The sequence below is a fragment of the Bradyrhizobium hereditatis genome, from assembly GCF_020329435.1.
Lineage (GTDB): Bacteria > Pseudomonadota > Alphaproteobacteria > Rhizobiales > Xanthobacteraceae > Bradyrhizobium > Bradyrhizobium hereditatis.
Genome location: NZ_JAGKJK010000001.1, coordinates 390,500 through 444,506 on the forward strand (window position 1 = coordinate 390,500; position 54,007 = coordinate 444,506).

64 protein-coding genes and 2 tRNA genes (2 of these 66 cut by a window edge) are annotated in these 54,007 nt (G+C 62.2%); 31 read left to right on the forward strand and 35 right to left on the reverse strand.

Annotation, left to right across the window (positions count from 1 at the left end; translation table 11 throughout):
- Nucleotides 1-677, reverse strand: partial view of a LysR substrate-binding domain-containing protein gene (locus tag J6524_RS01980; RefSeq protein ID WP_225668585.1) — the 5' portion only. Its footprint begins 214 nt before the window's first position; 677 of the gene's 891 nt are visible here — the first part of the coding sequence; its start codon is at nt 675-677; its stop codon lies beyond the left edge, outside the window.
- Between the two features lie 109 nt (nt 678-786).
- On the opposite strand from J6524_RS01980, the gene J6524_RS01985 reads away from it, so the two are divergent.
- Nucleotides 787-1,476, forward strand: coding sequence for an FMN-dependent NADH-azoreductase (locus tag J6524_RS01985; protein ID WP_225668586.1), 690 nt, complete (start codon nt 787-789; stop codon nt 1,474-1,476).
- Between the two features lie 125 nt (nt 1,477-1,601).
- Here J6524_RS01985 and J6524_RS01990 read toward each other — a convergent pair whose 3' ends face one another.
- The gene (locus tag J6524_RS01990) at nt 1,602-2,831 is read right to left on the reverse strand and encodes a lytic murein transglycosylase (RefSeq protein ID WP_225668587.1); all 1,230 of its coding nucleotides are present in this window, start codon (nt 2,829-2,831) and stop codon (nt 1,602-1,604) included.
- A 66-nt stretch (nt 2,832-2,897) separates the two neighbouring features.
- A complete protein-coding gene (locus J6524_RS01995) occupies nt 2,898-3,491 on the reverse strand; it encodes a MarR family winged helix-turn-helix transcriptional regulator (protein WP_225668588.1) in 594 nt (197 codons plus the stop codon).
- 50 nt (nt 3,492-3,541) lie between these two features.
- Between J6524_RS01995 and J6524_RS02000 the strand changes: the two genes are divergently transcribed.
- Entirely contained in the window at nt 3,542-4,021 is a 480-nt protein-coding gene (locus J6524_RS02000; protein WP_225668589.1) for a carboxymuconolactone decarboxylase family protein, read from the forward strand.
- 8 nt (nt 4,022-4,029) lie between these two features.
- On the opposite strand, the gene J6524_RS02005 is transcribed toward J6524_RS02000, so the two are convergent.
- Nucleotides 4,030-5,628: a M23 family metallopeptidase gene (locus J6524_RS02005; protein ID WP_225668590.1), complete on the reverse strand. Its 1,599-nt coding sequence runs from the start codon at nt 5,626-5,628 to the stop codon at nt 4,030-4,032.
- A gap of 41 nt (nt 5,629-5,669) precedes the next feature.
- A complete protein-coding gene (efp, locus tag J6524_RS02010) occupies nt 5,670-6,236 on the reverse strand; it encodes an elongation factor P (protein ID WP_225668591.1) in 567 nt (188 codons plus the stop codon).
- Between the two features lie 310 nt (nt 6,237-6,546).
- Here efp and J6524_RS02015 point away from each other — a divergent pair, with 310 nt between their 5' ends.
- From J6524_RS02015 to J6524_RS02035, 5 genes are all read left to right on the forward strand, one after another.
- Nucleotides 6,547-6,774 (forward strand): hypothetical protein, encoded by a 228-nt coding sequence (locus J6524_RS02015; RefSeq protein ID WP_225668592.1) that lies wholly within the window; start codon nt 6,547-6,549, stop codon nt 6,772-6,774.
- Between the two features lie 12 nt (nt 6,775-6,786).
- A complete protein-coding gene (gene epmA / locus J6524_RS02020) occupies nt 6,787-7,839 on the forward strand; it encodes an EF-P lysine aminoacylase EpmA (RefSeq protein ID WP_225668594.1) in 1,053 nt (350 codons plus the stop codon).
- On the forward strand, nt 7,836-8,927 hold the full coding sequence (locus tag J6524_RS02025; RefSeq protein WP_225668596.1) for a lysine-2,3-aminomutase-like protein: 1,092 nt from the start codon (nt 7,836-7,838) through the stop codon (nt 8,925-8,927). Before epmA ends, J6524_RS02025 begins: the two co-directional genes overlap by 4 nt.
- Before the next feature lie 7 nt (nt 8,928-8,934).
- Nucleotides 8,935-9,141: a hypothetical protein gene (locus tag J6524_RS02030; protein WP_225668598.1), complete on the forward strand. Its 207-nt coding sequence runs from the start codon at nt 8,935-8,937 to the stop codon at nt 9,139-9,141.
- Nucleotides 9,142-9,212: 71 nt separating this feature from the next.
- Complete coding sequence (locus J6524_RS02035) at nt 9,213-9,443, forward strand: hypothetical protein (RefSeq protein WP_312002219.1); 231 nt, start codon at nt 9,213-9,215, stop codon at nt 9,441-9,443.
- A gap of 97 nt (nt 9,444-9,540) precedes the next feature.
- Here J6524_RS02035 and J6524_RS02040 read toward each other — a convergent pair whose 3' ends face one another.
- The 5 genes from J6524_RS02040 to J6524_RS02060 all read right to left on the reverse strand — a co-directional run bounded on the left by J6524_RS02040 (nt 9,541) and on the right by J6524_RS02060 (nt 15,232).
- On the reverse strand, nt 9,541-10,629 hold the full coding sequence (locus tag J6524_RS02040) for a 3-deoxy-7-phosphoheptulonate synthase (protein WP_225668600.1): 1,089 nt from the start codon (nt 10,627-10,629) through the stop codon (nt 9,541-9,543).
- A gap of 218 nt (nt 10,630-10,847) precedes the next feature.
- Nucleotides 10,848-11,432 carry an HdeD family acid-resistance protein gene (locus J6524_RS02045; protein ID WP_225668601.1) on the reverse strand — a complete coding sequence of 195 codons (585 nt, stop codon included), beginning with the start codon at nt 11,430-11,432 and terminating at the stop codon, nt 10,848-10,850.
- Between the two features lie 113 nt (nt 11,433-11,545).
- Entirely contained in the window at nt 11,546-12,589 is a 1,044-nt protein-coding gene (locus tag J6524_RS02050; RefSeq protein WP_225668602.1) for a PrsW family glutamic-type intramembrane protease, read from the reverse strand.
- Between the two features lie 160 nt (nt 12,590-12,749).
- Nucleotides 12,750-13,982 (reverse strand): MFS transporter, encoded by a 1,233-nt coding sequence (locus J6524_RS02055; RefSeq protein ID WP_225668603.1) that lies wholly within the window; start codon nt 13,980-13,982, stop codon nt 12,750-12,752.
- A 17-nt stretch (nt 13,983-13,999) separates the two neighbouring features.
- Nucleotides 14,000-15,232 (reverse strand): Zn-dependent hydrolase, encoded by a 1,233-nt coding sequence (locus J6524_RS02060; protein WP_225668604.1) that lies wholly within the window; start codon nt 15,230-15,232, stop codon nt 14,000-14,002.
- Nucleotides 15,233-16,151: 919 nt separating this feature from the next.
- On the opposite strand from J6524_RS02060, the gene J6524_RS02065 reads away from it, so the two are divergent.
- From J6524_RS02065 to J6524_RS02075, 3 genes are all read left to right on the forward strand, one after another.
- Complete coding sequence (locus tag J6524_RS02065; RefSeq protein ID WP_225668605.1) at nt 16,152-16,301, forward strand: hypothetical protein; 150 nt, start codon at nt 16,152-16,154, stop codon at nt 16,299-16,301.
- 157 nt (nt 16,302-16,458) lie between these two features.
- Complete coding sequence (locus tag J6524_RS02070) at nt 16,459-16,725, forward strand: hypothetical protein (RefSeq protein ID WP_225668607.1); 267 nt, start codon at nt 16,459-16,461, stop codon at nt 16,723-16,725.
- A 619-nt stretch (nt 16,726-17,344) separates the two neighbouring features.
- Nucleotides 17,345-17,554, forward strand: coding sequence for a hypothetical protein (locus J6524_RS02075; RefSeq protein ID WP_225668609.1), 210 nt, complete (start codon nt 17,345-17,347; stop codon nt 17,552-17,554).
- A gap of 995 nt (nt 17,555-18,549) precedes the next feature.
- Here the strand turns inward: J6524_RS02075 and J6524_RS02080 are convergent.
- Nucleotides 18,550-18,624 (reverse strand) — tRNA-Glu (locus tag J6524_RS02080).
- 225 nt (nt 18,625-18,849) lie between these two features.
- On the opposite strand from J6524_RS02080, the gene J6524_RS02085 reads away from it, so the two are divergent.
- Nucleotides 18,850-19,110, forward strand: coding sequence for a PilZ domain-containing protein (locus J6524_RS02085; RefSeq protein WP_225668611.1), 261 nt, complete (start codon nt 18,850-18,852; stop codon nt 19,108-19,110).
- Between the two features lie 44 nt (nt 19,111-19,154).
- A complete protein-coding gene (locus J6524_RS02090; protein ID WP_225668612.1) occupies nt 19,155-19,409 on the forward strand; it encodes a porin in 255 nt (84 codons plus the stop codon).
- A gap of 2 nt (nt 19,410-19,411) precedes the next feature.
- Here J6524_RS02090 and J6524_RS02095 read toward each other — a convergent pair whose 3' ends face one another.
- From J6524_RS02095 to J6524_RS02115, 5 genes are all read right to left on the reverse strand, one after another.
- A complete protein-coding gene (locus J6524_RS02095) occupies nt 19,412-20,056 on the reverse strand; it encodes a glutathione S-transferase family protein (protein WP_225668613.1) in 645 nt (214 codons plus the stop codon).
- Between the two features lie 323 nt (nt 20,057-20,379).
- The gene (locus J6524_RS02100) at nt 20,380-20,595 is read right to left on the reverse strand and encodes a hypothetical protein (RefSeq protein ID WP_225668614.1); all 216 of its coding nucleotides are present in this window, start codon (nt 20,593-20,595) and stop codon (nt 20,380-20,382) included.
- Between the two features lie 4 nt (nt 20,596-20,599).
- Entirely contained in the window at nt 20,600-21,052 is a 453-nt protein-coding gene (locus tag J6524_RS02105) for a VOC family protein (protein WP_225668615.1), read from the reverse strand.
- 145 nt (nt 21,053-21,197) lie between these two features.
- Complete coding sequence (locus tag J6524_RS02110; protein ID WP_225668616.1) at nt 21,198-21,377, reverse strand: hypothetical protein; 180 nt, start codon at nt 21,375-21,377, stop codon at nt 21,198-21,200.
- Between the two features lie 56 nt (nt 21,378-21,433).
- Complete coding sequence (locus J6524_RS02115; RefSeq protein ID WP_225668617.1) at nt 21,434-21,592, reverse strand: Flp family type IVb pilin; 159 nt, start codon at nt 21,590-21,592, stop codon at nt 21,434-21,436.
- A 189-nt stretch (nt 21,593-21,781) separates the two neighbouring features.
- Between J6524_RS02115 and J6524_RS02120 the strand changes: the two genes are divergently transcribed.
- A complete protein-coding gene (locus J6524_RS02120; protein ID WP_225668618.1) occupies nt 21,782-21,937 on the forward strand; it encodes a hypothetical protein in 156 nt (51 codons plus the stop codon).
- A gap of 417 nt (nt 21,938-22,354) precedes the next feature.
- On the opposite strand, the gene J6524_RS02125 is transcribed toward J6524_RS02120, so the two are convergent.
- The 3 genes from J6524_RS02125 to J6524_RS02135 all read right to left on the reverse strand — a co-directional run bounded on the left by J6524_RS02125 (nt 22,355) and on the right by J6524_RS02135 (nt 24,121).
- Complete coding sequence (locus J6524_RS02125) at nt 22,355-22,549, reverse strand: hypothetical protein (RefSeq protein ID WP_225668620.1); 195 nt, start codon at nt 22,547-22,549, stop codon at nt 22,355-22,357.
- Nucleotides 22,550-22,688: 139 nt separating this feature from the next.
- Nucleotides 22,689-22,835, reverse strand: a complete 147-nt coding sequence (locus tag J6524_RS02130; RefSeq protein WP_225668621.1) for a hypothetical protein — start codon at nt 22,833-22,835, stop codon at nt 22,689-22,691.
- A 752-nt stretch (nt 22,836-23,587) separates the two neighbouring features.
- A complete protein-coding gene (locus J6524_RS02135; RefSeq protein WP_225668622.1) occupies nt 23,588-24,121 on the reverse strand; it encodes a hypothetical protein in 534 nt (177 codons plus the stop codon).
- On the opposite strand from J6524_RS02135, the gene J6524_RS02140 reads away from it, so the two are divergent.
- The 6 genes from J6524_RS02140 to J6524_RS02165 all read left to right on the forward strand — a co-directional run bounded on the left by J6524_RS02140 (nt 24,111) and on the right by J6524_RS02165 (nt 27,478).
- Complete coding sequence (locus J6524_RS02140) at nt 24,111-24,872, forward strand: SIR2 family NAD-dependent protein deacylase (RefSeq protein ID WP_225668623.1); 762 nt, start codon at nt 24,111-24,113, stop codon at nt 24,870-24,872. The genes J6524_RS02135 and J6524_RS02140 overlap by 11 nt on opposite strands.
- Nucleotides 24,873-25,080: 208 nt before the next feature.
- Nucleotides 25,081-25,746, forward strand: coding sequence for a cold-shock protein (locus J6524_RS02145; RefSeq protein ID WP_225668624.1), 666 nt, complete (start codon nt 25,081-25,083; stop codon nt 25,744-25,746).
- Between the two features lie 129 nt (nt 25,747-25,875).
- Nucleotides 25,876-26,367 carry a DUF192 domain-containing protein gene (locus J6524_RS02150; protein ID WP_225668625.1) on the forward strand — a complete coding sequence of 164 codons (492 nt, stop codon included), beginning with the start codon at nt 25,876-25,878 and terminating at the stop codon, nt 26,365-26,367.
- Nucleotides 26,368-26,434: 67 nt separating this feature from the next.
- A tRNA-Pro gene (locus J6524_RS02155) sits at nt 26,435-26,511 on the forward strand.
- Nucleotides 26,512-26,586: 75 nt separating this feature from the next.
- Nucleotides 26,587-27,168, forward strand: coding sequence for a CAP domain-containing protein (locus tag J6524_RS02160; protein ID WP_376711966.1), 582 nt, complete (start codon nt 26,587-26,589; stop codon nt 27,166-27,168).
- Between the two features lie 85 nt (nt 27,169-27,253).
- The gene (locus J6524_RS02165) at nt 27,254-27,478 is read left to right on the forward strand and encodes a hypothetical protein (protein WP_225669334.1); all 225 of its coding nucleotides are present in this window, start codon (nt 27,254-27,256) and stop codon (nt 27,476-27,478) included.
- A gap of 343 nt (nt 27,479-27,821) precedes the next feature.
- Here J6524_RS02165 and J6524_RS02170 read toward each other — a convergent pair whose 3' ends face one another.
- The 5 genes from J6524_RS02170 to J6524_RS02190 are packed head-to-tail and all read right to left on the reverse strand — an operon-like array spanning nt 27,822 to nt 31,786.
- A complete protein-coding gene (locus J6524_RS02170; protein WP_225668626.1) occupies nt 27,822-28,589 on the reverse strand; it encodes an ABC transporter permease in 768 nt (255 codons plus the stop codon).
- Nucleotides 28,586-29,350 (reverse strand): ABC transporter permease, encoded by a 765-nt coding sequence (locus J6524_RS02175; protein ID WP_225668628.1) that lies wholly within the window; start codon nt 29,348-29,350, stop codon nt 28,586-28,588. Before J6524_RS02175 ends, J6524_RS02170 begins: the two co-directional genes overlap by 4 nt.
- Nucleotides 29,347-30,150: an ABC transporter ATP-binding protein gene (locus J6524_RS02180; RefSeq protein WP_225668630.1), complete on the reverse strand. Its 804-nt coding sequence runs from the start codon at nt 30,148-30,150 to the stop codon at nt 29,347-29,349. The genes J6524_RS02175 and J6524_RS02180 overlap by 4 nt, the downstream gene beginning before the upstream one ends.
- 4 nt (nt 30,151-30,154) lie before the next feature.
- Complete coding sequence (locus tag J6524_RS02185; protein ID WP_225668632.1) at nt 30,155-30,853, reverse strand: GntR family transcriptional regulator; 699 nt, start codon at nt 30,851-30,853, stop codon at nt 30,155-30,157.
- A gap of 9 nt (nt 30,854-30,862) precedes the next feature.
- Nucleotides 30,863-31,786 carry an ABC transporter substrate-binding protein gene (locus J6524_RS02190; protein WP_225668633.1) on the reverse strand — a complete coding sequence of 308 codons (924 nt, stop codon included), beginning with the start codon at nt 31,784-31,786 and terminating at the stop codon, nt 30,863-30,865.
- Between the two features lie 87 nt (nt 31,787-31,873).
- Here J6524_RS02190 and J6524_RS02195 point away from each other — a divergent pair, with 87 nt between their 5' ends.
- From J6524_RS02195 to J6524_RS02205, 3 genes are read left to right on the forward strand one after another with little or no spacing between them, the layout of a single operon-like run.
- Entirely contained in the window at nt 31,874-32,857 is a 984-nt protein-coding gene (locus tag J6524_RS02195) for a fumarylacetoacetate hydrolase family protein (protein ID WP_225668635.1), read from the forward strand.
- A 46-nt stretch (nt 32,858-32,903) separates the two neighbouring features.
- Entirely contained in the window at nt 32,904-33,680 is a 777-nt protein-coding gene (locus tag J6524_RS02200) for a cyclase family protein (protein WP_225668637.1), read from the forward strand.
- A 38-nt stretch (nt 33,681-33,718) separates the two neighbouring features.
- A complete protein-coding gene (locus J6524_RS02205; RefSeq protein WP_225668638.1) occupies nt 33,719-34,855 on the forward strand; it encodes an amidohydrolase family protein in 1,137 nt (378 codons plus the stop codon).
- A gap of 85 nt (nt 34,856-34,940) precedes the next feature.
- Here the strand turns inward: J6524_RS02205 and J6524_RS02210 are convergent, their stop codons facing one another.
- Entirely contained in the window at nt 34,941-35,213 is a 273-nt protein-coding gene (locus tag J6524_RS02210; protein WP_225668640.1) for a hypothetical protein, read from the reverse strand.
- A 349-nt stretch (nt 35,214-35,562) separates the two neighbouring features.
- Between J6524_RS02210 and J6524_RS02215 the strand changes: the two genes are divergently transcribed.
- Nucleotides 35,563-37,374: a carbamoyltransferase family protein gene (locus J6524_RS02215; RefSeq protein ID WP_225668641.1), complete on the forward strand. Its 1,812-nt coding sequence runs from the start codon at nt 35,563-35,565 to the stop codon at nt 37,372-37,374.
- Nucleotides 37,375-37,390: 16 nt separating this feature from the next.
- Here J6524_RS02215 and J6524_RS02220 read toward each other — a convergent pair whose 3' ends face one another.
- Nucleotides 37,391-38,551 carry an OpgC domain-containing protein gene (locus tag J6524_RS02220; RefSeq protein ID WP_225668642.1) on the reverse strand — a complete coding sequence of 387 codons (1,161 nt, stop codon included), beginning with the start codon at nt 38,549-38,551 and terminating at the stop codon, nt 37,391-37,393.
- 227 nt (nt 38,552-38,778) lie between these two features.
- Between J6524_RS02220 and J6524_RS02225 the strand changes: the two genes are divergently transcribed.
- Complete coding sequence (locus J6524_RS02225; RefSeq protein WP_225668643.1) at nt 38,779-39,084, forward strand: ETC complex I subunit; 306 nt, start codon at nt 38,779-38,781, stop codon at nt 39,082-39,084.
- 54 nt (nt 39,085-39,138) lie between these two features.
- On the opposite strand, the gene J6524_RS02230 is transcribed toward J6524_RS02225, so the two are convergent.
- Both J6524_RS02230 and J6524_RS02235 read right to left on the reverse strand, forming a co-directional pair.
- Nucleotides 39,139-39,636 (reverse strand): Lrp/AsnC family transcriptional regulator, encoded by a 498-nt coding sequence (locus J6524_RS02230; protein ID WP_225668644.1) that lies wholly within the window; start codon nt 39,634-39,636, stop codon nt 39,139-39,141.
- 7 nt (nt 39,637-39,643) lie between these two features.
- Nucleotides 39,644-40,312 (reverse strand): TetR/AcrR family transcriptional regulator, encoded by a 669-nt coding sequence (locus J6524_RS02235; protein ID WP_225668645.1) that lies wholly within the window; start codon nt 40,310-40,312, stop codon nt 39,644-39,646.
- Between the two features lie 184 nt (nt 40,313-40,496).
- Between J6524_RS02235 and J6524_RS02240 the strand changes: the two genes are divergently transcribed.
- The 5 genes from J6524_RS02240 (at nt 40,497) to J6524_RS02260 (ending at nt 46,727) form a co-directional block, all read left to right on the forward strand.
- A complete protein-coding gene (locus tag J6524_RS02240; protein WP_225668646.1) occupies nt 40,497-41,669 on the forward strand; it encodes an isovaleryl-CoA dehydrogenase in 1,173 nt (390 codons plus the stop codon).
- A gap of 117 nt (nt 41,670-41,786) precedes the next feature.
- Nucleotides 41,787-43,391, forward strand: a complete 1,605-nt coding sequence (locus J6524_RS02245) for a carboxyl transferase domain-containing protein (protein ID WP_225668647.1) — start codon at nt 41,787-41,789, stop codon at nt 43,389-43,391.
- A gap of 2 nt (nt 43,392-43,393) precedes the next feature.
- Nucleotides 43,394-45,403: an acetyl/propionyl/methylcrotonyl-CoA carboxylase subunit alpha gene (locus J6524_RS02250; protein WP_225668649.1), complete on the forward strand. Its 2,010-nt coding sequence runs from the start codon at nt 43,394-43,396 to the stop codon at nt 45,401-45,403.
- Complete coding sequence (locus J6524_RS02255) at nt 45,400-46,311, forward strand: hydroxymethylglutaryl-CoA lyase (RefSeq protein WP_225668650.1); 912 nt, start codon at nt 45,400-45,402, stop codon at nt 46,309-46,311. The genes J6524_RS02250 and J6524_RS02255 overlap by 4 nt, the downstream gene beginning before the upstream one ends.
- Before the next feature lie 38 nt (nt 46,312-46,349).
- On the forward strand, nt 46,350-46,727 hold the full coding sequence (locus tag J6524_RS02260; RefSeq protein ID WP_225668652.1) for a hypothetical protein: 378 nt from the start codon (nt 46,350-46,352) through the stop codon (nt 46,725-46,727).
- Nucleotides 46,728-46,787: 60 nt separating this feature from the next.
- Here J6524_RS02260 and J6524_RS02265 read toward each other — a convergent pair whose 3' ends face one another.
- The 4 genes from J6524_RS02265 to J6524_RS02280 all read right to left on the reverse strand — a co-directional run bounded on the left by J6524_RS02265 (nt 46,788) and on the right by J6524_RS02280 (nt 50,686).
- Nucleotides 46,788-47,714: a dihydrodipicolinate synthase family protein gene (locus J6524_RS02265; protein WP_225668653.1), complete on the reverse strand. Its 927-nt coding sequence runs from the start codon at nt 47,712-47,714 to the stop codon at nt 46,788-46,790.
- Between the two features lie 74 nt (nt 47,715-47,788).
- Nucleotides 47,789-48,772 (reverse strand): TRAP transporter substrate-binding protein, encoded by a 984-nt coding sequence (locus tag J6524_RS02270; RefSeq protein WP_225668654.1) that lies wholly within the window; start codon nt 48,770-48,772, stop codon nt 47,789-47,791.
- Between the two features lie 25 nt (nt 48,773-48,797).
- Nucleotides 48,798-50,063, reverse strand: coding sequence for a TRAP transporter large permease (locus J6524_RS02275; RefSeq protein ID WP_225668655.1), 1,266 nt, complete (start codon nt 50,061-50,063; stop codon nt 48,798-48,800).
- Nucleotides 50,063-50,686, reverse strand: coding sequence for a TRAP transporter small permease (locus tag J6524_RS02280; RefSeq protein ID WP_225668656.1), 624 nt, complete (start codon nt 50,684-50,686; stop codon nt 50,063-50,065). Before J6524_RS02280 ends, J6524_RS02275 begins: the two co-directional genes overlap by 1 nt.
- Before the next feature lie 178 nt (nt 50,687-50,864).
- Between J6524_RS02280 and J6524_RS02285 the strand changes: the two genes are divergently transcribed.
- Nucleotides 50,865-51,545: a GntR family transcriptional regulator gene (locus J6524_RS02285; RefSeq protein WP_225668657.1), complete on the forward strand. Its 681-nt coding sequence runs from the start codon at nt 50,865-50,867 to the stop codon at nt 51,543-51,545.
- A 37-nt stretch (nt 51,546-51,582) separates the two neighbouring features.
- On the opposite strand, the gene dctP is transcribed toward J6524_RS02285, so the two are convergent.
- The gene (dctP, locus tag J6524_RS02290; RefSeq protein WP_225668658.1) at nt 51,583-52,605 is read right to left on the reverse strand and encodes a TRAP transporter substrate-binding protein DctP; all 1,023 of its coding nucleotides are present in this window, start codon (nt 52,603-52,605) and stop codon (nt 51,583-51,585) included.
- Nucleotides 52,606-52,877: 272 nt separating this feature from the next.
- Here dctP and J6524_RS02295 point away from each other — a divergent pair, with 272 nt between their 5' ends.
- Nucleotides 52,878-53,111: a pentapeptide MXKDX repeat protein gene (locus J6524_RS02295; RefSeq protein WP_225668659.1), complete on the forward strand. Its 234-nt coding sequence runs from the start codon at nt 52,878-52,880 to the stop codon at nt 53,109-53,111.
- A 156-nt stretch (nt 53,112-53,267) separates the two neighbouring features.
- Here the strand turns inward: J6524_RS02295 and J6524_RS02300 are convergent, their stop codons facing one another.
- A complete protein-coding gene (locus J6524_RS02300; protein WP_225668660.1) occupies nt 53,268-53,621 on the reverse strand; it encodes a DUF6481 family protein in 354 nt (117 codons plus the stop codon).
- A gap of 370 nt (nt 53,622-53,991) precedes the next feature.
- Nucleotides 53,992-54,007: the end of a hypothetical protein gene (locus tag J6524_RS02305; RefSeq protein WP_225668662.1), read on the reverse strand. The gene runs 230 nt beyond the window's last position; 16 of the gene's 246 nt are visible here — the last part of the coding sequence; its start codon lies off the right edge, out of view; the stop codon is at nt 53,992-53,994.

Below are 54,007 nucleotides of genomic sequence, written 5' to 3' on the forward strand. Positions count from 1 at the left end.
GCATGGGTCTCATCGCTGAAGCGCAAGCCCGCCCGCGCGTCGATGCCGTCAACGCCGGCAATTTTCATCCAGCGGCGCCAGGTCGGATTGCGGGGATCGCGACGATACCAGTCGAAATGCAGCAAGGTTGCTGACCGAAGGTCGCTCGTTTTCCTGATACCGAGGCGCGGGCTTACGACCGGCGCAAAGCGATCGACGGTCAGGGTCTCGGCGACCAGATCGGGATAGGGTCCGGGGCCATAACGCAAAGCGAGATCAGCGGCACCCGAACCGAGGTCGACGGCTTCCAGCGTCGCGAGCAACGTGAGATCGATGTCGGGTCGCGTCTTGCGAAATGCCGCGATGCGCGGCACCAGCCACTTGGCCGCAAACGCTGGCGTCGCGGAGAGCGTCACCACGGTGTGCCGCGGCTTGCGGCTCAAGCCATCGATCACGCGCGCAAAGGAATCGAAGCCGTCGCGCAGAACCGGCAGCAATACTTGCCCTGCTGCCGTGAGCAGCACCTGGCGCGTACGCCGTTCGAACAGGCTTACGCCGATCGTTTCCTCGAGCTGCCGCACCTGATGACTGATCGCCGTTGGCGTGACGTGCAGCTCGTGCGCTGCGCGCTTGAAGCTTAGATGTCGCGCGGCGGCCTCAAACGCGCGCAGGCCAATCAATGGAGGCAGACGTCTCATTGCCGCGGCCTATAGATGAACTTGCCTCATCCATAGGCTGAGTAATTTGCGTTTGTCAATGCAGCTTTCTGCGCCGATCTAAGCTGCTATAGATGATCGGAGGTATGTCATGAAGCTGTTACGGATTGATTCCAGTGCGCGTTCCCAGGCTTCAGACCGAAGTTCGAGAGGATCGCACACACGCAGGCTTACTGAGCGGTTTACTCGGCGCTGGCTGCGACAGCGGCCAAATGATGTTTTGATCAGTCGAGATATCGGCCTTTCGCCGCCGCATCCGGTCGCCGAAAAATGGATCGGCGCCGCCTTCACCAAGCCCGAGCAACGTGAGCCATGGATGAGCGAGACGCTGGCCGAAAGCGATACTCTCATCAACGAACTGATCGCAGCCGATTTGGTCGTCGCAGGCGTGCCGATGTACAATTTCGGGATGCCCGCGCAGTTCAAGGCTTATATCGACAACGTCGTGCGGGTCGGTCGTACGTTCGGTTTTGACCGTTCGCGGCCGGACGATCCCTATACGCCGCTGCTGGCAGGGATGGATAAGCGTCTCGTCTTGTTCAGTTCGCGCGGCGATTACGGGTACGATCCGGGCGGCCGCATCGCTCATATCAATCATGTCGAAGGTGCCATCCGCGATGTGTTCGCCTTTCTCGGCGTCACCGCATTCCACAGCGTTGCAGTAGAGTATGACGAGTTCGGCGGTGATCGATTGCAGGCGTCGATTGCGGCGGCCGAACGCGCCGTCGATGAACTAGTCGATCGGCTGGTGGAGGAAGCGGAGCAGCGGCAGGCCGCGTGAGCGGGCGGAGTGGCGCCGAGGTAGCGGCCCCAGCCGTCATTGCGAGGAGCGCAAGCGACGAAGCAATCCATCTATCCCTACGTGGAGGCATGGATTGCTTCGCTCCGCTCGCAATGATGATGGAGTTACCCGCCCTGCCTCAACCGCGCGAGCACCTTCAGCCCGCCATAACCGTCCGCCGGCAACAGGCCCATCTTGGTCTGATAATCCCTGACCGCCTTCATCGTGTCGTTGCCGACGCGGCCATCGGTGCCGCCGGTGTCGAAGCCGGCTTTGGTGAGCCGCGTCTGCAATTCCTGCACTTCGGCGAGCGTCAGCGCACGCTCCGAGCCAGGGAAGGGCTGGAGGAAGGGCGGCTCGCCCAGAATCCGATCGCCGAGGTGGCAGATCGCGAGCGCATAGTTCATCGAGGGATTGTAGCTGCGCACAGCGTAGAAGTTCGGACCCAGCAGGAACGCAGGACCGCCCGCGACCGGCACCCACATCTGCGCCGAGGCGTTCGGCTGCGGGAACGGCTTGCCGTCGGCGCGCGTCACGCCGGCGCTGGCCCACGCCGCATAGGTTCGGCTGCCGCTCGCAGCGCCGCCGGACGTGCGGACCTCATATCCCCAATGCTCGCCGCGGTGATACTTGCCGCGATTGAGCAGATAGCGCGCGCTGGAGCCGAGCGCATCGTCAGGCCTGCCGAACGGCGAGACACGGCCGTCCTTGTCGTAGTCCATGCCGACATTGAGCCAGACTTCCGGCATCCATTGCGTATGGCCCATCGCGCCGGCCCAGGAGCCGCGCATTTCCTCCGGCGTGCCCCAGCCGCGATCGACGATCCGAAGCGCGTTGATCAGCTCGGTTTCCCAATAGGCGCGGCGGCGCGGCTCGTTCCAGGCGAGCGCCGCGAGCGCCGGAAAGATCGGACGCATGTGGTTCTGCTGCACCAGCGGGTCGCCATAGGCTGACTCAACCCCCCACAGCGCCAGCAGCGTGCCGCGCTCGACGCCAAAGTCCCGCTCGATGCGCGCGAACAGCGCTTCGTGCTTCTTCAGCGCTTCGCGGCCATTGATGATGCGCCAATCCGAGACGCGGCGGTTGATGTATTGCCAGATCTGCTCGTGGAATTCCGGCTGCTTCTGCATCTGCCGGAACACGGTCATGTCGGGCTCGATGCGTCCCATTACCCGCGTCCAGGTCGCGTCCGAAATGCCTTTGGCGAGCGCGCGCGCACGGAAATTATCGCGCCACTGGTCGAAGCCGGGCGGGGCGGCAAGCGCAGATGGCGCGGCGAGCAGAATGCTGGCACTGATGCCGCCTTGCAGCAGCGCGCGACGGGTAGGAGCTATCTTGGAATCAGGCTGTTTCATGCCCGCAGTCTAGCGGCGCGGCGGGCCTGCGCCAAAAGCCATGACGCCGCGGGAACCGGCGATTTCTCACAGATCCGCGGCGATTTTGGCCAACCAGCGACGGATCAGGCGCTGGGCGTTGTCGGAGAGCCCGGCCGCTAGCCGCCGCTCGATCGCCTGTGCGTGCCGCCGGCACTTCTCGAGCAGGGCGGCGCCGCGCGGTGTCACGGTCCACTGCAGCACGCGTCCATGGACGGGGTGAGGCGTCTTCCTGATCGCCCCAGCGCGCTCAAGGTTGCGGATGATGACGCCGACAGTCTGCGGCGTCAGCATCGCGACCCGCGCGAGATCGGCCCCCGATAAGCCCGGATAGGCGCGGAGCATGGTCAGGACGACGAATTGCGGCGTCGTCACGCCGAGATCGGCCAGCGATCGCTCCATCGCCAGCCGCGTCGCGCCCTGGGCCTGCCGCAGGAGATAGGCGAGGTAGCCTTGCTCGCCGCGTTTGCCCTCGCCGGGCGGCGGCGGGCGGATCGCCGTCGCCGCAGGATTTTCGACGGACGTCTCTTGGCGGCGCGCCGCTGACCTCGGCGTGACCGGCTTTTTGCGGCCTTTCGATTTTTGGGCGCGCGCACTTTGCGGTATGCGCGATCGCGCCAATGCTCCGACCTTGCGCGACATATCAGTACTCTTATAATCAATCAGAGCACTGATAACATGAGGCAGGAGAGATGTCACAGGCCCGCAAAGAATACAAAGACTTCATGTCACTGACGCCGGACGCCTATGAGGTTGTGCGGGCGCTGAGCCAGGTCGCGGGCAACGCGGGCATGGACAAGCAGTTGCTCGAATTGATCAAGCTGCGCGCCTCGCAGATCAACGGCTGCGCCTTCTGCGTGCAGTACCACATATTGGAGAGCGAGAAGCTCGGCGTGCCCGCCGACAAGCTCAATCTCGTGGTGGTCTGGCGCGAGGCGCCGCAGTTCACTGCTCGCGAGCGGGCGGCGCTGGCATGGACGGAAGCGCTGACCTTGCTCAGCGAGGGCGTGAGCGACGAGGTCTATGCAGAGGCGAGTGCCGAGTTTTCGGATAAGGAGCTCGCCTATCTCACCTCCGCCGTCGCCTCGATCAATGTGTGGAACAGGTTCGGCGCGGCGTTTCGCTGGACGCCGCCTGCGCGGAAGACGACGGTAGGGGCCGCTGGTTCGTAAGACCAGAACTAATTCTCGCGGCGTTCCCCTCGGCGGACGCTGTGACGGCTCACATCCTCCGGCAGCACATGCGCCACGGCGGCAGCCACCGGCGGATCGGTGCCGATTTCGCGGCCGCGGCCGCGGATCAAGCGTTCATAGGACGCAATCAGCGTGGTGTAGGGGTTGACCCAGATCCAGCCGTCGCGCGTGAACACCTGCACGTCGAAGTGAAGGTGGTACGACGTGCCGTTCGGGAAATCGAGATAGTTGGAGACCACGCCAATCTTTTCGCCTTCGGCGACCCGGCGTCCGTTGAGAATGCCGTCCGCATCCATTGCCGACGGGTTCATGTGCATATAGCGAAAGCGGATATGCTCATTGTGGGTATTGATCTGCAGCGTTGCCGCCTGCTGCTTCAATGAACGGATCAGGATGCCGTCGCGGACGGCCACGACGGCCTGCCTTCTCGGATGGCAAGCGCTGTCGCCGTTGCTGTTCGGCGGGCAGGGCGCGGGACGGATATCCTGGCCTTGATGCCCGAAGCCGGCAGCGCATTGCCCGACCTGGAAGCTGCGGGCTTCGCAAAAACTGTCGCGCCAGGGATAGACGCCTTGATGGCCGCCGGATCGGCGCTTGCCGAATTGCTGCGAGCTGACCAAGGCCGGCGCTTTCTGCAGCGGAAAGCGGATCTGCGAATAGGTAATGAGATCGGCGCGGCCGCCGCGGTTGCGGGCGCTGCTGTTGGCGATGATGTCGCCGCTCGGGCGATAGCTGAAGTCGGGCGACCGGGACACCGGGCGTTCGGCAACCCCGGACGCAATATCCCGGCGTGGACGGGCCGGTTGACCGCCGGCAATGCGCAGCGCCTTCAGGAAGCGCTCGGCGATCGGGTAAGCCTCGCGGCAGGCCAGCCGCCGCGGCCGCGGCGCCGAGTCCAGGCACTGGATCGATACGACATAGGGCACGCCGAAGCGGGTGAAGGCGTAGCGCACATAGCCTTCGCGAATGAACCGGCGGATGTCCGGGAATTGCGCCGCGAGCGCCTTGACCGGAGCGCCCCTTCCGCCGAGCGGATCGGCAAGGTCGTAAGTGAGAATAGAGCCGGTGATCTGCACCTCGACCGGCCGGGCGAAAATTCGTGACGGCAGGCCGGCCCCCGCGCCCGGATCAAGCGAGAACACTGCGTCATAGCCGGATGGGCCGGCATGAAAGAAGTCGGCGGGCCGGAAGTCGGCCTGATAGCGCGACACCGCTGGCGTGGGCGTGCCGCCGGCCTGGGCTTCGAGATAGGCCGAGGTATCGAACGGCAGCAGCACCGGAACCGGACTGCGTCCGATGCCCGCGAAGAGCGACGAATTGATCGCGTTGAGCTGCACCAGCGCGGGCGTCGCGCGTGGATCGCCGGCCGGCACTCGCTGTCGGCTGGCGAAGGTAAAACGCGGCGCGATGCCCGGCCGGGAATTGATCTCGCTGCGAAGCTGATCGAGAACAGCGCGCCATTCAACGCGAGCGGCTGTGATCGACGGCGTTCTGAACTCGGTGGCGGAAACGCCTGATGTCCCGACGCAGAGCAAACAAAAGGCTGCCAGCCAACACGAGAGCAAGCTGACAGCCCTGATTCCCAATGCATCGCCTCCCGGCGTGCCCCCTATTCTAAAGCGCGGTCTTAATCCTTTGCGCGCTCGACGTAGGAGCCATCCTCGGTCATGACCACGATACGTGTTCCAGTTCCAATGTGCGGCGGCACCGCGGTGCGCACACCGTTGGAGAGAATAGCAGGCTTGTAGGAGGAAGACGCGGTCTGGCCCTTGGTGACCGGCTCGGTCTCCACAACTTCCAGCGTCGCGCGCTGCGGGAGCTGGATCGCGACCGGGTTCTGGTCGTGCATCGACAGCTTCACGGTCATATTTTCCTGCAGGTAGGGCGCGGCCGAGCCGACGATCTCCTTCGACACCTGAACCTGGTCATAGGTCTCGGTGTTCATGAAGTGGAAGCCGTCGGCATCCTCATAGAGGTAATTGAAGTTGCGGTCCTCGACGGTTGCCTTCTCGACCTGGTCGGTGGTCTTGTAGCGTTCCGATACCTTCACGCCGTCGCCGATGCGGCGCATTTCGATCTGGCTGACCGGGGTTCCCTTGCCGGGGTGGATGTTTTCGGCGGAGAGAACGACGTAGAGCTTGCCGTCCTGTTCGATGACATTGCCCTTGCGGATAGAACTTGCGATGACTTTCAAAGCTGCTTTCCTGAATCTCTGGCCTATGGCCAATCCGGACTATGGGTGTCCGCAGGCCAATCAGGCGGTTTCGGGCTGCAACATACTGATTTTGCCCGTCGATGCCAGCGTTTTGCGGCCATTCCGGCCGCCCGCTTGAGGCCATAACGGTCCTGTTTCGTAAGTCGTGACCGGCCTGATCGCGAGATGAAGTCTCGTCCGTTAGATGCTTAAATTTGTGGGGCCATCGGCGTAGCACGGTGCTGCGCTGAAGAGGTCCATTAACAAAAGAAATGCGGTACTTTTCTAACCTGCCGCCGGATAGGCCCGCATGCCGTTGCAAATTCCAGCTATTGGACTGAGAGACTTGCTCAAACTCCAGCGATCCGGCCTCGGCCTGTCACGCGGCATGGACAAGGTCGGCGGGTTTCGCCATGAAGGATGGATCAGCAGGAAGCTTGCCGCCTCAGAAGAAAGTACGAATAATTTCAATGCTATTTGCTGGTTCCTTGAATGCCTTCCTAGACCGTGTACAGGACGCGCCGTGGCGGCTGAATGAGGATCGATGCTGATGGTCGGAACGGACCAGCCGTCGCCTTGGTGGTCGGCCGCGCGGTATGCCGACCGCAAGCCGTTCCTCGTGGCGCGCAGCGCGATCACAAGGGCGGTGCGGACCTGGTTCGACGAGCAGGGTTTTACCGAGGTGGAGACCGGCGTGCTTCAGGTGTCGCCGGGAAACGAGACGCATCTGCATGCCCCGCGTACCGAAGTCATCGGCAAGGACGGCAGCCGCGCGGCGCGCTATTTGCGCACCTCGCCCGAGTTCGCCGCCAAGAAACTGCTTGCCGCCGGTGAAGCCAAGATATTCGAGTTCGCGCGCGTGTTCCGCGACCGCGAGCGCGGCGATCTGCATCTGCCCGAATTCACGATGCTGGAATGGTACCGCGCGAACGAAGGCTATGACGCCATCATGGCCGACACCGTCGTCGTGATCGCACATGCCGCGCAGGCGACCGGTATCGGCCGATTCTCGTTCCGTGGCAGTACTGCCGATCCGTTCGCCGAGCCGGAACTTTTGACGGTGGCCTCCGCATTCGAACGCTTTGCGGAGATTGATGTGCTGGCCACAATCGCGAATGGCGAAGGCGATCGCGCGGCGCTGGCGGCTTCGGCAAGCAAACGGGTGCGGATCACCGACGATGACACCTGGTCGGACATTTTCAGCAAGGTGCTGGTCGAGCATATCGAACCGAATCTGGGGCAGGGGCGTTTGACTGTGTTGTTCGAATATCCGGCGCCGGAAGCGGCATTGGCGCGGGCGAAGGCGGCCGATCCGCGCGTCGCCGAACGTTTCGAGGTCTATGCCTGCGGTGTCGAGCTCGCCAACGGCTTCGGCGAACTGACCGATGCCGCCGAGCAGCGCCGGCGCTTCGCTGCTGATATGGATGAGAAGGAACGGCGCTACGGCGAGCGCTACCCGCTGGATGAGGACTTTCTCGCAGCGGTGGCCGCGATGCCGCCATCGAGCGGTGTCGCGCTTGGCTTCGACCGGCTGGTGATGCTGGCAAGCGGCGCGCTGCGCGTCGATCAAGTGGTGTGGACGCCACCGGCAGGAGAAACATGAATAGGATAGATCCGAAACTGGCGGCAACACTGCGCCAGCCCGCCGATCTCGTCGAGCGCGGGCTGGCGAAGGCGACCGAGCTTGCCGACCTCGAACGGGTCGCCGCGCGCTATGCGATTGCCGTGACGCCGGAGATCGCCGCCCTGATCGACACGGAAAATCCCGATGATCCGATCGCGCGGCAATTCATTCCGAGCGCGCGCGAGCTTGAGGAAGCGTCTGGCGAGAACGCCGATCCGATCGGCGACGACGCGCATTCGCCGGTCGCCGGCATCGTGCATCGCTATCCCGACCGCGTGCTGTTCAAGCTCGTCCATGTCTGCGCGGTCTATTGCCGGTTTTGCTTTCGCCGCGAGATGGTCGGGCCCGGCAAGGCGACCGCGCTGTCGGAGGCAGCCTATCGCGACGCGCTGAACTATATCCGCAAGCACACCGAAATCTGGGAAGTGATCCTGACCGGCGGTGATCCCTTGATGCTATCGCCACGGCGGCTTTCCGAAATCATGACCGACCTCGCTGCCATCGATCATGTCAAAATCGTGCGCATCCACACCCGCGTGCCGGTGGCGGCGCCGAAGCGAATCGACGGTGAGATGATCAGGGCGCTATGCGCCAACGGCGTGACGACCTGGATCGCCGTTCATGCCAATCATCCGCGCGAATTGACAGATGAAGCGCGCGGTGCCTGCGCACGGCTGGCTGACGCCGGCATTCCGCTCGTGAGCCAGACGGTGCTGCTTCGCGGCGTCAATGACGATGCGGCGACTCTGGAAGCCTTGATGCGGGCATTCGTCGAAAACCGGATCAAGCCCTATTACCTGCATCATGGCGATCTGGCGCCGGGAACTGCGCATCTGCGCACCAGCATCGCAGAGGGTCAGGAACTAATGCGCCATTTGCGGGGGCGCGTCTCAGGGCTGTGTCAGCCGGAATATGTGCTCGACATTCCCGGCGGCCATGGGAAGGCACCCATCGGGCCGAATTATTTGTCGCATGCAAGTTCCAGCGAATGTGCACTATCTTCAGAAGCGCAGTATCGTATCGTCGACTATTGCGGCGACGTTCATCTCTATCCGCCAAAACCGTGATCTCGCGATGACGGAGGACGGCGAGGAGAAACGGGAGCCGCCGGAAGATGAGCGCCACCACGGAATCGAAAACGCAGTATTGCTCGGCTTCTTCGTGGTGCTCGTGGCCGCCGGAATCTGGTTGCTCGGCACCATGGCCGATGTACGAAAGGCGCAGGACTGCGCCGCCCAGGGACGCCGCAACTGCGCGACGATCGACGTCCCGGCACGATAGGAAAAAACAGGAAGAGAAAACAGGAAGACGGGAGAACCAGAATGCGAAAAACAATCCTCTTGACAGCGCTGATGGTTCTGATCGGCGGCGCAGACGCGTTCGCGCAAGGATCCTCGTCCGTTTCGAAGAATTCGGGCAGCGGCGGAGGCGGAGGGGTGATGCAGGCGCCGGTCGGCCACCGGCAGCCGCGCCCAAGCGATTTGCCCAACGAAGGCAAGATCCAGCCCGACCCGAACGATCCCTTGAGCAAGGAAAACGCAGCCCTCGACCGCAAGATCAAGAGCATCTGCCGCGGCTGCTAAGCGCGCGCTCCTGGCTGACGCGGGACGCATGATAAAAAAATGAGATGGGAAGCAGGGCGCGCTGATCGCGTGCCCTGCTTCGCGATTATTCGGTCCGCTAGGCCGAACGCTCTTCCCGGAGGCTGCGTGATGGCGCGTTCCGGCGCGCGGCGACCGCATCGGCCAGCACGTTTAACACCGACAGCGTCGTCTCCCAGTCGATGCAGCCATCGGTGATGCTCTGCCCATAGGTCAATGGCTTGCCGGGCACCACGTCCTGGCGGCCGGCCACCAGATTGCTCTCGATCATAACGCCGGTGATGCGCTGCTCGCCGTCGGCGATCTGCTGCGCTATGTCGGCGGCGACCAGCGGCTGGTTCTCCGGCTTCTTGCTGCTGTTGGCGTGGCTGGTGTCGATCATGATGCGCGGCGCGACGCCAGCACGGACAAGCTCGCGGCATGCTGCATCGACGCTATCCCGATCGTAGTTCGGCTTGTTGCCGCCGCGCAGAATGATGTGGCAGTCCTCGTTGCCGGTGGTGGCCGCAATCGCCGAGCGCCCGCCCTTGGTCACCGCCATGAAATGATGCGGATGCGAGGCTGACTTCACGGCATCGGCCGCGATGCGGACATTGCCGTCGGTGCCGTTCTTGAAGCCGACCGGGCAGGACAGTCCGGAGGCGAGCTCGCGATGGATCTGGCTCTCGGTCGTGCGCGCGCCGATCGCCGCCCATGCCATCAGATCGGCGATATATTGCGGCGTCGTCATGTCAAGGAATTCGGTGCCGGCCGGCAGGCCGAGATTGTTCACCGCTGACAGCACGTTGCGGGCCAGTCTCAGCCCTCTATTGATGTCGAAGCTGCCATCGAGATTGGGGTCGTTGATCAATCCCTTCCAGCCAACGGTGGTGCGCGGCTTCTCGAAATAGACGCGCATCACGATTTCGAGACGGTCGGCCAGCTCTTCGCGCAAGGCGGCGAGGCGCTCGGCGTAGTCGACGGCCGCGGCGGGATCGTGGACCGAGCAGGGGCCGACGACGACCAGGAGGCGATCGTCAGTGCCGTTCAGGATGGCGTGGATGGCGTTGCGCGCCGCCATCACCACGCGTGTCGCCGTCAAGGTGCGCGGTATTTCGCGCATCACCTCTTGCGGCGTACTCAGTTCTTTCAGTTCGCTAATTCGAAGGTCGTCGGTGGTGCTCAACACGGCTATGGCTCCTGGTTAGGAAACCTGCCGGCCAACAAAAAAGCCGCCAGGTTTGGCGGCTGTTCGGACTTTATGCTTCAATTCATCAGATTGAGCGCGATCCTCCCACCGCCAGCGAGCTGTCGTAGCTAAAATACCAAAAGTTGCTGGCGGCGAACGTGATCATGGCGGGCTCTATAACCCATCCGAATTGTATTGTCATCCCATAATCGGCGGCGTCAGGCTTTGCGTGCGGCAAGCGCCATGCCGACCAGCGAGGCGCCGCCGAGCACGAGATTGATCCCGACCAGGAGGCCGATCGCCCATCGCGCAGACTCCGGCAGCCCGGCGACGATGATGAACGCGATCAGCAGGTCCATCGCCCCTGATAACGCCAGCCAGGACCAGCGTTCCGACAATTCGCGGCGGTGCTCCAGCGCGTACATGATGGTGACGACGCCTTCGGCCAGAAAATATGCACCGACCACGATGGTGAGGGTAAGAATGCCCTCCATGGGCCTCGCCAGCAAAATCCCGCCGGCGAGTATGGCCAGCGCAGCGGAAAACAGCGACCACCAGAAGCCCGGCATTTGCCGCGCCCAATAGGTGACGAACAGCCCGGCAATGCCGCTGATCAAGAACATCCAGCCGAGAAAGATGGTGACGGCAAGGCTTGCCAGCGGCGGCACGATCATCGCAGCAAGGCCAAGCAGGGCGAGCACGACGCCTTCGAACAGAAAGGCCTTCCAGTGCTCCTTCACCGCAGCGTTCACGGCGGCCTCCAGTTTGCCGATGTCTGGCGGATTATCCCGGGGAAGGGTCATTGGAAGCTCCCGATGCCTGCCGCGCCGATCGTATATCGAATATAGCCGCTACCGCCTGCCGATAAAAATGCTCCCAGCTTTTTTGCGCGAGATCAACGACGGAGCGATGACGTTCAGCCCGGCTCGGGCGCGGAGGAAAATGCTTCCGACGACGTTCGGATGCGGTTACGGCCGAACACGTAGACCGCTGACGTCGCCAGCAGCAGGGCCATGCCGATCAGAATGGAGGTCATGCCGAGTGGAATGAGAAGCAGCGAGGCATTGCGGTCGGGATTGATGAACCAGTGATGCAGCGACGTCAGCACGAACGCCGCGCCGACGAAGCCCGCGCCGCTGCCCACGAGCAGCAGCGCCCACATCCGCCGCAACTGGCTGAGCCGCTCACGGGCGATCTCGGTGCGCGGCGCGTGGTGGCGGCCGACGCGCCGCACCAGGCGGACGGCAAATCCGATTGAGCTGAAGCCGATCAGCAGGCTCGCCGCCGCCAGCAGCATTCGCGCGTTGGGTCCGAGATCGGGATGCTTCTGCAACGTCAGGAGCGGAAAATCGAATGCGGCATGCAGCGCGACGGGTGCGAACAGCGCCAGCGCCCAGCTCGAGATGCGCGCCCAGTCGCGATGATGCCGGTGTGCGCCCAGCGCCGTGCCGGCGCGCGCGATCGCGATATAGGCGCCTGCGATGATGCCGAGCGCGCCGTGAAACGGCACTGTCAGCACGCTGCGCAAGGCGGCCAGCGATCGCCACATGTCGGCATGCTGCACGAGGTAAGCGAGATTTTCGTAAGCGGCGAAGCCGAGGCCGGCAGCCGCGCCGTAGACAACCGTATCCATCGGGTCGGCAAAGGTGCGGCGCCGCACCGACATCGACACCAGGATGATGACTAGGACCTTCACGATCTCTTCGGGCGCGGCGACCCCGAAGATCGAGCGCAGGCCTTGGGTCATCCAAGGGTTGCCCGGCACCGCAAGAATCGCGGCAAACGGCGCGCGCGCGATGCCCAAGAGCGAAATGCTGGCGGCCCCGAGGACGAAAGCGAGCCATACCCGCCCGGGCGGTCCGGGACGCTCGTCGGCAGCGATGACGAGCCAGAGCACCAGCAACGCCGGCGCAATCGCGGCAACGCCGATCGATGTAGGTAGGGCCTGCAGCAGCAACATCTGGGGAACTTTACCTCATTTGCGAAAATGGCCGTAAATTCAGCCGTTTGCAAGGAAATCACACGCGACTCCTTGTCACCAAGCAGGTTTTGAATCCCGCGCTGTCCACTATCAAAATTTCGGGCGCGCTGCTGGCCCGGTCAACAGCTTGGCGGCCTGCTCAATCAGGTACCGCACCGGGACGGCTGGCCCGCTTGCCGATCTTACCGTCAACCATCAGCAATCCCGCCAGCGCGATGATCGCGAAGCCGGCACCCGCCAGGAATGTTGCCTGCGGCCCGGCGCTGTCCCAGAGCGCGCCGGCAATGACGCTGGCCGCGAGCATCGCCACACCGCCGAGCAGGTTGAAGAAGCCGTAGGCGGTGCCGCGCAACTCCGCCGGCGCGGTGTCGGCAACGAGGGCGGCCAGTAACCCCTGCGTCATTCCCATGTGCAGGCCCCAGAGCGCGACGCCGAGCGCAACGCCGGCGATCGACGTCAGCAGAGCCAACACGACGTCTGCTGCAATCAGCACCAGCATGCCGGCTGCCAACACGCCTGTGCGGCTGAAGCGGTCCGAGATGACGCCGGCCGGATAGGCCGCGAGCGCATAGACGACGTTCATCCCAACCAGCACGGCAGGCACGAGTGCGATCGGCAGTCCGACATTCTGGGCGCGCAGGACCAAGAACGCCTCGCTGAAGCGCGCCAGCGTGAACACGCTCGCGACCGCCACCACCCACCAATAAGCCGCTCCGAGATTTTTGATCTCTGCCAGGCTGATTGGATTACGCACAGCGCGCAGCGTCTGCGGCCGCGCGGGCTCGCGCACCGCGAAGACAATCAGCGCCAGCGCGAGGAAGGCGGGAATGACTGCAAACCAGAACACGGTCTTGAAATTGTCTGACGTCCACCACATCAGCGCGATGGCAAGCAGCGGGCCGACGAAGGCGCCGACCGTATCGAGCGATTGGCGCAGCCCAAAGCTCGCACCGCGCAGATCGGGCGGCGAGAGGTCGGCCACCAGCGCATCACGCGGCGCGCCGCGGATGCCTTTGCCGATCCGATCGACGAAACGCGCTGCCACCAGCCAGCCGATGGTCGGCGCCAGCGGAAACACCGGCTTGGTGAAGGCCGCAAGACCGTAGCCGGTCGCAGCTAACCATTTGCGCTTGCCAAGCCAGTCCGAAAGCGCGCCGGAGAATATTTTGGTGATCGAGGCGGTCGCTTCGGCAATGCCTTCGATCACGCCGACCGTCACCATGGATGCGCCGAGCGCCGTAACCAGGTAGATCGGCAGCAGGGCATGGATCATCTCCGACGAGATGTCCATCAGCATCGAGACGAAACCGAGGACCCACACGCTTGGTGGAATGTCCCGGATTGAACGGGTCGGCTTGGTTTTGGCGGCCATATCGGACTCGTACCGTCTCACCGCGCCAACAGCCGACGGCAGGCTTCGACAAAGACCTCGGCGCCGGTGACGATGTCGGCATCAGCGGTGTTTTCGGTCCAATGATGCGAGATGCCGCCGATCGAGGGCACGAACAGCATGCCTGACGGCATGATGGTGGCGAGGGTCTGGGCGTCATGACCGGCGCCGCTCGGCATGCGCAGTGACTTGCCGCCGGCATACGCTGCGCCGGCGGCTTCGATAGCATCCTGAAATGACGCATCCATTCGCGCGGGCGCACCGGTGCGAATGCGCTCGACCGTCACGCTGCAGCGACCCTGGCTGTCGACCTCGGCCGCCATGCTGCGCAGAAGGTCTTCCAGCCGCGCAATCACGGCGGGGTTGTCATCACGAATCTGGAACAGCATTTCCGCCGCGCCAGGGATGATGCTGGGCGCGCCGGGGTCGAGCGTGATGCGGCCAGTGGTCCATACCGTGCGCGGACCGCAGGCCGCGGGGAAGCGATCGTCGATAGCGACGCAAAATCTGGTAAGCGCCAGGCCGGCGTCGCGGCGAATGGCCATCCGCGTGGTGCCGGCATGGTTCTGCTCGCCCTTGAAGGTGATGCGATATTGCCAGATCCCGACGATGGAGGTGACGATGCCGATCTTGAGGCCGCTGCTTTCCAGAGTGTCGCCCTGTTCGATATGGGCTTCGAGATAACCGATGTGCCGTCCGCGTTCGGCCTGCAGGCGAGGGCGGCCGGCGAGGCCTGCACTTGCGAGCGCTTCCCGCATGGTGCGGCCGTCGTTGCGATCGCGCGCGGCGTCGATATCCGCTTCGCTGACCGCGCCGACATAGGAGCGGCTGCCGAGGAAGTGTCCGAAATGCCCTTCCTCATCGCACCATGCGGCGACTTCGACGGCGCCCCTTGTGCTTGGATCGCGATTAATCACGCGGGCGGCTTCGAGCGCATAGACCACGCCGAGCGGTCCATCGAGCCAGCCCGCATGGTTCTGGCTTTCCAGATGCGAGCCCGCCAACAATTTCGGGCCAGGCTTCGTGCTGGTACCCAGCACGTTGCCAATGCCGTCGATTTCACCTGTGAGGCCCGCCTCGGAAAGTCGCTCCACCAGCCACTGCAGGGAAAGCAAATGCGGTTCCGAGAACGTCGGCTTGTGGACACCGGTTTTGTACGTGCCCATTGCACGCAATGCGTGAAGGTCGGCCAGAACACGCGCGCCATCTGCGCGCGGAAGTAGCTTGTTCATGGATTTGCCCGTATGACGCGCCCGTTGTTCTCCGGAGTAGAACAAAGTTCCTCACGTTCTCGTGAGAGTAGAACAAAGTTCCGTGAACGAATCGAGCACCGCAAATTTATCCCGTAGAGAGCAGCGCCAACGCGATGATCGCAAGCCATGCGACAATAACGAGTGCAGTCACTGCGCCGGCTGTGATCTTGGCCTTCTCTCTTAGCGTGCAATCGTTCATTTGCTTCCGAAAACGTGCAGGGCATTCCCCATCCTGACAGGGCATTCACATCCTAACGCCCAATGGCGTCGAACTGATATGGATTCGGAGATCGTTAGCAAGGAAGCATACCGGTCGACGGCATACCAGGAAATCCTGATCACCCTTCTTCCAAAGGGCGCTTCGCGTCGGTTCCTCGTGGGATAGGTGGGCAGCTTGCCCTTGCATCAGGTGTGGCAATAACTGTGCCGGCCTAGTCGGTCGCAGCACAGGTCAAATTTCTTTCTCCGTACACCTCGAAAAGAAATAATGGCCGGGGCGAACCCGGCCACGAAGAGCGATCCGTATTCACATGGTTGGAAGAGCCCGATAACGCCTGTCGCGCTCATTCGATCTGTCAGGTATCCGGCGGAAAATAGGCCCGCAACGTGAAGCGGAGTGCGAGGTAAAGCGCGACGCAAGTTGTGATTGCAATAGTTGCTATGTCCATTCCCTGTTCCTCACTCATACTCACTGTCGTCCGTTCGCCGGACGGCTTTAAACGCGGGAGGGAACCTGGGCGGTGAAAATGGTTCCCTCAAGCCTGGAAAATGGTCGCCCCGGGCCTTGAACGTGTTTGTAAAATGACGGCGCGCGCGACGCTCGGCCAAAGCGATCCTCGGGGATTTTTAGGCGGAACGGGACTCTCTTCACGCGGTTGCTTCGTCAGAGGAGGCGCCCATGACGGAAAAGCCGACGCAGGAACAGCTTGATGAATTGAAGCGGCTGAGCAGAGAGGCTCGCGTGCCCGACGAGTCCGAGATCGTAACCTCCAAGGAAGAGGCAGAGATTCGCATCCGTGACTTGAAGGAAAAAGCCCGCATCGAATAGGAGCAGGCGCGACACGCTTTCCAGTCTGCGCTGCGCGCCGCGATCTCATGCCCAAGGTAAGCACGAGACCTCGAGTTCATTTTCGGTGCGGAGGAACGGATACTTTGCCTGATGGTTCACCGCTGGCAGGGGAGCCGAACGGAAAAGGCGTTAGCCCATGCGAAGCCTCAGCCGCGGACAGATCGCTCTCGTCGCGGTCCTCGCCACCTTGCTCATTCTCACCGGTGTCTGGGCCACGATAGTATGGAACGCCACAGGCGATGTGGTGATGGATCAGCACGGCTGGATCGCCCTTGGCCTCGGGACCTTCTTTTCGCTTCTCATCGGATGCGGCCTGATGGCGCTGATGTTCTTCAGCAGCCGTAGCGGTCACGACGAGGCGGCCGATCCCTTCAGGAAAAAGCAGGAGCCGCCCGCCGAGTAGCGAGCCGCCGGCGCATCTGATCAGGGTGGATTGCGGCGAGCACAAGCCAGATTGATTAGGAGTTATAGACCTGCGGAGCGTGGAGGCCCCTTCGGTTCGTTCTGGCCTTTGAATGCAAGGGACTCGCAGCTCACCGGAACGAGCGTCCTCAGAAGCGGTAGATTGTTGGAGATTTCAATCGTCGGAAGCTAGGCACATCCGCTCAATTTCGGATCATGCCGGTGAAGGTCGCACCTTTTCGGGCCAACAAAGACGCCCGTGTTCATGCAGTTCGAGTAAGATGTTTGGCACGCAGGCGAATTGCCGTTATTCGTTCTGCAAATATTTGCGTAAGCACTACATGTCTTCTTACCGGCGTTTTGCTTTTCAATTTGGCGTATGCTTTTTCTCTCATAGCCTCCCCGCGATGCGCCGCGCGATTGTTGCTCTGTTTAGGCTTGACGCGAGAATGAGTTCCTATGGCGCCAAACAGCGGTCGACGCGTTTGGCCGCAGCAACAATTAGGAACGAAAGCAGCGCCTGTAAGATTACGGTGCTTACACACGTATAAGGATAACGATCATGAAAGTATCAGCGATCGCGTTAGCATTGTTCTTTGCGCTCGGCTCAACGTTGGCTGTTGCCCAAGGTGGTGGAGGTGCTGGGGGAGCCGGAGGCGCGGGCGGCGCAGGTAGCGGAGGCGCTGGTGCCGGAGGCGCAGGCGCCGGTGCCGGTGCCGGCGGCGCAGGTGATGGCTCCGGCGCCGGTGCCGCCGGCCCCCCACCTCAAACAACTGGCACATCCCGTAACCCTGCTGACGTGCGCACGCCAGATCAAGATAAAACGATGAGAAGGTAATCGGCCGGCTTCGGACGTCCAGGAACGCGGAGGAGGGAAGCGGGTTGAAGCCGTGTCGCACCTCCCCCGGTGCGATGCCTCAGCCCAAGAAGGGCCTCGCCGCTTGAGGCCCTTCTTCATGCCAAACGAGATTTAGTGCGGCGGCCCTAATGCGCCTGCGGAATCCGTCTCAAATGCACGAAACTACTGCCACGTTTTCTGCTCTGACATTCTGAAAATCACGATATCGGGAAATGGCGACAAAGAACGGGGAGTCTTGGTAGGGCCGCTCGTTAAGGCATCCTCATTTTTGAGTGTGTCCCGATTCGGCCGTACACACTCACAAATGTAGGTATCGTTCCTAATTGTCGCTCGCGCGCTAGCATTCTCACGGTTTTGCCGCTTTATCCCGGCAAGATGATTCGGCGCTCGAAAGAGTGCATCTTGAGGGACGGCTCTGGCACATTAGCCCCCAGCCCCGCGCCAGAGCCGTTTCATCAAGTCCCGTGCTCGCAGGCCGGCCGCACGTCGGCCCCGCGCTGGGGCCGTCCTTTAATGGTAGGGCTTTCGCTGTGCAGCGATCTCGTTCTGCGATCGCCTTGGAAGTCATCACCGCGGCGGCGGTGGTCGCGCTTGTGCTTTACGTGCTTTTCCCGCCCAACTAGCCATCGATGCCAACCGCGCAGCGTTGGGCGCGCGCCACGATGCGCCGCCGGAACAAACCCGCAGTACCCACTCCCATTTGCTCTGCGCTGGTCAGGATGCCCACACGCGGGCTGATATCGCCGACATGAACGTCACCGAAATAGATGTGCCGTGAGTTGTTCCCAGTGAGGATCGCGGCGGCGGGTGAGGGCGGTCATGCTGCCATCAAAGTGCAGGTAGTCACCTGGGACAATACGAGAACAATGGGTCGGGCCGAGCATCCAACAAAACGGCCAACACGCCCTTCTGGCCATTGGCTAATTTATTGAAAGGACAAGAGCGAACCTCGGCGCTAATGCGCGATGGCGCTCCCTAGCGGAATCGAACCGCTCTCTCCACCGTGAAAGGGTGGCGTCCTAACCGATAGACGAAGGGAGCAAAAACAACCGGAAATCAAGGTGTTATGCGCTTGACGGGCCGTGTTGGCCGCCGGCCGTCCATATTCATGGCGGCGGCGACGGGCGAACGTATAGTGGCGTTTGGCCGGAGGGGCAAGCCGCTCGAAAAGCCGTTCTGCGGCCCTGATCGGCACTCCCGCAGGAGCGGGCAGGCAACGGAATTTAAAGCCGCTCTGTGTAAGGCAGTGTCCGGGGGATTTCCGACATGGCCTTGCTATCGAGCAAAAAGCGCGAGACGCGCAAATCGTTGCGTCAGCCCGGATGGATCACGCTGGAAGGCGGCTTCGCCGCGCGCCAATGCGTGGTGCAGGACATGTCCTCGACGGGGGCGAAAGTCACGATCGACGATCCGAACACACTGCCGGCGAAATTGCGGCTGGCGTTTTCGCGCGACGCCAGGACCGGACGCCGCTGCGAAGTGGTCTGGCGCCGGGGAAAGACTGTCGGCGTCAAGTTCGTCCGCTAAGGCCGCGCTCTGGCGCTGATCGGCCAGCGGCGATAAAAGGCGGGATGCAAAAATCCCTGCTGGTCATCATCGCTGCGGTGCTGTCTTCGGTTGCCGCGGTCGCGGAACAACCCCGTCCTCAGAAGCTCGACAAGGCTGCAGCCTCATCGGGCAAGGCGCTCCCGTTGAAGCGCCCAGGATCGGCCAATACCTGCGCAGAGTACGGCGCGGGCTTCGTCAGAATCGAAGGCACTAACACCTGCATGAAGATCGGCGGCGCAGTGAGCGTCGGCGCCGGCGTTTCCAGCGGCTCGCGCTGATCTCAACTCATCGGCGGCGAGACGAACTGTGCGAAGCCGGGGCGGTCCGCGAATTGCGAAAACCAGCGTTCGAGGTTCGGCAGCTTTGGTTTAGTCACGCCTTCGACGCCGAACCAGCGCCGCGCAAAGGCGCCGAGCGCGATGTCGGCGATGGTAAACTGATCGCCTTCGATGAAGCGCCGGCTCGCCAGTTGCGCCTCGACGATCCGCCACACCGCGGCCTCGGCGTCGACATCCTTCTGGATCGCGACCATGTCGCGCTTTTCGGCCGGGGTGCGCACCAGCGCCCAGAACACCGGACGGTCGACCGGTTGCAGCGTCGAGAGCGTCCAGTCGAGCCAGCGATCGACGCCGGCGCGCGCCTTCGGCTGCGCGGGGTAGATCGGCGATCCCGCCCCATACGCCATGCAGAGATAGCGCATCACGGAATTGGATTCCCACAATACGTAGTCGCCATCGACCAGCGTGGGAATGCGGCCATTCGGATTTATCGCGAGATAGGCGGGCTCGTTGTTCTTGCCGAACTGCATGCCGGCGTCGATACGCTCGTAGGCGAGGTCGAGTTCGGTGAGGCACCACAGCACTTTTTGAACGTTGACCGAATTGGCTCGGCCCCAGATGGTGAGTTGTTTGTTGTTGTCGGCCACGCTCGTTGCTCCCGCAATTTTCGGTTTGCACGTTAATAGCCGAAGATCGCAGAAAAAGCGCGCCCCTTGCGCGCGCTTGAGCTCAGCAAAATTCAGGCTCCGCCGCAGTGCGACAGAGCCGATATCTCTAGCGCGTGGCCCTTCTCGAACTTCGTCAGTGGCCGAAGAACAGCCATAGCAGAATAATTACCGGAATAGGTACACCCAACAGCCACAGCAGAATTCCTCGTCCCATCATCTCCTCCTCGAAATGCATTTGAAGAGGAAACGCGTCATGGCATGGCCTGTTCCTGCGCAAAAACAGCCCCACGCGACGGAACGTTTTATGATTTCGGAATCTGCGAGAGTGACAATCCGATCTGAAACAGCGAGTAGCCATCCCGCTCGACGGCTTCCCGCACTTCGGCGTTGACGTCGTCGGAATGGCGGCTGCGAGTCACCCGCCATTCGCTTTCGTGCGTGTCCGATGGAAACGGCGCATCCGCCTTGAGCACCAAGCGGTAACTCGGATTGCGGACGTGCACGAAGAATTTGTACAAGGCCTTACCAGTGGCCGGTGTTCGGCATCGAGGTCCACGGCTCCGCCGGCGGCTTCGGCTCGCCCTTCTGCAACAGCTCGATCGAATGCAGATCCGGCGAGCGCACGAAGGCCATGTTGCCGTCGCGCGGTGGCCGGTTGATGGTGATGCCCGCCTTCATCAGGCGATCGCAAGTCGCATAGATGTCGTCGACCTCGTAGGCGAGGTGGCCGAAATAGCGGTCCTCGCCGTATTTCTCCTCGTCCCAATTATAAGTGAGCTCGACCAGCGGCGCGCCGCGATTCTGGGGAGCGGCCTTGAACAGAGCTTCGTCTTCAGGCGCGCACAGGAACACCAGCGTGAAGCGGCCCTTCTCGTTGTCGACCCGGCGTACTTCCTTCAGCCCCAGCGCATCCCGGTAGAATTTCATGGCGGTATCTAGGTTGCGGACGCGCAGCATGGTGTGGAGATAGCGCATGTTTGTTGTCCTCTTGAGTTTGCGAAAACTGGAATTCGTTTCAGCTCCCGAGGGCAATAAGTAGCAGCAAATGGCAGCGTGGGGCAGGGGGTGCGCGCCACCGTATGCCCTTGTCGCATTCAATCAATCGAGCCAAAGCGTCCTGCTAGCTGCCGAGCGACATCGCAAGGGCCAGGATCGTGAAACCGGCCAGGATCCAGACCGCAAATCCCGCCAGCATCGAGATCAATTCATTTGGATCATTTCTGCCAAATAGCTTGAGAGCCTGCCGTCCGGTAGCGACGACAAGCAACTCGAAAACTCCGCTGACAAGGTGTTCGACCATTTAACTTACTAGTCCGCAATACACCGCGCCTTGCAGCCTCGGCAGGCACGGTGCCACTATCGCGTCAGCGCGGGGATCAGACTCTCGAACAGCTCCACGAGTCTTTCGCCGGTCATTCCAACGGCGGCGATGATGGCAAGGGCGATAAACCCGGCGATGAGGCTGTATTCGATGGCGGTCGCGCCGCTCTCGTCACGCAGAAACTTCCCAAACATGCATTCTCTTTCGAATTTCCAGGAGAATGTGTGGCACGCCCAAGTTGCCATAAAAACAATCGAAAGCGTAAAATTGCAAGCGTCTTTGACGCTGCGGGCAGCGCGCCGTCGTTCGCATCACCAGCGTGATCCCTCCCACATACGCGATTGCCTCCTTCGCCCATCCTGGTAGCCACGGAGGGACCGACCATGTACCTGCTCTATGGGCTGCTCATCCTGGCGATGATGTTCTTCTTCGTGCTGCCGATCACCGACGCCAGGACGGCTTGGATGAAGCTGTCCGTCGTCGGCAGCCTCGGCATATTGCTGGCCGCATCAGTTCTGGTGCCGCGTCTGATACACTAATCGGATCGGCCCGCCTCGACGCGCAACAACTGGCGTCTGCCGAGGGCGGGCGCTGGCTGATGCGAATAGGGGGCAGCATTATTATCGTGACGGGCAGCATTCTGGCGCGCGAGGATACTTTCGACGACGTGCTCCGCTCGTGCGTTGAGCATGTCGAGCGCTCCCGCAGTTGCCGAGCCATCCGAGATCGACCGCGACCGCAAAAGAAGAAGAGCGCTGTCGGGATCGGTTCGTCGATGGCGAAGACCCTCGCAACAAGCGGGCCGAATAGATGTGCCGTCAGGCCGTGCTGGCCGGCATCGGCGCCGTGCTGACGCTCGGCGTCGCGCACGCGCAGCAACTCGCATGGCGAGCGTGAGAGAGAGGGCGGTCGGACCCCGTCTGACCCTCACGCGCGAGATTGGTAGTCCTGTCAGGTCAGACCTTGACGTCGACTGCCGGCGTTTCTTCCGACTGCATATCGGCAATCGCCGCTTCGAGCGCGGCCGCCTTGGCATGATAAACGGCCTGAAGGTCCTGATTGATAGTGCTCGGCGGCGCCTTGGCGTTCTGATCGACGACGAGCTGAATTCTGGCCTGTGTCACTTCAACCGGTATGGGGTAAATGACCATGGTACAACCCTCCTGGCCAAACCCTCTCAGGCGCGTATTTACGTCTTGTAAAGAGGTTCGGTTAACGGCAGGTCGGTTCGACAGAAATAGGTAAACAGAGGCTTACGAGGTCGGCTTATTTTCATCGAAGGCAGGACGCTCAGTGAGTCTCTTCCAGCCGCTCCGCGTAGAGGCGGAATTCCTTGGCCATTTCGATCAGCTTCTTCGAAGCTTCGGGGTCCTTGACGGCTTCAGCGAGCCGGCGGGCCCTGTTGGCCTGCTCGCGATAGTGGTCAGCTTGGGTCATGGCGGCACCTTTTTAGATGAGTACGGATGCCACCAAAAAGGTTCGACGACCGTCACGGCGAGGTAACGCTATCTTAAGAGGGTGGTCGCTCCGAAAAAACGCGCCCCCTGTTCGTTCCAGGAGAACAAATGGAGTGTTTTTCTCAAACGGACGCGAGGTACCGGTTGCTACGCTTCAGCTTGGCATTTGCGCCAGAGCACCAATGTGGATCGGGAGAAGAGGGCGCGTATGCGGATAGCCGTGAAGCGAACTGGGACGCGGCCTGGATGCAGCCGTAGGCTGAAAGCGATCAAGCGCCGATCAGACCTGCAGGCCCGCCCGCGCAGGCGAGCCGCCCAAACTGACCAATGACCCGCGTTCAGCGATCCGGCAAATTCTCGCCCGGCGATTTGTGATAGGTCGCGATCGCTATGAAGCCGGCGTAACCGATCACATTGATCAGAATTTCCATCCACACGGGCATCATGACGCACCTTCCCTAACGGATTAACCCCGCAGGGGACGTATTAGTTCCTATGCAATGCGAAGATCAGATCCGCCCGATCGCATGGATCTTGGCGGATTACAGGCTCCGTCATGAAAACCCCGCCTACATCCGAAGATGGTAGACGGGGCACTTGGTGCATTCACCTCTCGCAAGGCTACTGCACTTAAATACAAACGTTGGTAGTCCCGCGTCGTTCCCGCGCTCTGGGAAATCTCTCGTTATTTCCCGGGCGCCATTCCGTCGGCGATAACGCGTCGGTTCCTCCTCAACGCCAAAAGGAAGGGCGGCCGGATTTCACGGCGTTGGCCAAGGTCGTCTCGCAATACTCTTCACGTTCACGTTCGAACTTCTGCTGAGTTTCCCTGAAGCTCGCGACGCGTGCTGAGATTTCGGCGCGATCGCGCGCCAATCGTTCTTCTTTTTCTGTCTTCGCCATCATCTTCTCATTGATTCGCGCCCCGCCGCGATTGGCAGGCGCGAATGGGGCGCGAATGGGGAAGCGGGTTGCAGTTTTGCGATGGCCTGCTGCTTCGAAGCGAAGGCGGTGGAAAACACGAACGGGAGTTCCAATGGCAAATATAGATGTGCATTCACTGAGCACCGAAGAACTTGCTGGCTTCGCGAGCAGGCTACCGACAAGCTGTTCGGGAAAGTAGCTCGGCGGCGCGCCAGGGCGGCGTGAGCGGGCAAGCGTAACGAGGCTACGCGGGCCAAAGTGCGCCGATCTGGTAATTCGAATGGCCGTGCTATAGTCGGCACGGTCCCAACCATTCGGGAAAATATCAGCTGTGATCGCCAAGGATTTGCGCAGTGGCGTCGAGCAGCTCGGCAACATGATCGCCGAAGCCGCATGTATCGTTCCCTTTACCGGAGCCGGAATTTCGACCGAATGCGGCATTCCGGATTTCCGCTCGCCCGGCGGCCTGTGGACTCGCAATCGCCCGATCGCATTCGATGAATTCGTCGCCAGCGCCGACGCACGGGCCGAGGCCTGGCGGCGGCGCTTTGCGATGGAAGAGACCTTTGCGGCCGCAAAGCCCGGTCGCGGGCATCGTGCGCTGGCCTCGCTCTACAAGGCCGGCAAGACCCCTGCGATCATCACCCAGAACATCGACAATCTGCATCAGGCGTCGGGCTTCAAGGCTGACGATGTCATCGAGCTGCATGGCAACACCACCTATGCCCGCTGCATCGGCTGCGGTCACGCCTACGATCTTCCTTGGGTGAGGGCGCGTTTCGAAGAAACCGGCAGTGCACCGGACTGCACACTCTGCGAGGAGCCAGTGAAGACGGCAACGATCTCGTTCGGGCAGGCAATGCCGGAAGATGCGATGCGCCGCGCCACCGAGCTGGCTCAGAGTTGCGACCTGTTCCTGGCCATCGGCTCATCGCTGGTCGTTTGGCCGGCCGCAGGTTTTCCGCTGATGGCAAAGAACTGCGGCGCGAAGCTCGTCATCATCAACAACGAGCCCACGGAACAGGACGATGTCGCCGATCTGGTGATCCGTCACGACATCGGCGAGACGCTCGGACCGTTTGTAGGCAATTGATCGCCAACTGATTCGCGTGATTCGCGGTTGCGCAAGCTTGTTCACAGCCTCCGCAATTTTGTTTTTTTTAGCTATGCGCCACAGTCGGGAGTGTTATCTTTTGATTCGAGAGATTCGCGCTGCGTTATCATGATGGGCATGGTGGGCGCGTGTTCCGGTCCGCTTCGGCGACAGCGGGCCGCTTTTTTGAAGTGTGAGGTCCGGGGTCATGGGGTCGGACGAATTTGGGTCCAAGAAGCTCGGGGGGCCGCCGCCAGGCGGGACAGGGCAGAACAGGCTTGGACCAGGTGAGTACACAACCGGTGCGCAACGCGACCCGGCGGTGGATGCACTCTCGGGGCTCGGCGATGCCGCAGCCACTCTTGTCGAAATATCAGGCGTCATCAAATGGTTCGACGCTTCCAAAGGGTACGGCTTCATCGTGCCGGACAATGGCTGGCCAGACGTTCTGCTGCACGTCACCGTGCTCAGGCGCGACGGCTACCAGACGGCCTATGAGGGCGCGCGCGTGGTGGTCGAGTGCGTGCAGCGCGCCAAGGGCTATCAGGCGTTCCGGATCATCTCGATGGATGAGTCGACTGCGATACATCCGGCGCAGATGCTGCCGCCACGGACCCATGTCAGCGTCACGCCGACCAGCGGGTTGGAACGAGCGCAAGTCAAATGGTTCAACCGGCTGCGCGGTTTCGGCTTCCTGACCTGCGGCGAGGGCACGCCGGACATTTTCGTCCACATGGAAACGCTGCGCCGCTTCGGCATGACCGAGCTGCGCCCGGGCCAGTATGTGCTGGTGCGCTACGGGCCCGGCTCCAAGGGCATGATGGCGGCCGAGATCCATCCCGAGACCGGCCCGTCGGCACTGTCCTCGCACTGAGGTAGCTGCGTCGCTGACGCAAACGTGAGCCGGCCGCCGTGCACCAGCGCGGCGGCCTGTGGTATTTGCCGCCATCCTTGGGTTAGGGTTCCCCGGCCAATTCCCCGAGATTCAGGCGTGAGTGCTTTAATGAGTTTCGCTTTTGTGGTTGCGCGGACCGGCGACCGCCTGACGCGGCCGCTGGCGGCGCTGTTTGCCGTGCTCGTCTTTCTCTGCGCCGCATCAGTTGCGCGGGCCGCGAGCGTTCAGCCGCTCGAGATCGTCACCAAATCGGGCGTGCACGTCTTCTCGGTCGAGATGGCGACCACCGAGGAGGAGAAGCAGACCGGGCTGATGTGGCGGAAAGAACTGCCCGACGGAAAGGGTATGCTGTTCGACTTCTCCCCGGAGCAGCAGATCTCGATGTGGATGAAGAACACCTACATCCCGCTCGATATGATCTTCATTCGAGCCGACGGCCGTATCCTGCGAATCGCCGAAAATACCGAGCCGCTCTCCACCAAGATCATCTCTTCGGGCGGACTGGCGAGGGGTGTGCTGGAAGTGATTGCGGGCACGGCCCAAAAGTACGGGATTCAGCCCGGCGACCGGGTGGCGCACCCCTTGTTTAGCAAGCGCTGACTGCCAGCCATCGCCTTGCTGGCGGCGGCTTTAGCGTGTATCTGACGCACTTCTTGAAGTATCAGATCGGGGTATAGCGCAGCCTGGTAGCGCGGCAGTTTTGGGTACTGCAGGTCGTTGGTTCGAATCCAGCTGCCCCGACCAATAAGATCAATGACTTGCTGCGCCCTTTTAGGGTTGAATCTTCCCAGCGCGATGGGGAGGGGCAGGGGAACAATTGTGGCTGGTAGGAAGACGGTCATTGTGATCGGGCGGGCGCTCCTGCTTGCTCTGGTGATTTGTTTTGCCGCGACGGTCGGCAGCCGGCCGGCCACGGCCAGTCCCGCTCAGATGATCTCTGACTTTCGGCTGAAGCACGGGGAGAAGCGCGTAACCCTGGATGCGACGCTCACGCGGATCGCACACGATCAAGCCCAGGCAATGGCCGCACAGGACAAGCTGGATCACGATGTTCTCGGCCGGTTCACCACGCGCGTCAGTCCGGCGGGTGCAGGCCGGGCGGCAGAGAACATTGCATACGGTTACGAGAGTTTTCCCAATACGCTCGACCAGTGGATCAACTCGTCAGGGCACCGGAAGAACCTCCTGTTGCCCGGCGCGACGCGCGTAGGTGTTGCCAGCGTCAAGAGCGCCAAGACCGGTCGCACCTATTGGGCCATGGTGATTGCAGGCGATTACGAGCGTCCCAAGCCGAAGACTTCGCCAAAGGGTTCGAAAGAGTCAAAGCAGGCAAGCGCGGCGAAACCGAAATCGAGCGGGGCTGAGTCCTGCCGGCTGAAGATTCTCAGCCTCTGCTTCTAGAACGAAGTGCGTTGACGTTCCGCCATTCGCCGCTTGCAATATTGTTCCTGTTATGTTCTCATTGGTCGTTCTTCGGAGGTGACCAATGGATGTCGAGAAGCAACGCGAAATCATCCGGCTCTGGAATCGCATGCGCCAGGTCGAAGGTCCGCTCGCGGAGGAAATCCGGATTCAGATTCTTAAATGCTTCGCGCAGCCGGAGGCACCCAGCGCGCGCATGAAGGAGCGGCGTGCGGTGCTGGGTCGTATACCGGTTCGAACTGCGCAGATCTATCGGATCGGCGAACGCAGCAACAACGCAACGCTCTAACGGCTTTCATATTCGGCGCGGCTGATTCGGCAGCCGTCACTATTGACGGAATCGACGCGCGATGCATGCTGCACGCATGTTGTCGCGTGTGCGCAATCATTTTCGGGATGCGAAGTTCGCCCGCATGAGTAGCGGGACGTATTGCATCATCCGCGATCTCGGACTGGTCAAGGGCGGCAAGGGGATGCGGCACCATGAAGTGCTCGTAACCTTCAGCTTTCGGGCATTGTGGCGTTGGATTGGAGGCGTCTGTCGCGACGCTATCGGTGCGAAGAAGCGCGCAGCTTGGCTTGAACGCCTTCCGGAACCCGTCTCGGAGAACGCTTCGCAAGCGGTGGCTGTCTCACCGTTGCGCCGCCTGCCACGCCAATAGTTTGTTCTCCGCAAGTGACATCGCCACCGACGTCACGTAGCCGGTCACGCCGAGCAGAATGACGCCGGCAAACAGGTCAGCCGAGCGGAACGCGCGCGCCGACAGCAGCACCCAGTGGCCGAGCCCATCGAGGCCGGCCAGGATTTCGCAGACCACCGAGAGAATCAGCGCCACCGTCAGGCTGAGCCGCATGCCGGCGAGAATATCGGGGCTCGCGGAGGGCAGCGCGATCTTGAAGATCACGGCAAGCCGCGACATCTGCAGCGACCGCGCCACTTCATAGAGCCGCGGCTCGACCGCGGCGAAGCCGTGGATGGTCGCCAGCATGATCGGCCAGATCGCGCCGAAGGAAATCACGAACAGCGCCATCGCCTGCGTCAGTCCGAGCATGGCGATCGCCACCGGAATGATCGCCGAGACTGGCAGCGGCCGCAGGAATTCGAGCGACGGCGCGACATAGGTCCGCATCGTGCGCGACGAGCCGATGATGGCGCCGATGGCGATGCCGGCGATCGAGGCGGCAAGCCAGCCATAGGCCATGTGCTCGAGCGTGCCCGCGAGCTTGCTCCAGAGATCGCCGGAGGAAAATCCACGCACCAGCGCGGCCCAGGCTCTGTCAGGTCCCGGCAAAAACACCGGCGAGACCAGTTTCAGATTGGCGATCAATTGCCAGAGCGCGATGAAGCAGGCCGCGACTGCGAAACTCGCCACGCGCCAGAGGATGACGGCACGGTTCATTGGCCGCCTCCGGTGAGCGCAGCGCGTCCGAACAGGCGGTTCTGGGCGATGACCAGAAGGACATTCAGCGCATAGCCGATGATGCCGATCCAGACCAGGTAAGCCAGCATCAGGTCGGGGCGGAGCGCCTGCTGCGCCAGCATGATGCCGGCGCCCAGCCCGAGCGGATTGATCGCGATTTCGACAGTGACGGCGACGATCAGCGCGATGCCGGCCGATAGGCGGAAGGCCACGAAGATCCGCGGGAGCGCCGCCGGGATGATGATCTTCCAAACCCGCTGTGCCGGCGGCAGCCGCAGCGCCCGCGCCACTTCCATCAGGCGCGGCTCGATGCTGCGCACCGCCGCGCGGGAGAGGATCAGGACCGGCCAGACGCAGGCAAACGCCACGATGGCGATCTCCATGCGGTAGCCAAAGCCGAGCGCGATCAGCGCGATCGGAAGCAGCGCGATCGAAGGGATTGGCCTGATGGCCTCGACGGTGACTTCCATCAGGCGATTGAGCGTGTCGGAAATCCCGAACGCAATGCCGAGCGCAAGGCCAATGACCGTGCCGATCGCAAGCCCGGCGAAGGCGGAAAACAGCGTGTCGCGCGTGGCGGTCAGGATCGAGAGATCGGCAAAGGCGCCAATCAGCGCCATCACGATCTCGCTCGGCGGCGCGAGACTGTCGCTTTGCAGATGGGTGGCGCGCGCCCAGACCTCGAACGCCACCAGGATGCCGAGCGGCAGCACCAGCGCCTTGGCGGAATTTGCAGTCACTGCTCGGTCGCCTTGATGAAATCGAACAATTGCCGCCGCAGCCGCAGGAATTCCGGATGTTCGCGAGTCGAGAGCTGGTCGCGCGGCCGCGGCAGGTTGACGGCTAGTTCGATGCCGATCCGTCCTGGATGCGGCAATAGGCCGATGACACGGTCGCCGAGATAGATGGCTTCGTCGAGGTCGTGAGTCACGAAGATCACGGTGGCGCCGCTTGCCGCCACCAGCGACAGCACCTCGTCCTGCAATCCCTGCCGGGTCATCGCATCCAGCGCGCCGAACGGCTCGTCCATCAGAAGCGTCTTCGGCTCCTGCGCCAGGCAGCGCGCGATCTGCAGGCGCTGCTGCATGCCGCCGGACATCTCAGAGGGGTATTTGCCGGCATGGCCAGGCAGGCCGACGGTGCGCAAGAGTTCCTCGATGCGGGCAGGGCGTTCGGCCGACGGCATGCCGCCTGCCTCCAGCGCCAGCGAGACATTGCCCGCCGCGGTGCGCCAGGGCAGCAGCGCCTTGCCGTAGTCCTGGAACACGATCGCGATCTCGCGGCGCGGCTCTCGCATCGGCTGGCTGTCGAAATTCACCTTGCCGCTGGTGGGCTGGTAGAGACCCGCCGCCAGGCGCAGCGCCGTGGTCTTGCCGCAACCGGAGGCGCCGACAATGCAGAGGAATTCGCCGGCGCGGACTCCAAGGCTCAGATTCTCGATGATGGTCTTGCCGCCGAGCTGCAGGGTAACCGACTCGAAGGCGATTTGCGGTGCGGCAGTGCCTGAGACGGCTTCGAGGCGTTTTGCGGCGCTTGCCATGATGTCAGTTCTCGTTGCCTGGGGGGTAAACGAAATCCATGGTCGAATGCAGATGGGCCGTCAGCATCGCTTGCGACCCCGGAATGTCCCGCGCGATCACGCGATCGGCGAGCAGCTGGTGCGCGCGGACGAACTTTTTGCCGCTGTCGAAGGACCGCATCATCACGCGCCGGTAGCGATAGGCCTGATCGTAGAGGTCGGAATGGGCCGCGAGCATGCGCTTCGAGCCGCAGGCCGCCAGCAGCGCGGTGTGAAAACCCTTGTGCAGCCGGTCGAAATCCTCCGCACCCTCGCGAAATTCGTCGCCGGTGCGCTCGATATGGCGGCGCATCTGGTGCAGCGCGCTGACGATGCCGGCTTCCCAGGCATCGTCGCCGTGGGTAATTGCCAAACGTACGGCCTCGACCTCGATCGCCGTACGCATTGTGGTGATGTCGAGCAGATCTTCGCGGCTGATGTCGGCGACGCGAAAGCCGCGCTGTCCGATGCCGACGATCAGCCCGCGCGACATCAGCCGCGACAGGCCCTCACGCAGCGGCGTGGCGCCGATCTCATAGCGCTGCACGAGGTCGACGATGCCAAGCCGCGATCCTGGCGCCAGATGACCGGCCAGAATGTCCTGCTCGACCAGCATGGCCGCACGCTCGCTCAGCGTGGCGGCCTCGGTCAGCGGTCGGTTCGGTTGGCGTTCGGTGGCTGGCATCGCAATCCGTTATTTCAAAACCAGTTTCGACGTATCGAGCTTCGACTGCAGCATCTTCTGCGACGACATCACCTCGATCCACCAAGCCAGCTGCTCGGGCTTCAGCGCCGGCTCGGAGCGGTTCGGCGGCGTCGCCTTGACCAGGTCGATCGGCTGCTTGGTGAACTTTGCAATTGAATTTGAAGCCTTTTCGCGGTCGTTATTGACGATCTCGGCGGACTCGGCGAGCGCATCGCGGAATTTCTTGATCGCCACGGCGTTCTTTTCTGCCCATTCGCGCGAAGCGGCATAGAAGATGATCGGATCGGTGCGCGCGAGATCGACAGCATAACGCGCGCCGACCGTGCCGAGCCCAGCATTGGTCATTCGCGTCACCAGCGGCTCGGCGGTCAGCACGGCATCGACGCCGCCTGATTTGATGATGTCGGCCATGGTCGGGAAGGTGACCTCGACGAAATTGACGACCTTGGGATCGACGCCTTTCTCCACCAGCCATTTGACGAATAGGACATGCAGGAAGGCGTTGAGGCCGGGCGCACCGACCTTCTTGCCGACGAAATCCTTCGGCTCCTTGATGGTAACGCCGTTGCGGACAAAGGCGGTGATGTTGCCGTTCGACACCGGGCTCATCACGGTCGCGCCCGCAACGGCGACGAGGTCTAACCCGCCGTCAACGGCTTGCAGGAATACGGTCGAGGTCGGCCCGCCGATCTGAATCGAGTTCGACAGGATCGCGGCCGGGATGTTCGAGTTGATCGCGATCGGCGTCATCTCGACCTCAAGGCCGTGCTTTTTGAAAATGCCCTCGTCGATCGCCACCATCGCAGAGGCGCAGTCCGATGTCGCCGTGCAGCCGACCTGGATCTTGGCTTGGGCAAAGGCGGCGCCGGTCAGCGCTACGGTGACGGCAAGCACGGCAAGGGTCTTCTTCACGGTGTCCTCCCAGTCACATTTTTCTGTCTTGTTTATCGATATTTTTTTTGATCATATATTTCGGGAGAAGACAAGCGGGCGCATCCAGTGAAACTTGCGACATTCAAATCCGGCGGACAGGAAAAGATCGGAATCGTGCATGGAAGCGATACGCTTCTGTTTGACCTTGCGGCCGCCGCCAGCCGCAGCGGCAGCGTCAATCCCGCCTTCGCATCGATGCTGGCATTGATCGACGCCGGCGAGGCCGCGCTCGAGCAGGCGCAAAAGCTTTTCGAAAAGCATGGCAAGGACGAGAGCCTGTCGGCGCCGGTGGCTGCGGCGGAAATCCTCGCGCCGGTCCCGGAGCCGCGGCAGATGCGGGACGGCATGTTGTTCCCGCTGCACATCCTGCAGGCCCCGCGCGGGCAGCTCAAGCTCGCTGCGCGCGCCAAGGGCGACATGGCGGAGCTGGCGCGGATCGAGGCCGAGCCGCTCGGCGAACTGCCGGAGGTCTATCGCAAGCAGCCGATCTACTACATCACCAACCGCTTCAGCGTGCGCGGCACTAACACCACCGTGAAATGGCCGCGCTACAGCCAGGTGATGGACTATGAGCTGGAATTCGGCATTATCACCAGGAACAAGGGCGCTAATATCTCCGCCGCCAAGGCCAAGGATCACATCTTCGGCTACACGATCTTCAACGACTTTTCCGCGCGCGATGCCCAGCGTATCGAAATGGAGGGGCGGCTCGGGCCGGCGAAAGGCAAGAGTTTCGACGGCGGCAATGTGTTGGGGCCATGGATCGTGACGCCGGACGAGATCGGCGATCCCTACAAATTGAAGATGGAAGCGCGCGTCAACGGCAAGACACGTTCGCAAGGGATAAGCGAGGGCATGCTGTTCTCGTTCGAGGAGATCATCGCCCATATCAGCCAGGACGAGACGCTGATGCCCGGCGAGTTCATCGGGTCCGGCACCGTCGGCAATGGCTGCGGCCTCGAACTCGGCTGGTATCTCGAGCATGGTGATACGATCGAGCTCGAAGTCGAGAAGATCGGTATTTTGAAGAACCGGGTCGAGCGGCAATAGGCTGCTCGCGGATCGCGCAAAAAGAATACGCTGGAGAGGAAACGCCATGGCGCGCAAACTGATCGACATTTCCGTTCCCCTGCAAAACGATGTGCCGGCCGATCCGCCCGGCAACCACCCGACCATCCAGTACATCGATCATCAGCAGGGCCTGCCGCGGATGCTGCAGTTCTTCGATGGGCTAAAGGCCGAAGACCTGCCTGATGGCCAGGGCTGGGCGGTGGAGCAGGTATCGCTCTCCACCCACAACGGCACGCATCTGGATGCGCCCTGGCATTTCCATCCCACGATGAATCGCGGCGAGCGTTCATGGACGATCGACGAGGTGCCGCTGGAGTGGTGTTTTCAGCCGGGCGTGAAGCTCGACTTCCGGAATTTTCCGGATGGCTATGTTGCGACCGCCAAGGATGTTGAGGCGGAGCTCAAGCGCATCGGGCACACGCTCTCGCCGCTCGAGATCGTTGTGGTCAACACCAGCGCCGGGGCCAAATATGGCCGAGAGGATTACGTCATCTCCGGCTGCGGCATGGGCTATGAAGCGACGATGTATCTCCTGGAACGCGGCGTGCGGCTAACCGGCACCGACGGCTGGAGCTGGGATGCGCCGTTCGTCTACACCGCAAAGAAATATGCCGAGACAAAGGATGCCAGCCTGATCTGGGAAGGTCACAAGGCCGGCCGCCACATCGGCTATTGCCACCTCGAGAAGCTGCACAATCTCGAGCAACTGCCGTCAACCGGCTTCATGGTGTCGTGCTTCCCGGTGAAGATCGAGCGCGCATCCGCCGGCTGGACCCGTGCGGTTGCCATCCTCGATGGCTGAGGGTTGCTCAGCACAACAACCAAAATAGGGAGGCACGGATGACGGATTGGCGCGCGCCGCGGCTGCGGGGATGCTTCTGTTGCGATCAATCGCCTTCGCCGCGCACCGCATCCAGCCGGCGCGGCTTCATGCTCGGCGCCGGCGCGTTGGCGCTGACCGCAGCCATGAGGCATGATGAGGCCGTGGCGCAGACCGCCGATGTAAAACCGTTCCGGATCGACGTCCACCATCATCTGTCGCCGCCGACATACGTCACCGCGTCGAACGATGCCGGCTTCGGCGATCCCTTGATGAAGAACTGGACGATCGAGAAATCACTGGCGGACATGGACAAGGCCGGCATCGCGACGGCGATGCTCTCCGTCACCACGCCCGCCGTTAATTTCACCAAGGGCGACACAGCGCGACGGCTTTGTCGCGAGTCGAATGAATATGCCGCCAAGCTCGTTGCGGATCATCCCGGACGATTTGGTAATTTCGCGATGCTGCCACTCACCGATATCGAAGGCAGCCTGCGCGAACTGGCCTATGCGCTCGATACGCTTAAGGCCGATGGGATCGCCCTGATGACGAGCTATGGCGACAAATGGCTCGGCGATCCCTCATTTCTGCCCGTGATGGAGGAGCTCAATCGCCGCAAGGCGCTGGTCTACACCCATCCAACGGCGGCCAATTGCTGCGTGAACCTGGTGCCGACACAGCCGCCTGTGATGATCGAGTTCGGCACCGACACGACGCGCGCCATCGCTGACATCGTCTTCTCCGGCAATGCGCGGCGTTTTCCCGACATCCGCTGGATTTTCTCGCACGCCGGCGGAACGATGCCGTTCCTGATCGAGCGCTTCGTCCGCCACCCGCTGCTGGCGCCGAAGGCGAAGGAGACTGTGCCCGACGGCACGCTTATCGAACTGAAGCGCTTCTTCTACGACACCGCGCAGACGTCCAATCGCAGCGCGATGTTGGCGCTAGCGGCGATCATTCCGCCATCGCAGATCGTATTCGGCACGGACTTCCCGTACTGGACCGGTATCGACCATGCGAAGGGGTTGCGTGAGGCGGCCGTCTTTACCGACGAACAGATTGCTGCGATCGAGCGCGGCAACGCGCTCAAATTGATCCCGCGGCTGGCAAGCTATTTTGAGAACGGACCAACTTCCTCAGACATTGCGAAGTGATCCGCCAAAGAGAAAGGCGCGCCGCATGTCCGGCGCGCCTCTATCTTGCTTCGACCCCGTCTCCGCAGACGGCGATCGATTTATATCACCACCTGCAGACGCGGACGCCGTAGGGATTCCACCAGCAACGCGGACCGGGACGTACGTAGACGGGTCCACCGTAGAAGCCGCGACCGCGATAGAAGCCTCGGCCGCCGCGATAGTAGCCTCGACCGCCACGATAGTAGCCTCGACCGCGATAAGCTTGCGCCGATGTGGTTGTTCCGCCCACCAGAATGGCAGAGGTGCTGGCCACGTAGACGAACAGCAGAGCCAGCGCTGCAAGGCAGCGGGTCAGGATATTGTAGCGTTTAGCCATTCGAGAATCTCCGGTCACTTCCGAACACGTCACTTCCAAACATCTGGACGTCGGCACGATCTCACTTAGACGCGCGAGAAAGCTTTCGGTTCAGATGCGCTAAGACAATATTTTACAAGGTTCTATCGAGCTTTCGGGACTTTATTAAGAAGGGTATGTAAGGTCAAGTTAAGGCAGGCTGCCGCGAATTTCTGGCGTTGCGCCGTTCATGTTCCTGAATGTTTGCTGAACGTCGATGGCTTGTGCGCCGCGGAAATCCGATGAAAGCTACGACACGGCCACGCCGCCAACTTGATCTCGACACGATTTCCTCTTTTCAGCGTAAGACGATCTCGCCTAACGAGTAACCATGCCCAAAAAACACACTTATGTCCTTGGCCTGAACACCTACGATCATGATGTGAGCGCCTGTTTGTTGCGCGACGGCGCCATCGCGTTTGCCATCGCCAAGGAACGCATCACGCGAGCCAAGCACGCCTCCGGTTTCTACAAAGAAGTGATCGATTACGTTCTCGAAGCTGAAGGCATCACGCTCGACGACGTCGATCTCGTGGTGCGCAATTGCTACATCCTGCCGGTCCCGGAAATGGAGGAGCGGCTTGTCTATTTCGATGCGCCGGGCTTCCTGCCGGAATACGAGCGCGGCGAGGCGGCCAAGCATCCGCTCTACCTGAAGCATTCGGACAAAGTAGTCACGATCTCGCATCACCTGGCGCACGCCTATAGCGCCTTCGCGGTGTCACCGTTCGAGGAAGGCGTCGTGATGATCGTCGACGGTGTCGGCAGCTACCGTTCCGACGTCATGGAATCCTTTCCTGCCAGCGATACGGCAACGCCGCTCGCGCGCGAATCGGAGAGCTATTACAAGTTCAATGGCACGACGCTGGAATGCCTGAAAAAAGTCTGGATGGAGCCGGACCGCGGCTTCCTGAGCGATGAATTCTACAACATGCCCGGCCTCGGCGCGCTCTACAGCCGCGTTTCCACCTACATTTTCGGCGACTGGAATAAATGCGGCGAACTGATGGGACTGGCGCCCTATGGCCGTCGCGAGCAGGTCAAGCACCTCCTGGAATTGCGCGATGGCAAGCTGCACGTGCCGCATTGGACCGCCGAATTCAAGCAGCCCTACGTGTTCGAGCCCGGCAATAACTGGGAACGCAGCCCGGCGATGCGGCACTGGGAGGATCTCGCCTGGCGCACGCAGGATGATACCGAGAACGTACTGCTCGCCCGTGCCCGCTGGCTGCGCGAAACCACAGGCGCGAAGAACCTCTGCATGGCCGGCGGCGTGGCGCTGAACTGCGTGGCGAACGGACGGCTCGCCCGCGAGGCCGGGTTCGACAATGTCTGGATACAGCCGGCGGCCGGCGACGACGGCATTGCGATCGGCTGCGCCTATTACGGCTGGATTGAAATCCTCAAGCAGCGCCGCAGCTTCGTTATGGATCATGCCTATGTCGGCCGACGCTACAGCGATCAGGACGTCGCGAGGGAATTGCAGAAGTTTCTGGTTCGGATTCAGGCCGAAGCCGTGAGAAGCGAGAACGTCTGCCGCGACACCGCCAAGCTGCTGGCCGATCAGAAGGTGATCGGCTGGTTCCAGGACCGCTCGGAATTCGGGCCGCGCGCGCTCGGCAACCGCAGCCTGCTCGCCGATCCGCGCAAGGGCGAGATGAAGGACATCCTCAACAGCCGCGTCAAGCACCGGCAGGCGTTCCGCCCGTTCGCACCGATCGTGCTGGCCGAGCGTATGAAGGAAATTTTTGAAGGCGAGGAGGACTCGCCCTTCATGCTGATCGCCAAGCCAGTTCGCCCCGAATGGCGGAACAAGATTCCGGCGATCGTGCATGTCGATGGCACGGCGCGCGTGCAGACCGTGCGCGAAGAAACCAATCCGTTGCTGTATCGCCTGCTGAAGGAATTCGAGGCGCTGACCGGTGTTCCCGTGCTGATCAACACCTCATTCAACATCAAGGGCGAGCCGATCGTGGAAACGCCGCAGGATGCCGTGAACTGCTTCCTGACCACGGGTATCGATCATCTCGTCATGCACGATACGATCGTGTCCAAGAGCGCGATGCACAGGGTGGTCGCGCCGGTGCTCAACGTCTACGCCGACGTCCGGACGCTGGTGGCCTCGACCGCGCAGCCGGCCTGAAGCCCGCTGCCGCGGCTTAGCCGGAAGCTGCCGAACTGGCTTTCGGGGCTGCCGGCTTGAGCGGCTTGTCCTGCCGCTTCGACCAGGAAATGTAGTAGGCGACGATCGTCATGATCGCGATGCCGGTCACGCTGACGAAGATCTGCGCGAACAGCGAGCCCGAGCTCATCGACAGTTCGAAATGGCCGACGAACGACAGGAACACGCCGACGCAGAACACGGCGAGCGACTGCTGACCGCAGACGACCAGCGGATCAAAGATCTTCCACTCAAGGCCTGGCCATTCCTTCGGCACGAAACGGATGACCAGGATCACGATCGCGACGAAGTGCAGGAAGCGGTAGGGCGCGAGGTTGGTCTTGTCATTCGGGTTGAACGCCGAATACAGCCATTGCGGGAACATCTCGCCGAAGGTCGGGAATCGGCCGGCCATCGTCATGATGAGCGAGAAGACGAGATAGCCGATGCACAGATACAGCGTGACCGGCGCATTGATGATGGCGAGGTTGTTGCGGGCGCCGCCGAGCGCGCACCAGGCGCCGAACACGAACAGTACCTGCCAGGCGAACGGGTTGAAGTACCAGGTGCCGACCGGGTAGGCCGGCAGGTTCCAGCCGGTCTGCCGCGACACCAGCCACAAAACGATGGCGGCCAACATGGTCAGGTTGGGCTGGCGCAGCATGAACCACAGCACCGGCGGGAACAGCCCCATCAGCACGATGTAGAGCGGCAGCACGTCGAGATTGACCGGCTTGAACTTCAGGAACAATCCCTGCCGCAGCGTCTCGGTCGCGTTGTCGATCAGGCCGACCACGTTGAACTCGTTGACCAGCTCGGAGTCGCCGAAGCGCAGCGCCAGATAGCTGATCGAGGCGATGTAGATCACGAACAGGATGATGTGAGCGACATAGAGCTGCCAGACGCGCTTGGTCAGCCGCGTAGCTCCGACGATAAAGCCGCGTTCCAGCATCATCCGGGCATAGACGAAGGAGGCGGTATAGCCAGAAATGAAGACGAAGAGGTCGGCAGCGTCGCTGAACCCGTAATTGCGGGTGGTGATCCAATTCACGACGTTGTCGGGGATGTGATCCAGATAGATCGCCCAATTCGCGACCCCGCGAAACAGGTCGAGCCGGAGGTCGCGTCCTTTGTCTGGCAGGGTGGCGTTGATTTTCATGGCTGCCGCTTCGTGATGCCTTCGGGGAGATCGCACCGCAAGCCGGGGTCCCGGGGGCCGGATAGCCCTAGATTGTCACAGTACGGCATAATGACTATACCGGTGCGGAAATGGTACATCCGGGTTTCTGGAATCACCGCTCAATTTCCTGAAAGGTGTCTCTATACTATCCCGGCCGCTTCCGCCAAACGCTACCGTGTCGCATACGCTTGAGGACCCAACGATCCATGACCGCACGCATTTTTAAGCCCGCCAAAAACGCGATGCAATCGGGCCGGGCCAACGCCCGGGAATGGCAGCTCGATTATGAGCCGGAGCAGCCGCGGGCCGTCGAGCCGCTGATGGGGTGGACCTCTTCGACCGACATGAAGCAGCAGCTCACCCTGCAGTTCGACACCAAGGAGGACGCCGTCGCCTATTGCGAGCGCAAGGGCATTCCCTATCAGGTGATCGAGCCCAAGGATTCGGTGCGACGGCCCGTCGCCTACGCGGACAATTTCGCCTTCAAGCGCGTCGAACCCTGGACCCACTGAGCGCACGTCCGGCGCGCTTGCCGGTCGCGCGACGCGGCCCCGTGGCAGACGATGCTATTGTGCAGGGCCGGACGCCGCCGGATTTGGCGGGATCGGCAGCGGCGCATCTTTTGCGACGCCGAGCACCGGGAAGGTCCTGATGTTGCGGACCTCGGGCATCGCGGAAAACTGCAGAAGCTGCTGGTGCATGCCTTCGACGTTTCGCGCCACGCATTTGAGCAGATAGTCGGCATCGCCCGAAATCCGCCACGACTGCAGGACGAGCGGCATCGCGGCGATGGATTTCTCGAACGCCAGCAGCGGGACCTGGGCCTGGCTCTGCAACTGGATCAACACAAAGGAAATGACTTCGTAGCCGAGGAGCTTTTCGTCGAGCGTAGCTCTGATGGCGCTGACATGGCCTCGCTCGCGCAAGGCGCGAACGCGGCGCCGACACGGCGGCTCCGAGAGGCCGACCCGCTCCGCCAGCTCATTGTTGCGGATGCGTCCGTCCCGCTGCAGCTCTGACAGTATCTTCAGGTCGATCTCGTCGAGCGGCGGACGTAGCGTCATGGGCACCTCATCGGCGCGCCGACCCGCCGCGTGCCGTGCCGGCCGGGGAGGGGGCACGTTTGTTTCGGGTCCGGTCCGCCGCCGCGCCGGGGGTGACGCCCGACAATACCAGCTTCTCATGGGCGGCGACGATTGCCTCCTTGGTGAGCCGTCCGCCGGGACGGTACCAGGTGGTGAGGCCGGTCAACAGGGCCAGGATGGCAAACGTCGCCACCTGGACATCGACCACCTCGAACTCGCCCTCAGCGACGCCCTCGCTGAGGATTTCCGCCAGCCGCCGTTCATAGGCGCCACGGAGCGCCACGATCTCCTCGTAGTTCTTCGGCTCCAGACTCCGCAGCTCGGAATTGGCGATGAAGACCTCGCGCTTCTTGGTCATATGGTAGGTGACGTGAAATGCGACGAAGGCGCGGAGCTTGTCGGCCGGCCGCTGCTTGCCCTCCAGGGCGCGATCGAGCTGGCGGAGCAATTCGTTGATATGGTCCCGCACCAGGTCGAACAGCAGTTCCTGCTTGGTCGAGATGTGGTTGTATAGCGAGCCCGACTGGATGCCGACTTCGGCGGCGAGCTGGCGCAAGCTCATGGCGGCGTAGCCGTGCTCGAAGATCAGGCGCAGCCCGGCTTTGCGGATCGCCTCCATCGTCTTGGGACCGTGTGAGCCGATCGTTCTTGCCATGGAGCCTCTCAGAAGCGGGCATTCGCCGGCCTAATGGAAACAAGCAAGCGACCGTATAATAATGACATGAAAATACAGCAATTTCAATTGCCTGGACCGCACGTTAGGAGCCAGACAGTTCTGCTTGCAGCTAAGATAAAAAAACGTATGATCGTTTAATTCCAAGAAGACATCGGGGGAAATGATGGCCTCAAACAGGGCGCCGCTTCTGAACTTCGACCTCGGCGAGACCGCGGATGCGATTCGCGAGACGGTGCATTCATTTTCGCAAGACCAGATCGCCCCGCGCGCCGCCGAGATCGACCGCAGCAATCAATTTCCGCGCGACCTCTGGCCCAAGATCGGCGCGCTCGGCCTGCACGGCATCACGGTCGAGGAGGAATATGGCGGCGCCGGGCTCGGCTATCTCGAACACTGCATCGCGCTGGAGGAAATCTCGCGCGCCTCGGCCGCGGTCGGGCTGTCCTATGGCGCGCATTCCAACCTCTGCGTCAACCAGATCCGCCGCAACGGCAGTGAGGCGCAGAAACGCAAATATCTGCCGAAGCTGATCTCGGGCGAGCATGTCGGCTCGCTCGCGATGTCGGAGCCCGGCGCCGGCTCCGACGTGGTCTCGATGAAGACCCGGGCCGACAAGAAGGGCGACCGCTTCGTGCTCAATGGCAACAAGATGTGGATCACCAACGGCCCCGAGGCCGACACGCTGGTGGTCTACGCCAAGACCGACGCTGGCGCCGGCCCGCGCGGCATCACCGCCTTCCTCATCGAAAAAGGCATGAAGGGATTTTCCACCGCGCAAAAGCTCGACAAGCTCGGCATGCGCGGCTCCGACACCTGCGAATTGCTGTTTCAAGATTGCGAGGTGCCGGCAGAGAACGTGCTCGGCGAGGTCGGCCGCGGCGTCAACGTCTTGATGAGCGGCCTCGACTATGAGCGCGCGGTGCTGGCGGCGGGGCCGATCGGCATCATGCAGGCCTGCCTGGACGTGGTGCTGCCTTACGTGCACGAGCGCAAGCAGTTCGGCGAGCCGATCGGCACCTTCCAACTGGTGCAGGGCAAGATCGCCGACATGTACACCACGATGAACGCCTCGCGCGCCTATGTCTACGCGGTGGCGAAAGCCTGCGACCGCGGCGAGACCACGCGCGAGGATGCCGCCGGCGCGATTCTCTATGCCGCGGAGAAGGCGACGCAATGCGCACTCGACGCCATCCAGCTCTTAGGGGGCAACGGCTACATCAACGACTACCCAACCGGGCGGCTCGTGCGCGACGCCAAGCTCTACGAGATCGGCGCCGGCACCAGCGAAATCCGCCGCATGCTGATCGGGCGGGAGCTGTTTGAAAAGACCGCTTGAACTTCACATTCGGCCGAAGATGGTACAGGCTGTTGCATCTCCTTCGAAAGTACGGTTCCGCTCCTCCTGAAGCCATCTCAGGGCACCCCAGCATATAAAGATAAAGAAACGCCGATCATGCCGCTTCATTCCACCATCGATCCCACATCATCGGAGTTTGCCCGCAACGCTGACGTGATGCGCGGTCTCGTGGCCGAGCTGCGCGAGAAGCTGAAGGTGGTGTCCGGCGGCGGCGGTGAGGCGTCGCGCAAGCGACATACCTCGCGCGGCAAGATGCTGGCGCGCGAGCGCGTTGACCTCCTGGTAGATCCCGGCACCGCTTTCCTTGAATTGTCGCCGCTCGCCGCCAATGGCCTCTACGGCGGTGACGTTCATTCGGCGAGTGTCATCACCGGGGTAGGGCGCATTTCGGGCCGCGAATGCATCATCGTCGCTAACGACGCCACCATCAAGGGCGGCACCTATTATCCGATGACGGTGAAGAAGCATCTGCGTGCGCAGGATATCGCGCGGCAGAACAATCTGCCTTGCATCTACATGGTCGATTCCGGCGGCGCCTTCCTGCCGATGCAGGACGAGATTTTTCCAGACGAGCGGCACTTTGGCCGCATCTTCTACAACCAGGCGCAGATGTCGGCGCTCGGTATTCCGCAGATCGCCATTGTGATGGGCTCCTGCACCGCGGGCGGCGCTTACGTGCCGGCGATGTCGGACGAGAGCATCATCGTCCGCAACCAGGGGACTATCTTCCTCGGCGGGCCGCCGCTGGTGAAGGCGGCGACCGGCGAGGTGGTTTCCGCCGAGGAGCTTGGCGGCGCCGACGTGCATTCCCGCCACTCCGGCGTCACCGACCACTACGCCCAGAACGATGCGCATGCGATCGGGATCGCGCGGCGCATCGTCGCCACGCTGAAGCAGCCGACGCGAGCTAACCTCAACATGCGCGAGCCGCGAGAGCCGCTGTTCCCCGCGGAGGAAATCTACGGCGTGGTCTCCGCCGACGGCCGCAAACCGTTCGACGTCCACGACATCATCGCGCGCATCGTCGACGGTTCGGAGTTCGACGAATTCAAGAAACTCTACGGCACGACGCTGATCTGCGGCTTTGCTCACATCTGGGGCTATCCCATCGGCATCATCGCCAACAACGGCATCCTGTTCAGCGAGAGCTCGCTGAAGGGCGCGCATTTCATCGAGCTGTGCTGCCAGCGCAATATTCCGCTGGTGTTCCTGCAGAACATCACCGGCTTCATGGTCGGCAAGAAATATGAGGCCGGCGGCATCGCGCGCGATGGCGCCAAGCTGGTGACGGCGGTGGCGACCGCGGGCGTGCCCAAATTCACCGTCGTGATCGGCGGCTCCTACGGCGCCGGTAACTACGGCATGTGCGGGCGATCCTATAGTCCGCGCTTCCTCTGGCTGTGGCCGAATGCACGCATCTCGGTGATGGGGGGCGAGCAGGCTTCGATGGTGCTGAGCCAGGTTCGCCGCGACAATATCGAGGCCAAGGGCGAGACGTGGTCGGCGGAGGAGGAAGAGAAATTCCGCGCGCCAATTCGCGCGCAATATGAAAGCCAGGGTAATCCCTATTATGCCACCGCGCGGCTGTGGGACGATGGCGTGATCGATCCCGCCGATACGCGGCTGGTGCTCGGCCTTGGCCTTTCTGCCGCGGCCAATGCGCCGATCGAATCCACGAAGTTCGGCCTGTTCAGGATGTGAAGATGGACCGCGCAAAGCTCTACCGGCGTTTTCGGACGCTCCTGATTGCCAACCGCGGCGAGATCGCCTGCCGCGTCATCCGCTCCGCCCGCGCCATGGGCCTGCGGACCGTCGCCGTCTATTCGGAGGCCGATCGCGACGCCATGCATGTCGCAATGGCCGATGAGGCCGTGCTGCTCGGGCCGGCGCGGGCCCGCGACAGCTATCTCAACATCGAGCGTGTGATCGAAGCCGGGCGCCAGACTGGCGCCGAGGCTATCCATCCCGGCTACGGTTTCCTGTCTGAAAATGCCGAGTTCGCAGAGGCGTGTCTGAAAGCCGGATTGGTGTTCGTCGGACCGACCGCCGAGATGATGACGGCGATGGGCTCGAAGTCCGGCTCCAAGGCGCTGATGGAAAAAGCGGGCGTGCCGCTGGTGCCCGGCTATCACGGCGAGGCGCAGGACGAGGCAACGCTGTCCAACGCCGCCAACAAGATCGGATTCCCGGTTCTGGTAAAGGCCTCGGCCGGCGGCGGTGGGCGCGGCATGCGCGTGGTCAATTCGGCCGGCGAGCTTGCGGCGGCAATTGTGAGCGCCAAGCGCGAGGCCAAGGCGGCGTTCGGCGACGACCGCATGCTGATCGAGAAATACGTGCAGAACCCGCGGCACATCGAGGTGCAGATCATCGGCGACAGCCACGGCAATCTGCTCTCGCTGTGGGAGCGCGAATGCACGCTGCAGCGCCGGCATCAGAAAGTGATCGAGGAGGCGCCGTCGCCGACGCTCGACGCCAATCAGCGCGAGAGGGTCTGCGATGCCGCGCGCAGGGCGGCGGCTGCCGTGAACTATGTCGGCGCGGGCACGATCGAATTCGTTTCCGACGGCAAGGAGGTATTCTTCATCGAGATGAACACCCGACTGCAGGTCGAGCATCCCGTGACGGAGCTGATCACGAGCGTCGATCTCGTCGAGTGGCAATTGCGCGTGGCGTTTGGCGAAAAGCTGCCGCTGGCGCAAAACGAAATCAAACTGAACGGCCATGCCATCGAGGCGCGGGTCTACGCCGAGAATCCGCAGAAGAACTTCATGCCCTCGGTCGGCCGGATCAGGACGTGGCAGACACCCGATGCGGTCGATGGCTTGCGGATCGATGCCGGCTATCGCGCTGGCGATGCGGTGTCGCCTTACTATGACGCCATGCTGGCCAAGGTGATCGCCTGGGCGCCGACCCGTCAGGCCGCCATCGAGCGGCTCAACCGCGGGCTGGAGGAGACTGACGTCCGCGGCATCATCACCAATATCCCGTTCCTGTCAGCGCTCATCACGCACCCGAACGTGCGCGCCAACACCATCGACACGGGATTCATCGAGCGCGAGCTGAAGAAGCTGACGGAAGCTTCGGGCACAGCGGGCGATCTCGAGCTTTGCGCAGCGGTCGCTGCGATCGTTAACGACGAGCAGAAGGCGGCGCGCAAGGAAGCGCATTCGCCGTGGCAGACTTTCGGCTGGATGCCGGTCGGGCAGCGGCAACGGGTATTTTCGTTCCGGCAGGGGCAGGGCGCCGAACAGAAAGTGACGCTGCGATATGGCAACGGCCCGTCGACAATATCGATCGGCAAGCATCAGTTCGTATTCGCGATCTCGCCCGCGGATGGCGGCAGTTTCGACCTGACGCTCGACGGCGTGAAGACGCGCGTCACCGCCGTGATCGAGGGGCACGAGCTTTACTTACGCACCAGGAACGGTCGTTTCGACTTGCACTGGGTCGATCCGTTCGGCGGCGAAACCGAGGAACACGTCGGGGAGGACAAGATCGTGGCGCCCTTGCCGGGAACGGTCGTGGCGCTGCTGGCCGAGGAGGGCGCCACGCTGGAAAAAGGCGCGGCCATCCTGACGCTGGAAGTCATGAAAATGGAACAGACCTTGCGCGCTCCCTTTGCGGGCACATTGAAGAAGATCAGGTGCAAGGTTGGTGATATCGTCGGCGAAGGCGTTGAACTCGCCGAAGTCGAACCGACAGCAGCGTCATGAGCGAGCGCGTTCACATTGTCGAAGTCGGCCCGCGCGACGGGCTGCAGAACGAAAAGACGCCGATCAGCGTCGCCGATCGGATTGCCTTCGTCGAGGCGCTGATCGGCGCCGGGCTCAGGGCGGTCGAGGTCGGCGCGTTCGTCTCGCCCAAAGCAATCCCGCAGATGGTCGGGTCGGCCGAGGTCCTGCAGGGCGTCAGCCATCACCGGGATTGCGAGCTTCCGGTGCTAGTGCCGAACGAGAAGGGCTATGAGGCATCGCAGGCGGCCGGTGCAAAACTGATTGCCGTATTCGCGGCGGCGTCCGAGAGCTTTTCGCGCGCCAATATCAACTGCTCGATCGCAGAATCGATCGAGCGCTTCAAGCCGGTGCTGGCCCGCGCCAAGGCAGACGGCGTCCGCGTGCGCGGCTATATCTCGACCGTGCTGGGCTGCCCCTATGAGGGTGAGATCAGGCCGCAGGCGGTTGTCGACGTCGCCAAAGTGTTATGGGATCTCGGCTGCTACGAAATCTCGCTCGGCGACACCATCGGCGTCGGCACGCCTTTGAAGGCGCGACAGCTATTGCGCGCGGTCGCCGGTCACGTGCCGATGGCCAATCTCGCGATGCATTTCCACGACACCTATGGCCAGGCGCTCGCCAATCTCTACGCTGGCATGGAGGAAGGCTGCCGCGTGATCGATTCCGCCGCCGGCGGTCTTGGTGGCTGCCCCTATGCCCCCGGCGCGACGGGTAACGTCGCTACCGAAGACGTGGTCTACATGCTCGAAGGCATGGGCGTTCCGACCGGGGTCGACATGGCAAAGCTGGTCGCCGCAACCAATGTCGTGAGCGGGCTGATTGGCCGCCCGCCGGTCAGCCGCGTCGCATCGGCGTTGAATGCGAAGAACGCCGCCGGCAATGCATGAGGTGGAGGGCAAGGACGTTGGCGGCGATAGCCGTTACGATGGCTGCCCTGTTTGCAATCGTGGCCTATGTCGATTCGACCTATGATTGGGAGAGTGCGATTGGACTCTGCCACGTACCGGTGACAAGCGTCACGCCCAATCCAAATGCCAAGCTCTCAGCGGTCGTGTTTGAAGTGTATTGTGGGCCGCTACCGCCTTTGAATGCGCATGTAGCTCTGGTCCCGAACGGCCGGACGTTTTCTCGAAAGCGCGACGTCGACTTCCTGGTGCTGGCTGGAAGTGATAGTCCGAAGGTGCAATGGACGGGAGAATCCACGCTGGACATCCGCTTGCCCGCACTAGCCAAAGTAATCAAGCGCGAGACCCAGGTAGGACATGTGACAGTGACCTACACAGAGGCTCTGTGGGGCGAGTAGACCAGGGTTTCGGCGCCGCCACAAACGCGTGGCGGCGACGTTGAGCTATAGGTAGGCCGCTTACGCGGCCTTCAGCCCGACATTCGGCAGCACCGGCCGGTTTTTCAGCGCTTTCGCCATCATCGCCTCGACCTCCGCCTTCTCGTGCGGCAGCAGCGCCAGTCGCGGCGGGCGGGTCAAGGCGGTGCCGCGGCCCATGATGTGCTCGCAAAGCTTGATGCACTGGACGAGATCCGGACGAGCATCGAGGTGCAACAGCGGCATGAACCACTCGTAAAGCGGCATGGCCTCGGCATAGCGCCCCGCCTTGGCGAGACGGAACAGCGTCTCGCCTTCGCGCGGGAAGGCGTTCGACATGCCGGAGACCCAACCCACGGCGCCCATGGCGACACTCTCGACGATGACATCGTCGAGACCGGCGAACAGCACGAAGCGATCGCCGACCATGTTGCGGGTATCGATGAAGCGCCGCGTGTCGCCGGAAGAATCCTTGAAGCAGACGACGGTTTCGACATCGGCGAGCGAAGCCAGGATATCTGGCGTTACGTCGTTCTTATAGATCGGCGGATTGTTGTAGAGCATGACCGGCAGGTCGGTCGCGCTGGCGACCGCGCGGAAGTGCGCGGCGGTTTCGTGCGGCTTGGAGGAATAGACCAGCGCGGGCATGACCATGATGCCGTCGATGCCGACGCGCGCGGCCTCCTTGGCGGTCTCGACGGCGAAGGCGGTGGTGAACTCGGCGATGCCGCACAGTACGGGCACGCGGCCTGCCGAGACAGATTTCGCCGCCTCCATGATCGCGACTTTCTCCTTGCGCTCCAGCGAGGTGTTCTCGCCGACAGACCCGCAGACGATCAGTCCGGAAATGCCGTCGCGGATCAGGCCATCCATGACCTTCGCCGTCGCATCGATATTGAGCGACAGATCATCATTGAACTGCGTGGTAACGGCCGGGAAGACGCCTTCCCAGGAAATGCGTGGGCTCATTATTTGGCTCCGATTGGAATTGGCCGGCGGATGCGTGCACCCGCCGGAATTTGATGATGCGAACGATGGAAGGATCAGAGCGTCGCGCCAACTTTTCGCAGCTCAGCGAGAACGGGCGCCTTGGGCAGCCAGATCTTGTCGAACTCGGCAATGACTGCCTCGGTATCGCCGGCCGGGACCTGGCGGATCGGGATCGGCGCGTTCTTGAAGTTCTCGATCAGCCTCGGCTCATTGCCGGCCAGCTCGTCGATCTGCGCATCGAGCGTCGACTTGACGGTCTTGGTGATCAGCTCCCGGTCGGCGGTCGGCAGCGATTGCCAAACACGGCCCGAGACCACTGCCGCCATCGGCATGAAGACGGCGTTCATCTGCAGGATGACCTTGGAGACCTTGTCGAAGCGCTGGTTCCAGGAGAATTCCAGATCCGCTTCCAGCCCGTCAACCTGGCCGTTTGCCATGGCGTCGAACACCTGCGGCGTCGGGATCGGCGTCGGCGCTGCGCCGAGCGAGGAATAGAAATCGCGGTAGACCGGCGTCGGGTTGATGCGCAGCTTCATGCCCTTGATGTCGGCAAGCCCGGTCAGATCCTTCGCCGAGAAGATGGCGCGCATGCCGGTGATGCCCCAGCCGAGGCCAATCGTTCCGGTTTCCTGCGGCAGCACCTCGAACAGCTTGATCGCCGCCGGATGGCGGACGAACTTCGCCACCGCCGGCGTCGAGCGCACGATATAGGGCGCGTTGATCGCCGCGATATGCGGCACGCGCGAGCCGAGCTCGGCGGCCTGGATGAAGCCCATGTCGAGCGCGCCGGACTGCAACTGCTGCATCATCGCCGGCTCGTTGCCGAGCTGGCCGGAGTGGAACACGGTCATGGTCAGGCGGCCGTTGGTGGCTGCCTTGAGATCCTCGCCGAGCTTCAGCGCCGCCTTATTCCAGGAATGGCCGTTGGGTGTGATCAGGCCAAGGCGGAATTCCTTGGCCTGTGCCAGCGCGAGCGACGGCGCGAACAACGGCACGGCCGCGCTGGCGGCAAGGAAGCGGCGACGTGAAAGCGGCATGATTGGGCTCCTTGAGGGGTTGGACCTACTTGATGAGGACGAGGGAGAGGGAGGGGTAAAGCGAGAGCAGCACCAGGAGGATGCAGGAAATGCCGAACAGCGGCAGCGTGACCATGAACATCTTCCCCGGCTTGGCGCCGGTGACGGCGGCGGCGACGAAGAAGCAAAGGCCGACCGGCGGCGACAGCAGTCCGAGCACCAGGTTGATCACCACGACGACGCCGAACTGGCGCGGATCGATGTGATAGATGTCGGTTGCGATCGGCAGCAGGATCGGCACCGTCATGATCAAGCCGGGGATGCCGTCGATAACAGTGCCGATGACGAGCAGGATCACGTTGCAGAGAAGCATGAAAGTGACGGGATCCTTGGCGACCGACTGGATCCAGCCTGCAGTCTCCTGCGGCACCTTGCCGAAGATCAGCACCCAGGAGAACACCGCCGCCGCAGCGACCAGAAAGAGCACGATGGCCGAGTAGATGCCGGCGCGCAGCATCATCTGCGGCAACTGCGAAAACTTGAACTCCTTGGTCCAGTATTTGCCCACGAGCGCCGCCGCCACGGCGCCGACGGCGGCGGATTCTGTCGCATTCGCGAGCCCACCCAAAATGCTGCCGACGATCACGATCGGAATGAGCAGGGTCGGCGATGTCCGCAGGATCGTCATCAGCCGCTGCCGCGGGCTCTGATAATCGGCCTTGGGATAGTTGTAGACGTATCCCATTAGCGCGATGGCGATGCAGAACATCGCCGTCAGGATCGCGCCCGGCACGATGCCGGCGATCAGCATGTCGCTGACCGAGACCTGCGCCAGCACGCTGTAGACGACAAACATCACCGAGGGCGGAATGATCGGCCCGAGCATGCCGCCATAGGCGGTCAATCCTGCCGCGAAAGTCTTGTCGTAGCCCTTCTTTTCCATCTCCGGCACCATGATCTGCGCCATGATCGCGACCTGCGCGGTCGCAGACCCCAGGATGGAAGAGACGAACATGTTGGCGAGGATGTTGACGTAGGCGAGGCCGCCCTTGAGCGAACCGACGAACGCCATCGCCATGTCGACGATTCGCCGGGTGATGCCGCCGCCATTCATGATCTCGCCGATCAGGATGAACAGCGGGATGGCGATCAGGCCGTAGCTGTCGACCCCGCCGAATAGCTGCAGCGGGTAGGACTGGAACAGCACCGGATTACCCGATGCGATTATGTAGACGAAGCCGGCGAGGCAGAGACAAAGCCCGATCGGCACGCCGACCAGCATGATCGCGATGAAGGCGGCTGACGTGATCACTAGTTGACCCCGTCGAGCTCGGAGAGCTGAAAGCCCTTCGGCGGCGTGCGCGGCACCAGTTCGAGATCTTCGAGCAGATTCGCCAGTCCATGAATGGTCATCGACACCGCGAAAATCGGAAGCGTCAAATAGAGCACCCAGGTCGGCCAGTTCAGCGTCTGCGTACGTTCGGTATAGAGGAAGTTGAACGTCTCGGCGGCGAGCCTGCGTGCGTCGAAGCCGGCGCGGGCAAGCCCGATCGGATCCATCCAGAGGAAGCAGGTGATGATCAGCGCCACGCCGAATACGACGACCATGCCGGTCGCAATCACCTTCGCGATCTTCTGATGCTGCGCTGAGAGGCGCTCGGTCATCATCGTGACCGCAAAGTCGAGCCGCAGCCGCGTCATGGCGGAGGCGCCGATGAAGGTCAGCCAGACCGCGCAATAGACCGCGGATTCATCGATCCAGTAGATCGGGAAGTGCGAGTAGCGCGTGACGACGTTCACCAGGATCAGGCTCGTCAGCAGATACATCAGCCCCATCAAGGCGATGCGCTCGAAAGCCAGCAGGTGACTCGAAACTCTGACAACGAGCCGCCGGGCGCTGAACGCCGGCGCATCTGCAATCGTCTGCTCGCTCATGAAGAGCCCCGCTCCCCCATTTGAAATTTGCCGTGCACTTCGAGCGTGTATAATTTATACAATCTTGTCAAATGGAGATTGTGGGGCACGGATAGCGTTCGCTGGGTCGGGACCACATCGACGTGCGAAACAGGGCGGGCCTCGATCGGAAAGGCCGGCGATGATGATGGAAGATCAAATGAAAGGCCCCCTGAAGCACCGGACGCTGTCGGCTGCGATCGTCGACCAGCTCCGGCAGGCCATTCTCGACGGCACTTATCCAGCCGGCTCCCAGCTACGGCAAGATGCGCTCGGCGACGCTTACGGCGTCAGCCGCATTCCGGTGCGCGAGGCGCTGTTTCAGCTCGAGGCCGAGGGGCTGGTGCGGATCGTCCCGCAAAAGGGCGCGATCGTCTCGGAGCTGTCGCTGGACGAAATCAACGACGTGTTCGATCTGCGCCGGATCATGGAGCCGCGGCTCCTCGCGCAGTCCGCTCCGCATTTTGTGGAAGAAGATTTTGCCGGGCTGGATGACATCCAGAAACGTTTCGAGAAGGCGATCAAGGCGCGCAACGTCAGCGAATGGGGCCAGCTCAACGCCGACTTCCATATGGCGCTGTACATTCATGCGCGGCGGCCGCGTACCAAGGCGATCGTCGTGGCGCTATTGCAGACCAGCGACCGCTACACGCGTTTGCAACTCTCCAATACCAAGGCGATGGGCACGGCCGAAAAGGAGCACGCCCATCTGATCGCGCTATGCCGGGCGAAAGAGATCGATGAGGCCTGCCGGTTTCTGGAGCAGCATATCGAGTCTGTCCGGAGGGACTTGTTGCAGGTGGTGGGCGCAGGGACGATCGCAGCGCGAGCCGGCCGATGAAGCGTATAGCGAATATGATCAGGACCAGGATCATGCATCATGGGGCGACGTCGCTGGCAAGCTTCAGCAGATTGGCTGACATCGCGGTCTTCGCGCTGTAGTCCTTCCACGCAGTATCGCGCGCGATGTCCCGCCACTTGCTGACCGTCGCGACATCGAGCATGCTGATCGTGGCGCCGGCTCTCTCGTAGACTTTGGCGACCTCGATATCATCGTCCTGCGCGCCCTTGCGGCCGAACGTTTCCAGTTCGCTGCCGACATCAAGGATGATGTCCTGGTGCTTCTTCGGCAGTTTGTCGAAGATCGCCTTCGACATCATCAACGGCTCCAGCATGAACCAGTAGGAGGCGCCGGCACCCGAGGTCAGGCACTTCGCGACCTCTTCGAGGCGGAACGAGATCAGGCTGGTGGAGGAGGTGATGCCGGCGTCGCAGGCGCCCGTCTGCATCGCGGCATAGATTTCGTTCGAGGGCATCGAGAGCGCGCTGGCGCCCGCCGTCTTCAGCACCATGTCCATCTCGCGCGAGCCGCCGCGCACTTTCAGCCCCTTGGCATCTTCGGGGGCGACGATCGGCCTGGATCGGCTGGCGACGCCGCCGGCTTGCCAGACCCAGGTCAGGAGGATGATGCCCTTGTCGGCGAGGAAGTCGGTCAGCGCTTTGCCGACCGGAGCCTCCTTCCAGCGCAGGCCCTGGTCGTAGGTCGCGACGAGACCCGGCATCAGTCCAATATTGGTCTCCGGCAATTCACCGCCCGCGTAGGGCATCGGGTACAGGCTGATGTCGAGCGCGCCTTTGCGCATTGCCGAGAACTGCGCGATGGTCTTGATCAGCGTGGAGTTCGGATAGACCTCGGCTGCGATCTCGCCACCGCTGCGCTTGGCGACTTCGGTGGCGAAGGTCCGGCACAGGCGGTCACGGAAGTCGCCCTTGTCAATGGTGCCACCCGGGAACTGGTGCGAGATCTTCAGCGTGGTGGCGGCATGGGCAATGCCGGTGCCGAAATGAAGCACGGCGGGCGCGGCAAGTGTAGATGCGATGACATGGCGGCGTGTCAGCATGGTTGTTCCCCGCAATTGGTTTTTGAGTCGGCGATCGCGACCCGCCTGAGCCCATGTTGGCCGGTATTCGACCGAAGCAGATGTAGTCTAATAGTTCGAGCGCTCAGCTCGAGCCGCTCGCGGAGCGGTGGCACCATCAATTTGTCCGCTTCAACTAACCGTGACCAGGTAAAAACTTTGCGGTGAGGCCGGTAACAACCCGGGTCGCAGCATCGTCGTTGGGAAGGCGGCAGACGTCGCATCCAAGAAACCAACCCAAAGGACGACCATCCATGACCACCACGACCCGTATCAGCCTCGGCCTTTCTGCCGCGCTCGTTTCGCTTGGCCTTGCCTTCGCGCCAGCCGCCTTCGCTCAGGACAAGATGGGCAAGGGCGACGGCATGAAGAAAGAGTCCATGTCAAAGGACGCGATGTCCAAGGATGCGATGAAGAAGGACGACAGCATGAAAAAGGATGGGATGAAGCATGACGGCATGATGAAAGACGGCATGAAGAAGAACTGAGCCGTACGTCATTCCAGGGCGATGCGCAGCATCGAAGCAGGGTGCGTAATTGTGCACCTGAGACTCTCGAAATTCCCTGGTGCGCAATTGCGCACCTGAGGTCTGGCGCTTGCGCACCAGCCCGGAATGACCGGAGAATAGTGATACGCGGCGCGGCTACTTCTTCTTGCCCTTGCTCTTGCGCGCGGCATAGCGGGCGTCGCGCCGCGCTTTCTGCTCGGCTTCCAGCGCGGCCTGCCGGGCCGCCTCTTCTTCCTTTTCGCGCGCGATCCGGGCGGCTTCGGCTGCGGCGGCCTCGGCCTCGCGACGCTTCTGCTCGGCCTTTGCGGCTTCCTTGGCCTCTTTGGCCTTGGCGCGCGCGGCGGCGATAGCCTCGCGCTCGGCCTGACGGCGCTTCACCTCGGGATCGTCGGGTCCCGGCTGGGCGCGAAACTTGTTTAGAATGTTCTGGCGCGCCTGCATCGCGGCCTTCTGGCGGTCCGTGAAGCCCGGTTCCTTGAATCCACTCATATTGAAGAGGCCTTGTCGCTTTCACTCTTGGGGTTGGACGCGCCACGGGCGCGGAATGGCGCCTAGGTAAGTGAACCCGGGGCAAAATGCCAGCGTCGAAAGACGGCCGGCGGAGCAGGGGAGGCCTGCGTGAAAAGCAAATGGCCCAAACTGATCCTGATGAGCGGGCTTACATCAGGCTGGCTGCTCTATCAATTGGCAACGGCGACCCCCCAGGCCCGGGGTTGGCCTTCATGCAATACAGCCTGCGCGCCTGCGCGCTGATTGTTCCGCGCGGCTCGCCGGTGATGCTCGCCTCGGAAAAGTGCCCCAAGCGATCCCGGAGGCCCGTCTCGATGGATCGAAACGGACCTTTTGATCCACAAACTCTCTAGAAGCTTTCGCGA

Coding starts and splice junctions, on each gene's coding strand:
- J6524_RS01985 (WP_225668586.1), top strand. CDS start 787: ATGAAGCTGTTACGGATTGATTCCAGTGCGCGTTCCCAGGCTTCAGAC.
- J6524_RS01990 (WP_225668587.1), bottom strand. CDS start 2,831: ATGAAACAGCCTGATTCCAAGATAGCTCCTACCCGTCGCGCGCTGCTG.
- J6524_RS01995 (WP_225668588.1), bottom strand. CDS start 3,491: ATGTCGCGCAAGGTCGGAGCATTGGCGCGATCGCGCATACCGCAAAGT.
- J6524_RS02000 (WP_225668589.1), top strand. CDS start 3,542: ATGTCACAGGCCCGCAAAGAATACAAAGACTTCATGTCACTGACGCCG.
- J6524_RS02015 (WP_225668592.1), top strand. CDS start 6,547: ATGCCGTTGCAAATTCCAGCTATTGGACTGAGAGACTTGCTCAAACTC.
- epmA (WP_225668594.1), top strand. CDS start 6,787: ATGGTCGGAACGGACCAGCCGTCGCCTTGGTGGTCGGCCGCGCGGTAT.
- J6524_RS02025 (WP_225668596.1), top strand. CDS start 7,836: ATGAATAGGATAGATCCGAAACTGGCGGCAACACTGCGCCAGCCCGCC.
- J6524_RS02030 (WP_225668598.1), top strand. CDS start 8,935: ATGACGGAGGACGGCGAGGAGAAACGGGAGCCGCCGGAAGATGAGCGC.
- J6524_RS02035 (WP_312002219.1), top strand. CDS start 9,213: ATGGTTCTGATCGGCGGCGCAGACGCGTTCGCGCAAGGATCCTCGTCC.
- J6524_RS02045 (WP_225668601.1), bottom strand. CDS start 11,432: ATGACCCTTCCCCGGGATAATCCGCCAGACATCGGCAAACTGGAGGCC.
- J6524_RS02050 (WP_225668602.1), bottom strand. CDS start 12,589: ATGTTGCTGCTGCAGGCCCTACCTACATCGATCGGCGTTGCCGCGATT.
- J6524_RS02055 (WP_225668603.1), bottom strand. CDS start 13,982: ATGGCCGCCAAAACCAAGCCGACCCGTTCAATCCGGGACATTCCACCA.
- J6524_RS02060 (WP_225668604.1), bottom strand. CDS start 15,232: ATGAACAAGCTACTTCCGCGCGCAGATGGCGCGCGTGTTCTGGCCGAC.
- J6524_RS02065 (WP_225668605.1), top strand. CDS start 16,152: ATGACGGAAAAGCCGACGCAGGAACAGCTTGATGAATTGAAGCGGCTG.
- J6524_RS02070 (WP_225668607.1), top strand. CDS start 16,459: ATGCGAAGCCTCAGCCGCGGACAGATCGCTCTCGTCGCGGTCCTCGCC.
- J6524_RS02085 (WP_225668611.1), top strand. CDS start 18,850: ATGGCCTTGCTATCGAGCAAAAAGCGCGAGACGCGCAAATCGTTGCGT.
- J6524_RS02090 (WP_225668612.1), top strand. CDS start 19,155: ATGCAAAAATCCCTGCTGGTCATCATCGCTGCGGTGCTGTCTTCGGTT.
- J6524_RS02105 (WP_225668615.1), bottom strand. CDS start 21,052: ATGCGCTATCTCCACACCATGCTGCGCGTCCGCAACCTAGATACCGCC.
- J6524_RS02110 (WP_225668616.1), bottom strand. CDS start 21,377: ATGGTCGAACACCTTGTCAGCGGAGTTTTCGAGTTGCTTGTCGTCGCT.
- J6524_RS02115 (WP_225668617.1), bottom strand. CDS start 21,592: ATGTTTGGGAAGTTTCTGCGTGACGAGAGCGGCGCGACCGCCATCGAA.
- J6524_RS02120 (WP_225668618.1), top strand. CDS start 21,782: ATGTACCTGCTCTATGGGCTGCTCATCCTGGCGATGATGTTCTTCTTC.
- J6524_RS02125 (WP_225668620.1), bottom strand. CDS start 22,549: ATGGTCATTTACCCCATACCGGTTGAAGTGACACAGGCCAGAATTCAG.
- J6524_RS02130 (WP_225668621.1), bottom strand. CDS start 22,835: ATGACCCAAGCTGACCACTATCGCGAGCAGGCCAACAGGGCCCGCCGG.
- J6524_RS02145 (WP_225668624.1), top strand. CDS start 25,081: ATGGGGTCGGACGAATTTGGGTCCAAGAAGCTCGGGGGGCCGCCGCCA.
- J6524_RS02150 (WP_225668625.1), top strand. CDS start 25,876: ATGAGTTTCGCTTTTGTGGTTGCGCGGACCGGCGACCGCCTGACGCGG.
- J6524_RS02165 (WP_225669334.1), top strand. CDS start 27,254: ATGGATGTCGAGAAGCAACGCGAAATCATCCGGCTCTGGAATCGCATG.
- J6524_RS02170 (WP_225668626.1), bottom strand. CDS start 28,589: ATGAACCGTGCCGTCATCCTCTGGCGCGTGGCGAGTTTCGCAGTCGCG.
- J6524_RS02180 (WP_225668630.1), bottom strand. CDS start 30,150: ATGGCAAGCGCCGCAAAACGCCTCGAAGCCGTCTCAGGCACTGCCGCA.
- J6524_RS02185 (WP_225668632.1), bottom strand. CDS start 30,853: ATGCCAGCCACCGAACGCCAACCGAACCGACCGCTGACCGAGGCCGCC.
- J6524_RS02200 (WP_225668637.1), top strand. CDS start 32,904: ATGGCGCGCAAACTGATCGACATTTCCGTTCCCCTGCAAAACGATGTG.
- J6524_RS02205 (WP_225668638.1), top strand. CDS start 33,719: ATGACGGATTGGCGCGCGCCGCGGCTGCGGGGATGCTTCTGTTGCGAT.
- J6524_RS02210 (WP_225668640.1), bottom strand. CDS start 35,213: ATGGCTAAACGCTACAATATCCTGACCCGCTGCCTTGCAGCGCTGGCT.
- J6524_RS02215 (WP_225668641.1), top strand. CDS start 35,563: ATGCCCAAAAAACACACTTATGTCCTTGGCCTGAACACCTACGATCAT.
- J6524_RS02220 (WP_225668642.1), bottom strand. CDS start 38,551: ATGAAAATCAACGCCACCCTGCCAGACAAAGGACGCGACCTCCGGCTC.
- J6524_RS02225 (WP_225668643.1), top strand. CDS start 38,779: ATGACCGCACGCATTTTTAAGCCCGCCAAAAACGCGATGCAATCGGGC.
- J6524_RS02230 (WP_225668644.1), bottom strand. CDS start 39,636: ATGACGCTACGTCCGCCGCTCGACGAGATCGACCTGAAGATACTGTCA.
- J6524_RS02235 (WP_225668645.1), bottom strand. CDS start 40,312: ATGGCAAGAACGATCGGCTCACACGGTCCCAAGACGATGGAGGCGATC.
- J6524_RS02240 (WP_225668646.1), top strand. CDS start 40,497: ATGGCCTCAAACAGGGCGCCGCTTCTGAACTTCGACCTCGGCGAGACC.
- J6524_RS02245 (WP_225668647.1), top strand. CDS start 41,787: ATGCCGCTTCATTCCACCATCGATCCCACATCATCGGAGTTTGCCCGC.
- J6524_RS02250 (WP_225668649.1), top strand. CDS start 43,394: ATGGACCGCGCAAAGCTCTACCGGCGTTTTCGGACGCTCCTGATTGCC.
- J6524_RS02255 (WP_225668650.1), top strand. CDS start 45,400: ATGAGCGAGCGCGTTCACATTGTCGAAGTCGGCCCGCGCGACGGGCTG.
- J6524_RS02260 (WP_225668652.1), top strand. CDS start 46,350: ATGGCTGCCCTGTTTGCAATCGTGGCCTATGTCGATTCGACCTATGAT.
- J6524_RS02265 (WP_225668653.1), bottom strand. CDS start 47,714: ATGAGCCCACGCATTTCCTGGGAAGGCGTCTTCCCGGCCGTTACCACG.
- J6524_RS02270 (WP_225668654.1), bottom strand. CDS start 48,772: ATGCCGCTTTCACGTCGCCGCTTCCTTGCCGCCAGCGCGGCCGTGCCG.
- J6524_RS02280 (WP_225668656.1), bottom strand. CDS start 50,686: ATGAGCGAGCAGACGATTGCAGATGCGCCGGCGTTCAGCGCCCGGCGG.
- J6524_RS02285 (WP_225668657.1), top strand. CDS start 50,865: ATGAAAGGCCCCCTGAAGCACCGGACGCTGTCGGCTGCGATCGTCGAC.
- dctP (WP_225668658.1), bottom strand. CDS start 52,605: ATGCTGACACGCCGCCATGTCATCGCATCTACACTTGCCGCGCCCGCC.
- J6524_RS02295 (WP_225668659.1), top strand. CDS start 52,878: ATGACCACCACGACCCGTATCAGCCTCGGCCTTTCTGCCGCGCTCGTT.
- J6524_RS02300 (WP_225668660.1), bottom strand. CDS start 53,621: ATGAGTGGATTCAAGGAACCGGGCTTCACGGACCGCCAGAAGGCCGCG.